This is a genomic window from Rhodoferax sp. GW821-FHT07G04 (genome assembly GCF_059418585.1).
In genome coordinates, this window is record NZ_JBWKQD010000001.1 from 1,825,348 (window position 1) to 1,881,202 (window position 55,855).

A 55,855-nucleotide genomic window follows, 5' to 3' on the forward strand; every position below is an offset into this window, starting at 1 on the left:
CACCGGCTTCGCCCACCCGACCCGCATCGAATGGCGCGCCACCCATCTGCGTCACACGCACGGGCGTGGTGGACTTGCTGGCAGCGCCGGCGGCGAGATTGGTAGCCCTGCCCCACACCCACACACTGCCGTCCACCCCGATGGCTGCTGAGATGGCTGAGCCCGCAGCCGCGGCCACGGCGGGCGGCAGACCTGCGATGTGCGCAATCTTGGGCGCTTGGGTAGTAGGGTCTACCAGCGTGCCGTCGCCCAATTGTCCAGCGCTGTTGATGCCGCACGCATGGAGCACGCCGTCGGCATCGACAAACAGCGTGTGGCCGTCACCGGGCTCGATCTGGCTGATGCGCGCCAGGCCCTGGATGGGTGAGATGTCAATCAGCGGAAAAGACGAGGTACGTACCCCCGCCTGGCCGCAGAACGTGGCATTGGTGGACGCCTGACCCCAGGCCACCACCGAACCATCGTTCTTCAGCGCGTAGTACTGGCCTGCGATATTGATGGAGGTGGATGCGACGGCCTGCACCGAGGGCAGGGCATCGATGACGACGGGGGCCGTCGCAGTGCCCGCAACGGGCGCCAAAGCCCTGTTGCCGTTCGCCCCCCAGGCGAGCACCTTGCCGTCCTGGCGCAGCGACAGCACTGCTGCGTCCGACGCGCTCACCGCCACGGCACCATCGGCGCCGGCCACCAGACGGGGCACCGGATTGCCACCGGCGCTGGTTTGCCCGGTGCCCAATTGGGCGCTGCTGTTGCTGCCCCAGGCATAGACCCGGCCAGACGCGTCCGTGGCGAAGGCCGCAGCAGTATCGGTGCCGGCATTGATGCTGACGATGTTGGACAGGCCGCTGATCTGCACGGGCACCGCGGTGCCATTGCCACCGGTGCGACCACCGGAATTGTCACCCCAGGCCCAGACGCTGCCGTCGGCCTTGAGTGCCATGGAGAACGAGCCCCGCGCCACGACCTGCACCACATTCTCCAGCGTAGGGATCTGCGTGGGCACGGTGCGTGTGGTGGTGTTGCCCAGGCCCAATTGCCCGCTGCTGCCATAGCCCCAAGCCCAGACCGTGCCGTCGGCGCGCAGCACCAGGGCATGGTCGTAACCCAAGGACACGGCGGGCTGTACCGCTTGAGTGGGTGTGGCAAAGGCTGCACAGAGTGCAAGGACGCCCATGGTGGTGGTGTTTCGAAAATTCTTGTTCATCATCATTCAGACCCATTCGTTGCGTGTACGGAAAACCATGAAGCACATGGTGGCCGCGCCCAGCAGCACCGCTATCGAGGAGAGGCCCAGCAGGGGCTCCAGCACAGCCGGCGCGACAAAGCCGCCGTACAACAGGAACAAACCCGTGGACATGGCCAGCACACCAACCTGGTGGGCAATGAACTGCACCCAGGCCAACACCGGCTTGGCGGCGGGCAGCCACAGCTTGTAGACCACGCCATACACCATGGAGGTGATAAAGCCCACCAACAGGATGTGTGCATGGGTGACATGCTGGCCATGGTTTTGCGACGCCGCCATGTAGATACCCAGCCCCATGCCTGCCAGCGCGTAGCACAGCGCACAGAGAACTTGTTTTTTATCAAATCCCATCGTCTGCTCCCGCTCTCAAACCGTCACCAGGCCCGGCACCGGGGGCAGGCCCAACGCATGGCTGAGCTTGACCCATTCGGCCGGTGTCAGGTGCGGCTGCACCACGCCCAACGCGGCGGCAAAGGCCGGCGCCGGTGCATGGGCCTGCATGCCGCCCAACATGCCCGCCCGCTCGGCGGGGTTCATGGCCGGCACCAGCCAGCGCAGGCAGAACATCATCTCGGCGGGTGGAATGGATGCCACCAGCGCATCATGGATGGCGACCAGCTCGGCATCGGTGTAGCGGGCCCACAGCACGGCGTTGTGCGCGGTTTCCTCCATGTGCATGTGCTCGAAGTTCTCCGCCACAAACAGCGTCAGGCTCAGATACAGCTCCTGCGCCAGCGCCGCGGCACCGCTGGCTTCGCTGGCGCATAGAGCGGCTACCTGGCGCTGGAGGCTGCTGATGTGCGCCAGGTGCTCGTCATGCTCATGTGCAATGCGCGCGCTGGCGCCGGGCGCGCGCGCCTCCATCGCAGTGTGCACAAAGGTGTTTTCGTGCTCCAGATGGCTGGCGCAGAAGTCCAGCAACTGCAGCACCCGCTCGCCGACGGTGGCCCGTTCTTGCGGGTCTTGGGAGTCCATGCGCCCCACGGCCACCAAGGTGTCGGCCATCAAGGCACGCATGGCCTTGTGGATGCTGGCATACATGTCAAAGCGGGGGGTGGCCTGTGCGGCGGCCACGGCCTGGTTTTCCTGAGCAGTGTTATTCACGGTGTTCTTCTTTCCTGGGGTTCCTGGTGCCCACATAGGGCGTGGCCAGATGACGCCCTATGCGCCAGTGACCATGGAAAGAAGTCTAAAAATTAGCCGCCCCAGGCGTTGCTAAATATTGCCTACGAACTTGCTACGCAAACCCTCAGAATTTGCTAAAGAAACCTTAAGCGCCGCAAAGTGCGCGTTGCGCACACTCAAGCCACGGCCGCAGCGGCCTTGATCATGTCGGCCGCCTTCTCGGCAATCATGATGGTGGGGGCATTGGTATTGCCACTGACCACCTGGGGCATGATGGAAGCGTCCACCACGCGCAGGCCCTGCACGCCGTGCACGCGCAACTGGTGGTCCACCACGTCCAGCGCGCCCTGGCCCATGCGGCAGGTACCCACAGGGTGGTAGATGGTGTCGGCATAGTCGCGTATGAACTGTTCGATCTGCAAGTCGGTCTTGGCCTGGGCCGAGTGCGCCATCTCCTGGCCGCCCAGGCCGGCCAGTGCCGGCTGGCTCAGCAGTTCACGCATGATGCGCACGCCACGCACCAGACGCTCCATGTCGTCGCGCACACCCAGGAAGTTGGGGTCTATGACCGGGGCGGCCATCGGGTCCTTGCTGGCCAGGGTCACACTGCCCCGGCTCTGGGGACGCAGCAGACACACATGACAGGAGTAGCCGTGGCCAAATACCGTGGCCCGGCCGTGGTCCATCAACTTGCCGATGACGAAGTGGAACTGCAGGTCCGGCGTGCGTTCGCTGGGCTGGCTTTTGACAAACCCCCCGGCCTCGGCGAAGTTGGTCGTCAATGGACCGGTGCGGTATTTGCGCCACTCCAGCATGCCCTTGAGCACGTTCAACGAGCCGGTCACCGACAGGCCAAAGGTGTCCTTGAGCTTGGGTGCCCGCATGACCTGCACCACGTCCACATGGTCGTGCAGGTTCTGGCCCACACCCTCCAGGTCGTGCACGCAGGCAATGCCCTTTTCGACCAGGTGCTTGCGGGGGCCTATGCCCGACAGCATCAATATCTGTGGCGATTGCAGCGCCCCGGCGCACAACAGCACCTCGCGCGAGGCCCGCAGTTGCTTGGTTTCGCCCGCGTGCTCAAACTCCACGCCCACCGCACGTTTGCGCTCCATCAGGATGCGCGTGGTGTGGGCGCCGGTGAACACGCGCAGATTGGGCCGCTTGAGGCTGGGTGTGAGATACGCCTTGGCCGCGCTGCAGCGCTCACCGGCGCGGTGGGTCACCTGGTACATGCCCACGCCTTCCTGGCTGGCGCCATTGAAGTCGGTATTGTGCACATGGCCGGCCTGCTGGCCCGCCTCCACGAAGACGGGCCCCAGGCGGTTGGGACTGGTCAGGTCCATGACATGCAGGGGCCCTTCGATGCCGTGGAAGTCGTCGGGGCCACGCTGGTTGTCTTCAGCGCGCATGAAGTAAGGCAGCACATCCTTGTAGGACCAGCCCGGATTGCCTTGGGCTGCCCAGTTGTCATAGTCTTCACGTTGGCCGCGGATATAGACCATGGCGTTGACCGAGCTGGAGCCGCCCAGCACCTTGCCCCGCGGTTGGTAACCCTTGCGGCCATTGAGCCCTGGCTGCACCGTGGTCTCGAACGCCCAGTTGGCATCCCCGGTCTTGGCCAGCAGGGCCAGACCGGCAGGGCAATGGATCAGCACGCTTTTGTCCGCCGGGCCCGCCTCCAGCAAGGCCACATTGACGCCCAAGTTCTCGGTCAAACGGGCGGCCAGCACGCAACCCGCTGAGCCGCCACCAATGATGATGTAGTCGAAGGTCGCGTTTGCCAGATCCATGTCGTCATTCTTTCTGTCTGTCAAATAGGTGTGCCGTCCAACCTGCGGCACGCAAGCCACGATAGCCCAGGCCCCGTGGACTGCCAAGCCCCGGTTTACCCGAGGGGTATTTTGAAATTTCTATTGCACACAATTTAATTGCTCGCTACAATTCAGTCCATGCCTTCCAAAGCCCTTGCATCCAAACCCAACCCGGCCCTGTTGCTGGACAACCAGTTGTGTTTTGCGCTGTATTCGGCATCGCTGGCCATGACCAAGCTGTACAAGCCCATGCTGGACGACCTGGGCCTGACCTACCCTCAGTACCTGGTGATGCTGGTGCTATGGGAGGCCGATGGTCCTAGCGTCTCCGCCCTGGGCGAACGCCTGAACCTGGATTCCGGCACGCTGACCCCCCTGCTCAAGCGCATGGAGACCGCCGGCTGGCTGGTGCGCCAGCGCTCCAGTGCCGACGAACGCCGCGTGCATGTGTGGCTCAGCCCCACGGGCCAGCAGTTGCAGGCCCAGGCGGCCGCCATCCCAGCGTGCGTGCTGGCCCAGAGCGGCCAGTCGCTGAACGAGCTGGTCGCACTCACCCAGCAGGTCAAGGCGCTGCGCGATGCCGTGCAGGCACCGCTGACAGACGCCACCGCCTAAGCCCTTAGCCCTCAGAAACACCATGACCACACCACCCAGCCCCACCTCCACCCGCCAGCGCCGAGGCCTGCTGCGCACCCTGGGATCCCAAGCCCGCCTGGTCGCCACCGCCATGACACTGAGCCTGGGCCTGACCGCCTTCAGCCAGATGGCCGACGCGGCCACGGCCCTGGTCAAGGTCGATGACAGCAGCTTTCGCTGCATGCGCCAGATGACACCGGTGCGCCATTTCTTCGTCGACAGCCTGACCGGCGATTTGGCTGCCACACTGGCTGCGGCCAATGCACCCAAGGGCGCCGTCTACCCCGCGGGCTCGGTCGTGCAACTGGTGCCTACCGAGGTTATGGTCAAACGCGAGGCCGGCTTCAGCCCCGCCACCGGCGACTGGGAATTCTTTGAATTGGCGGTCGATGCCAGCGGCACCAAGATCGGCAAGCGCGGCTTTGCCGAAGTCAACAACCGCTTTGGCAAAAACTGCTTTGCCTGCCACGCGCCGGCCCGCGAGCCCTGGGACTTCGTTTGCGAGTCCGGCCACGGCTGCGACCCCATCCCCGTTGACCACAAGATGACAGGGGCCTTGCAACGCTCCGACCCCCGCTGCGGCCCTGCCGTACCAGAATCCGGCGACACGCTGGCGCTGCTGAAGCTGCGCACCCTGGTCGCCATTGGCAGCACCGTCGCATGGTTCAAGAATCTGTTTTAAGTACCACCACCTTCCGTTTTACCCACCCGCTCCTTGTTGGAGCACCAACCTAGAAAGCAGCACCACCATGGCAACCAAAGTTGAAAAAGTGATTTACCAAGCCCACGCCAAATCCACCGGCGGCCGTGACGGCACCACCCGCACATCGGACGGCCTGCTGGACCTGAAACTGGCTGTGCCAAAAGAAATGGGCGGCCCCGGCAATGGCGTCAACCCCGAGCAGCTGTTTGCCGCTGGCTACAGCGCCTGCTTCATCGGCGCAATGAAGTTTGTCGCCGGCACGCAAAAGATTGCACTGCCCGCCGACACCAGCATCGACGCCACCGTCGGCATCGGCCAGATCCCCCAAGGCTTTGGCATTGAAGTGCAACTGGCCGTCAGCATCCCCGGCATGGAGCGCGCAGCCGCCCAAGCCCTGGTGGACAAGGCCCACGCCGTGTGCCCCTACTCCAACGCCACCCGCGGCAACATCGAAGTGACGATCACCGTCGTCTAAGGCCCCCGCCGCATAGGCGGCGATGCCCAGCAGGCCCTTGAAAGCGCGCAAACAACCTAATTTGGGTTTTATGCGAAGCTTCAAGGGCCTTTTTACAGCGGCTTTAAAAGAATCAGGCCGTAGCCCTCGTCAAATATGAATGTAATGCTACATTTTTAGCAGCAAACCGGAAAACCAGCCACCGCCCCTTGCATTTCACCGACACAGGTTTAGCATAGCCCCAGGTGTACGCCGCACAGGAGGGGCCGATGAACCTGCGACTTGTCTCCATGCTGATCGTCTGGGCAGCCCTGGCCCTTGCGGCAGGCCCTGTGTTCGCCCAAAAAGTCTCCGTCGTGACCGAAGAGATGGCCCCTTACAACTTCGTCGACGAGAAGGACAAATCGGTCAAGGGCCTGTCCACCGAGCTGGTGCACGAAATCCTCAAGCGCGCCGCCATTGACTACCAGATCGAGATCTTCCCCTGGGCACGCTCCTACCGCATGGCGCAGGAGACACCCAACGTCGCCATCTACTCCATGGGCCGCAATGAAGAGCGGGAGAAGATGTTCAAGTGGGTGGGCATCATCGTCAACCGCGAGGTGTTCATGTACAAGCTGCGAGGCCGGCCCGAGGTGCAGGCCGCCAGCCTTGCCGAACTCAAGTCCTACAAGCTGGGCGGCATACGCGAGGGCGCACGCACCATGTACCTGAGGAAGGAGGGCCTCGTGGTGGAAGAGGCTACCGACGACGCGAGCAACCTGAAGAAGCTGCAGACCCGGCGCATAGACGCCTTCCCCATCGACGAGCCCAACCTGGTCTACCTGGCAGAGCGCAATGGCATCGACTTCGACTCCATGGAGCGCCTGCTGAAGCTGGAGAAGATGTCGGGCGGGCTCTATATGGCGTTCAGCCTGAAGACGCCCGACGAGACGGTGGACAAGTGCCGTGCCGCGCTGGACGGCATGGTCAAGGACGGCACGTTTGCCAAAATCACGGCCCGGTGGCTGAAGAAGAGATAGGCTGCACCGGATAGCCGGGTAGCGCAATCACAAATTGGTCACGCCAGGTGGGGGAGGGGCCATACCTTGACCCAGCCGCTTGGCGGCGGTGGCCATGGATTTTTCCATGGCATCGTCCATAACCGCCATCAATGCTGTGCCCGACTTGGACGACAGGAATTTCACATACTGCGCCAAGTCCTTGTCGCTGGCGCCTTTGTAGGTCCGCGCAAAGTTGGACATCGCTTCCGCCAGAGAAGACTCCACCAGCTGCGGACGCTGGGCCTCCATGCTTTTACGCACCTCGTCGGCGGACGGCTTGGCCGGCTGTGGCATGGCATTGGCCAGACCTTGCAAGACCGCTACCGTGATCGAGATTTGCATGTTGGTCATGGAGTCGGCCGCATGCGTTGCTTTGGCGATCTGGTTGAGCAATTGCACCCGCTTGGCTGAGGCCTTGCTCAACGCCGCATTGCCGTCCACCACCGCCTGCTCACCAAACTGGGTCGACGCAGCCTCCTCCAGGCGGGTGATCTGGCGTCCTGCGGGCGTGTCATACCACTTCAGGGCATCCGCATTTTGGGCTTCGGTCACGTCGCGCGCCAAGACCTGCAGGGCAGCGTCCCGCACACGGGCAGCGGCAAAAGCATCATCGGCGACCTGCTGCAGGCGCAGCATGTCTTCCCTGTTCAACTGCGAACTTAGTGGGGACTGGGCGAAACCTGCCTTGACCGGCGCCGACAGTTCACCCAACTGCGTCCACATACCCGACTTGCGCATCAGCGTCTCGGCGGCTTGCGGTGAAATTTCCGCCATGACCGCCCCCTGCAGACCCAGCAACGCCAGGCAAACCCCAAGGCGCTGCAGTTTCTTCACCACCGTACGGAATGCCATATGAATCCTCCCTGTTGACTCGAATCCATGCATGGTAGTGCCTTGCTCAAGCCGGCCGGGCCGCACCCAGCGCCTTGAACATATTGATATTGGTCGTCACAAACCCCAGTTCGCGGTACAGCGCTTGCGCGCCGGTGTTGTGCCCGAACACATGCAGCGCAATGCCCGAGAGTCCGCGCTGGCTGGCCTCTGCCTCCAAGGCCGCGAACACGCGGCGGGCGTGGCCTTTGCGTTGGTGCGCGGGGTGGATGGCCACGTCGTACACATAGGCCACGCGCTCGGCGCCGCGTTGCACGGCGGCGAACCACAGCATGCCTATGCCGTCGGACCCGGTATCGGCATCGCGTACCGTGAACAAAAAGTTGTCCGGTGTGGCCAGGTCCTGGGGCAGCAGCTCCGCATACCCCTGGCGGGCCAGTTCCAGCGCCTGGTCTGGCGCCCACTGTCCCGACGCAACCTTGTCCTGTGCAAAGTCGGGAATCGCAGATGCCAGGTAAATAGCGTATTCGGATTCGCTCATGGCAGACAAGTGGGTCATGGTGTTCTTATCTTCTTTTTTGTTCACAAAGGTGGCCGCAATCATAGGTCCGAAAATGGCCAGCCAAACCGGATGGCCCGGCCTAGCATGCACACCATGACTACCGACACAAGCACCACCCCTCTCACCGCCATCCCCTACAAACTGATTCCCTTGCACGGCAGCTTTCTGACCCGCGCGCGCGGCCAAGGACTGGACGACCAAGGCCAGACCGTGGAGCGCCATATCGCCAGCGGCGGCGAGCCCTGCCGCGACGTGCTGCGCCGCGCACAACCCGGTGAAGCCATTCTCCTGGCCAGCTACTGCCCCTTTGAACTGGCTACGCCGTACAAGGAGTTTGGCCCAGTCTTTGTGATGGCCGATGCGCTACCGCCATCGGCGCCTCAGGCCGGCAGCCTGCGCGCGCTGATGGACAATGGCTACTTGGCCGAGCAATTTGTGCTGCGCGCCTATTCTGCGGCCGAGCGCATTGTGGACGGTGTCGTCGTCACCCGCGAACAGGCCGAAGGCCGTTTGCAAGACATGCTGCGCCGGAAGGACGTAGCCTTTGTACTGACCCGTTTCCCGGGCTACGGCTGCTACGCCTGCCGCATTGAGCGGGCTTAGCCAGGCAATGCGGCTCGGCGTGGCCTACGCAAGGCCCACAGCACCAGCCCCACCAGGGTGGCCGGCAACCACACCCATAACAATTCGGACTGCAAGACCTGCCACCCCCTGGCGCTGAGGACGCGGCGCAGGCTTAGCGGCGACACCTCAATGACCTGCCAGGGCGCAAACACCCGCATGTCCGACAGCGGCCACCCCAGCGCCACGCCCATGCCGCCATTGGTGAACATGTCCAACAGACCATGCGATGCGGCGCTCACACCCACGTACACAAATGCCGCGCGGCGGCTGGCGCGCAGTTGCGGGGCACAGGCCATGGCAACCAAGCCCAACAATAGGGCGAACAGCAACGAATGGCTGGCGCCCCGGTGTCCGAAAGCATCGGCATACGCCACATGCAAGCGAAAGGCGAGCACGTCCAGATCCGGCAGGATAGAGGCCACCACCCCAGCGACCAACAGGGGTTTGGAAATATGCCGCGCACCCAAACCCAAACCAAGGGCTAAGGGAACGGCGGCATGGGAGAGAATAGTGGGCATAAAGAGTGGGAGTTATTGCTTACATGGTCAGGCTGCGCAGAAAGCCCAGCACAGCTGTGGCAGCGAGGCGCGGGCAAGCTTGCAACAGTTGGTGCGGCCCGGCCAACTGCACCACAGTTGCGCTATTGAGGCTGGCCTTTACCTCGGCCGCCGCGCTGGCCGGTACCAGGAAATCCTGGCGGGCTTGCAGATACAGAACCGGCACCGTGGCCGCCGCCAGACGGGCGCGCACATCCACCTGCACCACCGCACGCAGCCGTGCGCGCAAGGCCGCATCGGACACCTGGGCCAGCGCCCGTAGCAGCGCAGCACGCAAGTCTGGCGTTGCATAGGTCCCCAGCATGACGGCCGCCTTCACCAAATCGGGTGCTGCCTTCAGCGGCATAAAAGGCAGCAAGCCGCTGAACACCGCCAGCGGCGGCCGTGGGTTGCGCACAAAGCTGCAGCACAGCACGACCCCAACCATGCCAGAAGGCGGTGCGGCACACAGCGAAGCCGCTATCGGGCCGGAAAACGATTCGCCCAGCACCACGAATGGGCCTCTGCGCGGCAACTGGGAGCGGACTAGCGCCTCCAGTTCTGCATATCCCATCGCCGCATCGTCGGGATAGCGCACGCATTGGGTTCTGCACAACGGGCCTAAGGCCTCCACAAAGGGGGCGAATAAATCGCCCGTTCCATCCATGCCAGGCAACAGGACCAGTGTGGGTTCTTGCATGCCCCAGTTCCTACCGCTTCCCACGCAGCGGGGTCAACGCGGGCGAGCCGGACGGGTCCGCGAGATCAATGGCCACAGAGATCAGCAAGGTGCAACGGACGCCACGCCGCCCACAATGTCCATGAGCCGGTTCAGCAACCAGGCCGTAACCCTGGCGCGGTTGAACAGCACATCACTGAGTGCCGCAAACGCCAGCGCCAGATAGCCCAGGTAGGCGAACCCGACGAAGTCGCTGAACACCAGCGTGTGCAGCCAGTTCTGGTTGAACAAATACAGATAGGCTGTCAGCGTGGCCGCGAACACCAGCACCACAGCGGCGGGCAGCAATTGGATGCCGGCTGCGGGCTTGCGCAGGGCCGCGACCAGCAGCATGGCGAAAACCAGTGCGTTGGTCCCGCTGAAGATGCGGAACTCCCGCAGCAATTTTCCCGCGGTTTCCAGATACTGTGTTTGGATCAGGTGGACCAGTCGCTCTTGCGCCTGGCTTGCGGAGACCAGCCAGCCCTCAATACCTTCGCGCACGCGGGTTTCAACGCCTTTGCGGCAGGTGCAACTCAGGTCCTGCATCTCGGCCACCACGGCGGCAACGCGGGCTGGCAATTGTTCGGCCAACTGTCGCTTGAGCACGGCGATCTCCTCACCATGTGCCTTGGCCAGGCGCTCGGCCCGCCCAGCCAGGAATTTGCTATCCAGAGCGGTGATCTTTTCGTGCACACGCTGCTCCACCTGTTGGCGTAGCAAATCCTTGGTCACGCGCTCGACAAAGCCGGGGCTGGCGTACGACGCGGCGAACACGCCGCCAAAGACCAGCATGCCCAGCAATGCCAAGCCCATAACCACGTTCCGCAACCACGATCGCTGCATGTTCAAACCTCCCCATCGGCCGTTGTGGCCTGCCACAAAGGATGTGGCAGCGCATTGTTCCCATGGTTACAAAAACCTGGCGCTAGCCCTCGTCATATCTATGCAATTTGCTACAAAAATAGTAGCGAATAGGCTATCAACCCCTGCAAACTTGATGCGCATTGTGCATCGCTTTACCGCACCAAGGCTGCGCCCAGGGGTGCCCATTCATGCCCCGGATTCTGCAATCCGTCCCTTGGCGCTGGCAGGGCGGGCGCACAGGCCCTATTCTGCGACCTATGGCGTATCGGCCCCGGCCTGCGCCCTTCCCCACAATCTGCAACGGGCACCCGCACCATGTTCAAAGCGATCGGCAACCTTCTGTACAAAACCCCCTGGTGGGCTCTGCTGCTGGCCGGCATGCTCACGCTGCTGCTGCTGGTGATGTCAGCGCTGCCGGTGCAGGTCATCCACCTGGTCGATAGCGCGGGCACGCCGGCCGAGCGCCGCGCCGTGCAGCAGGAGGTCGAGCAGGTGATCGGCAACCGCTTCCTGGACCTGGCCCAGGGCGTGGTCAGCACCATCAAGGAGCGCAGCAAAGACCCCGAACGCCAGCGCGAGATGGAACGGGCCCTGGCCCAGATCGAACGCGCGCGCAGCGAGCTGGCCCGCTCCGCCGATGCCCGCTCGCTGGACCGGGCGCAAGAGGCGGCCGAGTCGGCAATGGAAGCCGCCAGTGACGCAGCCGAAGCGGCCTTGGAGGCTGCTGTCGATGCGCGTGAGGCTGTGCAGGAGACCCAGGCCGAGGCCTTGGAGCGCCTGCGAGATAAAGGCCTGGACATCGCCGCCGCGCGCAAGTCGTTCGAGGTTTTGCTGGCTTCCGCGCGCGACAACGAGAACGCCGCCCGCGAGGCGCTGGCCGCCATCCACAAGGCCCAGCACGAAGCATCGTTGGCGCCGCAGACGACGACAGCCGTGCCTGCACCACCGGCCCTACCCAAGCCCCCCGTCGTGCCCACGCCGACCCACCCCGCGCCGGCGATCGCCTTGCTGCCTCATCCACCGCCGGCCGTGGCGCAGCTGCCGGATGGGGATAACGGGCGCACGGTGGCCGTGCTGTCGCCGGAACGCAAGGACAGCATCCAGACCAAAGTCCGCGGCGACGTGACCCGGGTGGCCGTGGGCTCGGCGCTGCTGTTGGCCTTCATACCGCTGTTCCTGGTCTTGCTGATCACCAAGTTCTTCCTGGGTCGGTCGCGCCGCGCCCTGGCCCTGGCCGAGCGCAAGACCCGCGAGGCGGAGCTGAGCGATGTCAGCCGCCAGGTGACCGAGGCACGCCTGCAGACCTTGCAGGCCCAGGTCGAGCCGCACTTCTTGTACAACACGCTGGCCAATGTGCAGGCCTTGAACGAGGTGGACCCGCCCGCCGCCAACCAGATGGTCGGCCACCTGATCCAATACCTGCGCTCCTCCTTGCCCAAGATGCGCGAGAGCAGTTCCACCGTGGGGCAGGAGCTGGAATTGGTGCGGGCCTACCTCAACATCCTGCAAATGCGCATGGGCGAGCGCCTGGCCTTTTCCATCACGGCACCCGATGATTTGCTAGCCTATGCCTTCCCGCCAATGATGCTGCCCTCGCTGGTGGAGAACGCCGTCAAGCACGGCCTGGAGCCCCAGCGCGAAGGCGGCCGCATCGACATCGTCTTCCAGCGTGTGCAGCAAGCCGACGGCGAGACCCTGCAAGCCGTGGTCACCGACACGGGCAAGGGCCTGTCGGATGAGCCCAGCCAAGCCAACGGTGGTGGCGTGGGCCTGAGCAATCTGCGCGAGCGTCTGGCCGCACTGTATGGCGCACGGGGGCACTTTACGTTGGCATCCCACACACCCAAGGGCGTTGTGGCGACGCTGGAGGTGCCGCTGCAGTCGGTCGCTGCCTATCAGGCCTCGCAGCCCGAAAACTGGGCACCGGCTGCCACTGCACCGCAAGCGGCAGCGGTCGCAGCACCCACCGGCTGGCGCAGGCTGTGGCATGCCACCAGCAAGACACACAGCCTGTGGGCCCGCCTGCTGGCCCGCACCTTCCTGGCGCTGATCGTGGTCTTGTTGGGTGTGCTGGTGGTGGGCTTTTTGGCCCTGGTGACCGGCTGGCTACCGGTCGTCGTGGGTGATGTGCAGTTGGACGGCATCGAGAGCCTGGCCATCGGTTCGGTCGGCCTGTTGATCGGCTTTGGCGCCTGCGCGTTGGCCGTTACCGTGGTACTGGCCGTGGTGTATGGGTTGGGCTTCATCCTGGCGGGCTTGATGGTGTTCATTCCCACCGTGATCCTGCTGGCGCTGTTCCCTTTCCTCGCGCCCTTTGTGCTGATGGTGCTGGGCCTGTGGTGGCTGGCGACCCGGTCGCGCCGGGCTTCGTAAGCCAAAGAAACAGTTCGAACCCAGGCAACAATGCGCACCACCATGCCAGCAAACTACACCGCCGTCATCGCCGAAGACGAACCCATTCTGCGGGCCCAGCTCAAGGCCAAGCTGGCCCGAATGTGGCCCGAGCTCAGCATCGTCGCCGAGGTGGGCGATGGCGAGGCCGCGCTGGAGGCCATCGACACGCACCGGCCGCAGCTCGCCTTTCTGGACATCCAGATGCCGGAGATGACCGGGGTCGAAGTGGCCAAGAGCCTGGCGGCCAACCACGACCTGCGTTGCCACATCGTGTTTGTCACCGCCTTTGACCACTACGCGGTGGAAGCCTTTGATGCCAATGCGGTGGACTATGTGCTCAAGCCCTATTCCGACGAACGCCTGCTGGCGGCGGTGGGCAAGCTGCAAGAGCGCCTGGCCCTGGTGCCCGCGCCCACGCAAGATCTGGAGGCTCTGGTCGCCCGGCTGTCCGCCCAGCTCAAACCCGATGCCCAGCGCCTGAACTGGATCAAGGCCAGCGTGGGTAACCAGTTGCGGCTGATTCCGGTGGACGAGGTCTTGTTCTTCCAGTCCGATGAAAAGTACACACTGGTCGCCACCCAGGCGCTGGACGCGCTGATACGCACGCCCATACGCGAAATTCTGGATGGGCTAGACGGCGACGCGTTTTGGCAGATCCACCGCTCCACCATCGTCAATGCGCGGGCCATTGAATCCGTCTCACGGGACTTCCGGGGCCAGGCCACCGTCAAAATCAAGGGCCGGCCAGAGAATCTGGTGGTGAGCCGCCCCTTCTCCCACCTGTTCAAGCAGATGTAGGACGGTGGCCTGCGCCGGGCCCCTAGCGCAGGGCCAGCGCGCCGCCGTCTTCCAGGCGGAATACCGACACGGCCTGCACCAGGTCCTGCGCCTGCGCCTGCAGGCTGCTGGCCGAGGCCGCCATTTCCTCGACCAGGGCCGCGTTCTGCTGGGTCACATGGTCCATCTGGGTGACGGCATCGCCGATCTGGGCAACGCCCGCTGCCTGCTCACTGCTGGCCGAGCTGATCTCGCCCATGATGTCGGTAACGCGCTTGATGCTGCCCACCACCTCGGTCATCGTGGCACCGGCCATGTCCACCAGCTTGTTGCCCTGGTCCACGCGCTGCACGCTGTCGTCAATGAGTTTCTTGATCTCCTTGGCGGCCTCGGCCGAGCGGCCGGCCAGGCTGCGCACCTCGCTGGCGACCACGGCAAATCCACGGCCCTGCTCGCCAGCGCGAGCGGCCTCCACGGCGGCGTTCAAGGCCAGAATGTTCGTTTGAAAGGCAATGCCGTCGATGACACTGATGATGTCGGCGATCTTCTTCGAACTCTCGTTGATGCCCTTCATTGTCTCCACCACCTGGTCCACGACCTTGCCGCCCTGGATGGCCACCGACGATGCCGTCATCGCCAACTGGTTGGCCGTACGGGCGTTGTCGGCATTCTGGTTGACGTTGGAGCTCAGTTCTTCCATGGACGCGGCAGTCTGCTGCAGCGCGCTGGCCTGGCTTTCGGTGCGTGACGACAAATCCAGATTGCCCTGCGCGATCTCGGCGCTGGCCGTGGACACGGTGTCCGAACCGCGGCGCACGTTGTGCACCACCTGGACCAAGGCGCTCTGCATGTCCTGCAGAGCTTGCAGCAATTGTGCGATTTCGTTCTTGCCCGTGCTGTCAAAGCGCACCCCCAGGTTGCCCGCCGCCACGGCGCGGGAAATGCCCACGGCTTGCACAATGGGCCGGGTGATGGAGCGGATGATCCACAGCGCCATCAGCACACCCACCACCAGGGCGATGGTGACGGTGCCGCCAATCACCACCGACATGCTGGCCGCGGCGGCCTGGGTCGCGCCGGTGGATTGGTCCAGCAAAGCGTCCTGGTATTTGAGCAGGCCATCGAGCGCATCGAAATAGGCTTTTTGTGCCGGCCGCACCTTGTCCAGCAGCATGGCCTTGGCCTCAAACACCTGGCCATCGGCGGCCAGTGTCGTGGTCTCGGCCTCCAGCGGGTCGTAGATAGCGCGGGTCTGGCTGACCTTGGCCAGCACCGCCTTGCCTTCGTCGCTGGTGATCTGCTCGCCCAGGGTCTTCAGGCGCTCGCCAATGCGCTTGCGCGCGCCTTCGACGCGGCTGCGCTCCTTCAGGATTTCGGCGGTGTCGCTGATCATGATCATGTTGCGCACGGCTTCGGCGATCAGTGTCACATCGCCTTTGATCTCATTGGTCAGCACGATCTTGGGAATGCGTTCGGAGACCACCTGGGCGAACAAGCCGTTCATCGCTGACACCTTGAACTGCGCCACCGCGCCCATGAAGGCAATCAACAGGCCCAGTATTCCGAAGCCCAAGACCAAGCGGGTGGAAATGCGCATGTCGTCGATTTTCATGGGGCACCTGTCTCCGTATCGTTATGGGAGCCACCCCAAGCAAGGCGGCCTGCGTGATTGTGGGCAGTGTGGCAGAACTATCAAGTGTGGGAACCCACACACGGGTAAACCCGAGCCTGTCTACCCGCCCGCCCAGCCCGTCTGCCCGCTTGTCACACACGCGCCCGCCACGGCTTGTTGCGCCATGCGCTTTGCATTAAGGTGGTGGCATGAACACGACCATTGACACATCCACCATCACCGAACTGCTGGTCCGCAAGGACCAGCTTGGCACCACTGCGGTGCACACTGCCCCAGCACCCGCCTTGGCCCATGGCCAGGTACGCGTGGGCATAGACCGCTTCGCATTGACCTCCAACAACATCACCTATGCCGCAATGGGCGATGCGATGCAGTACTGGCAATTCTTCCCGGTGGCAGACGACCCCCTGCGCGATGGCGCGCCCTGGGGCCGCATTCCCGTGTGGGGCTTTGGCACGGTTCTGGACTCCCGCCACCCCGAAGTGACCGTGGGCGAGCGCCTGTATGGCTACTTCCCCATGTCCAGCGCGGTGGATCTGACACCCGCCAAGCTGTCGGCCACGTCCTTCTTCGACGGCGCACCCCACCGTGCAGCCTTGCATGCCGTCTACAACCAGTACATGCGCTGCGCGACGGACCCTTTCTACACACCGGGCAGCGAAGACGTACAGGCCCTGCTGCGCCCGCTGTTCATCACCTCGTGGTTGATTGACGATTTTCTGGCCGACAACGACTTCTTTGGCGCCACGGCCAACCCGGCGCAGCCCGCGCTGCTGTTGCTGTCCAGCGCGTCAAGCAAGACCGCCTACGGCACGGCCTTTCAGCTGGCGCAGCGCGCCGGTGTCGAGGTTGTGGGTCTGACATCCCCCGGCAATGTGGCGTTTTGCGAAGGCCTGGGCTGCTACCACCGCGTGCTGACCTACGACCAACTGGAGCAGATCGCGCCCGATGCGTCCAGCATTTATGTGGACTTTGCTGGCAATGCGGGCTTTCGCAAGGCGCTGCACACGCACTGCAAGGGTTTGGTCTACAGCAGCTCCATAGGCGCTACCCATGTGGCCGATATGGGTGGCGCCAAGGACGTGCCCGGCCCCAAGGCCACACTGTTCTTTGCGCCCGCGCAAGTCAAGAAACGCAGTGCCGATTGGGGCCCGCAGGGCCTGGGCCAGCGCCTGGTGCAGTCGTGGCAAGCCTTTACCGCGCGGGTCACCGACGCCAAGGCGCCTTGGCTACGGGTAGAACACCACCACGGTACCGCCGCCGTGCAGGCCGCCTACCAGCAGGTGCTGGGCGGCAAGGGCGATCCGCGGCTGGGCCATATGCTCTCCCTCGCGCAAACTTAGGCCTGCCGCTGCAAACTTGGCGTCAGTCAAATGCGGCATGATGGCGTAAAGGCCTTCAACCCGAGAGGTCCGTGAATAGGGAACTGTGTGCGTATCGCTTTGCTGTCCGACATCCATGCCAACCTGCACGCGCTAGACGCCTGCCTGGCCCACGCCCGCACGCAGCAGGCCGAGCGCTTTGTATTCCTCGGCGACATGGTGGGCTATGGCGCCGAACCAGGCGCCGTGGTGGACCGCATCATGCAACTCATGGACGGGGGAGCGCTGGCCATCCAGGGCAACCACGATGCCATGGCCGTCACGCCACCGCTGGAGGTCAAAACCGTCGGCGATAGCACCGCCGCCTGGACCCACCGCCAGTTGATGCCAGACCAGCGCGACTGGATCAGCCGCCTGCCGCTGACCGCGCAAGACGGCCAGGCCCTGTTCGTGCACGCCAGTGCGAATGAGCCCCAGCAGTGGCACTATGTCTACGATCCCCGCGCCGCGCAGGACAGCCTGCAGGGCGCCAGTGCCTGGCCTGGCGTGAAATATGTGTTTGGTGGCCATGTGCATTTCCAGACCCTGTACTACAAGGGCGCAGGCAAAGCATTGATGCCCTTCACGCCACAACCCGGTGTAGCCATACCCGTGCCTTCGCACCGCCATTGGGTGGCCACCGTGGGCTCCGTCGGGCAGCCGCGCGACGGCAATACCGACGCCATGTACTGCCTGTTCGACACCGAGCGGGCCCAGCTCACCTTCCACCGCGTGCCGTATGACCACCTGGCGGCCGCGGCCGCGATCCGCAAGGCGGGGCTGCACGAATTCTTCGCCGACCGCCTGGAGCGCGGGCGATGAAGCTGCTGGAGCCGGGAGCTGTCGTTGACGGCTTCACCGTGGACGACTGTCTCCACGCCGGCGGCATGGCCCACATCTACCGCGTGCACTATGCCGATGGCGCGGCCGACCCGGGCTTTGCGATGGCCATGAAGGTGCCGCGCATGGCTGCAGGCGACGGTGCGGAGAACATTGTCAGTTTCGAGATCGAATGCCAGATTCTGCAGGTGCTGCAGGGCCGCCACGTGCCACGCTTTGTGGCCGCGGGCGACCTGAGCCGCCTGCCCTACCTGGTCATGGAATACATACCCGGCGAGACGCTGGAGCACTGGCTGCACCCCGAGGCGCCGCCCAGCGTGGAGCAGATCGCCAAGCTGGGCACGGCCATGGCGCGCGCCGTGCACGCCCTGCACCAGCAAAACACCGTGCACCTGGACCTGAAACCCGCCAATGTGCTGTTCCGCGACGATGGCAGCGCCGTGCTGCTGGACTTTGGCCTGTCCTGCCATGCGCACTACCCCGACCTGTTGGCGGAGCAATTGCGCAAGGCCGTGGGCTCGCCCGCATGGATGGCGCCCGAGCAGGTGGTGGGCGTGCGTGGCGACCCGCGCAGCGATATTTTTGCCCTGGGCGTCATGCTGTACCAGCTGTGCACCGGCGAATTGCCTTTTGGCGAACCGGTGACGCAGGGCGGCCTGCGCCAGCGCCTGTGGATGGACCCGGTGCCGCCGCGCAAGCACAAGGCCCTGCTGCCCGAATGGCTGCAGGAGGTGGTACTGCGCTGCCTGGAGCCCGAAGCCGTGCGGCGCTACCCCTCAGCGGCGCACCTGGCCTTCGATCTGTCGCACCCCACACAGGTAACGATCACCGCCCGTGGCCGTAGCGCCAGCGGCACACCCCTGGCCACGCATCTCAAACGCTGGTTCAAGGCCGCCGGCATGCACTACAAGCCCAGCCCCATCCCAGCGCAGCGCGTAGTGGAAGAGGTGCCCATCGTCATGGTGGCCGTGCCGCACCAGGATGCCAGCGACGCCACGCTGTACTCGCTGCGCCAGGCCGTGGCGCGCAGTTTGGGCACGCGGCCCGGCGCGCGGCTGGCCTGCCTGACCGTGGTCTCACCATCGCTGAGCAGCAGCACGGACGACACGCACAGCGAAACCAAGCTCCACCGCCACCACCTGAACCGCTTGCGCCAGTGGGCCCAACCCTTGGACCACCCCGGCCACCAGACCTCATACCACGTGCTCGAATCGGGGGACGTGGCGCAGGCCCTGCTGGAGTACGCCCGTAGCAACGCCGTCAGCGTCATCGTCATGGGCGCGGCCACGCACGGCCTGAAGACCCGGCGCTTCATTGCCACCGTGCCCATCAAAGTGGCGATGGACGCGCCCTGCACCGTGGTGCTGGTCAAGCAGACGCTGCCGTTTGCGTTGCTGGGTGCAGTCGAAGCCGAGGCCGAAGACACCGTTGCGGCGGGTTTCTCCGACTCCGACCCCGAGGCCAGTACCGTGTTCGGCGATAACCTAGGGCCGCTGGGCTGAAGCGAACTGCGTCTAGGGCTGGGCTTTAGGCCTTGTCGCCATCCAGCGTTCAATGGCCTCTGCCGTGCGCGGCAATCCGTCGGACAAATAGCGGGCACCAGTCTCGGTGACAACCACCTCGTCTTCGATGCGCACGCCCAGCTTCTTTTCGGGGATGTAGATGCCGGGCTCCAGCGTGATGACCATGCCAACTTGCAAAGGCTCGTGGTAGGCGCCTGCGTCATGCACATCCAGACCCACGAAGTGGCCCAGGCCGTGGATGAAATAGTCGCCGTACCCCGCGTCGTCCACCACTTTGCGCGCGGCCTTGTCCAGGTCTTCAAACACCACGCCAGGTTTCACCAAGGCCAGGGCAGCCTGCTGCGCCTTCAGCACCACGTCGTACACCTTGCGCTGCTCGGCCGTGAACTTGCCATTGACCGGCAAGGTACGGGTGATGTCGCTGGCGTAGTGGGCGTATTCGGCGGCCATGTCCATCAGCACCAGCTCACCGTCTTGCATGACCCGCTCACTGCGCGGGTAGTGCAGGATGGTGGAGTTGTCCCCCGAGCCCACGATGCTGTCATAGGCGTTGCGGCGGCTGCCCGCGCGCCGCCAGATGCGTTCGGCCTCGGCACGCACGGCGGCCTCCGTTGCTCCGGGGCGCACCAGCTGCCAGGCGGCCAAGTGGCCTTCTTCGCTGATGCGGATGCCCCGCTGCATCAGCGCCAGTTCTTCCGCATCGTGCTTGGCACGCATTTGCGCCAGCGCCCAGCCCAGGGTCTTGGTGGACACGCCAGGAATCTTGCCCTGCACCTTGCCATAGACCTCCAGGTCCTTGGGCTTGCCCTCGCCGCCCATGGGGATGCTCACTTGCCACAGCGTGGGTGAGCGGCCGGCCAGGCCTGTCAACGTGCCCATCAGGGAGCCGGTGCGCAGGATTTTTTCAAAGCCGTACTTGGCCCGCAGGGCGGCGGCGATGGGCTCGCGCTCGCCGGTCCAGCGTTCGGCCTCAGGGTCGCGGCTGGGCAGGAATAAAAACTCTTTATAGGTCCGCTCCTTGGGGGCCAACACCAGCACGGCCCCCTTTTCCTCCACGCCGGTCAGGTAAAAGAAATCGCCCGACTGGCGGTAGCCCGCATAGTCTTCTTCGCCCTGGGCGTAGACCACGGCCACGCCTTCACCGCCCATGGCCTTCATCAGCGCGGCGCGGCGGGCCGCGTAGACGCTGGTGGCTTGCGCCTGGTGGGGTTCGCTCAAGGTGGGAATCGATGGGTCAGCCGCCTGGGCGGTTGTAGCCAGACCGAGTGCACACAGGCACAGGGCTGCGAGGAAGGTGTTGACATGCAAGAAGGCTTGTTTCATGCGCGCATTCTAGGAGCGCCCGCCCGCGCCCAAACCTTGCGACAATGCCGCTTCCATCTATTTGCAAAAAAGGGACTCACTATGCGAGGTAATGTTGCAGCGATCGCCTTGGTTCTGTTCGGCTCGTTTTTCCTGCTCAGCAACCTGGGCCTGATCAACGTCAGCCTGGCCGAGCTGTTCCGCACCTGGTGGCCGGTGATTCTGATTGCGGTGGGACTGTCCATGTTCTTCATGCCCCGCGACGGCCACCACAACAGCAGCGACAACAAAAAGGACTGAATGCCCCATCCCTTCGAGGCGCTAACCCCTGACCTGGTGCTGGATGCCTTGGACAGCGTGGGCCTGCGCGGCGATGGCCGGCTAACGGCCCTGTCATCGTATGAGAACCGCGTCTACCAGGTGCAGCTGGAAGACGGTAGCGCCGTCGTGGCCAAGTTCTACCGCCCCGAGCGGTGGACGGACGCACAGATCCAGGAAGAGCATGACTTCGCCGCCGAGCTGATGGCGGCCGAGGTGCCCGCCATTGGACCGCTCAGGCTGATGGATAAGACACTCCATCACTTTGGTGGGTTTTCCTTCAGTGCCAGCCCGCGCCGCGGCGGGCGCCCGCCCGAACTGGACGATGGTGAGGTGCTGGAGTGGATAGGCCGCTTCCTGGCCCGCATCCACACCGTAGGCGCCGCCAAGCCCTTTGCCCACCGCCCGCAACTGGATGTGCAAAGCTTTGGCGTTGAGCCCATGCAATGGCTGTTGGAGCACGACAAAATTCCGCTGGACGTGCAATCCCGCTGGAGCAAGGTTTGCCAGGGCGCTATTGATTTAGCAGCATCTCATGCAGCGTTGGCGAGGGCTAGCGGCCAGAATGGCATAAACGACTCTGGCATCAGCCTGCTGCGCCTGCACGGCGACTGCCACCCCGGCAACATCTTGTGGACCCCCACCAGCGCCACCGCGGCAGCCGGCCCCGGCCCGCACTTCGTCGACCTGGACGATGCCCGCATGGGCCCGGCGGTGCAAGATCTGTGGATGCTGCTCAGCGGCGACCGCAGCCAGCGCACCCGGCAACTGGGCGCCTTGGTCGATGGCTACGAGCAGTTCCGAGACTTCAACCGCGACGAACTGGCGCTGATCGAACCCCTGCGCACGCTGCGCCTGATCCACTACAGCGCCTGGCTGGCCCGCCGCTGGGACGACCCCACCTTCCCCGCCAACTTTCCGTGGTTTGGTTCCAGCGACTACTGGCAAGGTCAGGTACAGATGCTGGAGGAGCAGATCGAGGCGATGCAGGAAGAGCCGCTGGTGGTCTGATGGGTTGGTGATCGCACGTCGCCCGCCGCAAACCTTGCCATCCGAGCCCTATGAACGTCAACCTAGTCAATGAATCCCAGCACGAATCGCTCATAGACCTGCTCTGCGAGCTGCATGCCTACTACAACGCGGGTGCCGTCATCTCCCGGGAGTTGGTGCGGGATCACCTGGTCGAGAACCTACTGGGCACACAGTCGCCCCACCGCCTGGTTGTGGCATCACAAGACGATGGCCGCGTGCTTGGTTTGGCCGTCGTCACACTCGTCTACTCCGTCGTCGAGTTTGCCGCGGACAAGCGCCGCCATTGCCAGTTGAAGGAGTTGTATGTTCGCGCGTCCGAGAGAAGCCTGGGGGCGGGCAAGGCTCTGATGGTGTGGGTGGCGCAATACGCTGCAAGCCACGGCTGCGGGCGCATCGACTGGCCCGTCAAAGCGTCCAACACCCGTGGCATAGCCTTCTATGAAAGTCTTGGCGCAGAACGGGTGCTCGAACGGCTCAGCTACCGGTTGACCGAGCCCAGCCTGGGTGAACTCGCCAAGGAACGCTCCGTCGGTTAGCCCGAGATCCCCGTCTCCGCTAAAATACACCCTTGGCCCGCCGCTCCGACGGGCCTTGCATCCCTTGTTTTTCGGAGCCATGTAGAGGACTACCATGTACAAAAACCTCGTATCCCCCATCCGCGGGATGCACAGCCATGCGGGGCACAGCACCCCATGAGCTACCAGGTCAAGGAAATTTTTTACACACTGCAGGGCGAAGGCTCCAATGCCGGCCGGCCTGCGGTGTTTTGCCGCTTTGCGGGTTGCAACCTATGGAGCGGCCGCGAGCAGGACCGCGCCACCGCGGTCTGCAAGTTCTGCGACACCGATTTCGTCGGCACCGACGGCACGCTGGGCGGCAAGTTCGCCACGGCCGCCGATCTGGCCGCACGCATCGCCGCGCAGTGGCCCGATTCCGACACGGCCAACCGCTTCGTGGTGATGACGGGTGGAGAGCCGCTGTTGCAGGTGGACGCCGAGCTGATTGACGCGCTGCACGCCCAGGGCTTCCACATCGCGGTGGAGACCAATGGCAGCATCGCTGCGCCCGCCGGTATCGACTGGATCTGCGTCAGCCCCAAGGCCGGCTCTACCTGGGTGCAGCGATCGGGCCATGAGCTGAAGCTGGTGTGGCCACAGCCCGGCATTACGCTGGAGGAATGCGAGGCGGCCGACTTTGCCCACCGCTACCTGCAACCCATGGACAACCCCCAACGCGGAGCCAACACCGAGGCCTGCATTGCGCAGTGCCTGCAGCGCCCGGCCTGGCGCCTGTCCTTGCAAACCCACAAGATCACGGGCATACGATGAGCTACCCCCACAAGCGCTGCGAGATCAGCCAAAAGTTTTACTTCGACGCCGCGCACACCTTACGCCGCGAGATCGAGGCCGAGGGCAGCCGCCGCATCCACGGACATACCTACCATGCCGAAGTCAGCCTGTCCGGCCAGATCGACCCCGCTACCGGCATGGTGGTCGACCTGGGCCTGGTGCGTGCCGCCATCGAGCAACTGCGCCCGCGTCTGGACCACCACCTGCTCGACGAAGTGGAAGGCCTGGGCCCCGCCACGCTGGAGAACCTGGCCAGCTTCATCTGGCGCGCCATCGCCGAGCAACTGCCCGGTCTGACCCAGGTGCGCGTGTGGCGCGACGGCGTGGGCGATAGCTGCACGCTGCGCTAAGCACCACCCACAGCCCCGCACCATGGCCCACCACGACGACAGCCGCCTGCCCACGCTGAACATCGTGGGCGCCGGCCGCGTGGGCCAAACGCTGGCCAGCCTGTGGCACACACAGGGCACGTTTGTGATCCAGGATGTGCTGACCACGTCGATGACCAGCGCGCAGGCGGCGTGTGCCGTGATCGGCGCAGGGCAAGCTGTGGATCAGGTGCAGGCTATGCGCGCCGCCGATGTGTGGATGCTGGCGGTGCCCGACGCGCAGCTGGCGGCCTGTGCGCAAGCCTTGGCGGCTGCGTGGACTACACGCGGCACTGCAGCGGACACGACACAGCAACCCGCCAACGCGCCCACCGTCTTCCATTGCAGCGGTGCACAAGGTGCTGCCACACTCGCCCCGTTGCGCGCTTTAGGCTGGCGGGTTGCCAGTGCGCATTGCATCCTGAGTTTTGCGTCGGTGCCCGCTGCAATACAACAGTTTCCCGGCACGCCCTGCGCGCTGGAAGGCGATACAGCGGCCTGCGACGCACTGCGCCCCGCCTTCACGGTCATTGGAGCCCAATGCTTTGATGTCGCCAGCGAAGACAAACTGCTGTACCACGCAGCGGCGGTGTTTGCGACCAACTTTCTGCCCGTGCTGCAGGCCACAGCCGAAGACCTGTGGCAATCCACCGGCATGCCCGCCGAACTCATCCCCGCGCTGCGCACATCGCTGTTGCGCAACGCCGTGACCAACATCACCACACTAGGCCCACAGGCCGCACTGACTGGTCCCGCAGCGCGCGGAGACACGGCTGCCATTGCCCGCCAGGGTGCGGCGGTAACGGCATGGGACGCACCCACCGGCGCTGCCTACGAGGCCTTAAGTACGCTAGCCTTGCGACTGGCGCAACGCACACCCACCTCCTAGGAGTCTGGGCGGCGCAGCGTTCTGCGCAGGTAAAAGGAGGAGGCCGAAGGCCGGGGGACACGGAGCAGAACGCTGTGCCGCCCAGGCCCTCCCCGCGCTACACCTGTCTGAGCGAAGGCTCTTAGCGCCCGGTTTCCTTCAAGTACGTAGCCCGCGCCGCCACACCGGTATTTGCAAAGTCGGTAAACACGCCATCAATCCCAGCGCGGAAATAGACCAGGAACTCGGCCGCGGGGTCGCCACCGTACAAACCGGCCAGATACTTCTTCTCGTTACGGAAGGTATAGGTGTGCACGAACAGGCCGGCCTTGTGCGCGTCGCTGATCAGGCTGGTGGGCGTGACGCTGTTCACATCCGCCAAGATGGGCGCATAGGGCGTCGTACCGTTGGCGTTGGCGGCCTTCAGCGGCGACACCTTCAGCGACATCACTTGGGGCTTCCAGGGGCCGATGCCGTCGGCATAGGTCTTGATCTCGGCCAAGCCCGCAGGCGTCAACATGGCGTCGAAGTAGCGGCCATCGCCGGCTACGGTCCAGCTATAGGGGCGGCCGTCGACGAAGTTGTAGACATCATCGGTCTTGTAGACCATGCCGCCAGTCGCGTAATTCACGTCGTTGCCGTCGATCAACTGCACCATGCGGGTGTTGAGACCGGCGGCGCGCATGTACTTCAGGCTGTCCGGGTCAAAGCTCTGGACGAAGATGGGGGCTGTCTTGCTGTTGAGGTTGTTGTCCTTGATGAGCTTGATCAGCGCGTCTTCAAACGGGTGGTTGCCGCTGCCACAGCCGTTGGCCTTGGCCTGGGCGTTGTTCCACAGCGGGTTCTTGGTCTCGGGGTAGACGCTGATGGTGCGACCGGTGGCAGTGCTCTTGGCCTTGGCGATGTTGATGATCTCCTGCATGGTCAGTATCGGGTACTTGCCATTCAGGTTGGAGGGGCGCTCGCTGGCGGCGTCATACGTGGTGCCGCCGATCCATTGCTTGAGCTCGGCCACCGTGAAGTCGGTGATGGACCAGTCGCCGGTGTGGTCTTCACCATCCACCACCAGTGACTTCAGCACCGACGTGGGGTCGGCCGGGTTGGTCAGGTCGCTCAGGTATTGCGCCGGGCCGCCGTAGGTGGCCAGCGAGTACTTGACGTTGACCAGCACGCCGGGCACGGTGCGTTTGCGTGCGGCGACCGTCGCATTGGTCTGGGCCACGGTGGCGATATTGGTGTTGTCGCTGAGCCAGGGGTTGTGGCGCGCCACCAGCACGCAGTCCTTGGTCAGGTGCAGGTCGGTTTCCAGCGAGTCCGCGCCCACATCGGCGGCGGCCTCGTACGCGGGCTGGGTCTCTTCGGGGTACAGGCCCGGCAGACCGCGGTGGCCCAGCACCAGGGGGGCGTTGCCGTCCAGCGTCAAGAAGGGGGTTGGCACCACGCTGCCACCGCCACAGGCGGTCAGGCCCAGCGCGATACCGCCTGCGCCCAGCAGGCTCAGCCAAAAGAGTTTTTTATGAGGTTGCATTGCCATAGGTGAAAAGGTCTTCCGTGTCCAAGTTGGAGATCGGCTGGACCATAGCCCGGCAATGTGACAGTTGGACGACAGGGCATGCACTGCGGCCACTTCGGGATTCTTGGCAAGAACCCATGCGCTACACATTTAGTAGCTACACAGCCATATTCTACGAGGGCTATGTGGCATTTTTACTCTGACATGGCAGAGAAAGCTGTCAAAATACCCAAAAAAGGTATTTTGGAGACTCTGCGGGACCCTGGCTACCGCTGTGCTGGCTTAGCGGTCGCGTGGCGCCGTGACGCTGGGACGCTGCACACGCCGGTTGGTATCGACCGCAGCCCGGCGGTGGTAGCCCCGGTTGCCACCCAGATCGTGCGCGACGGCACGACGGCGCAGACGGCGTCGGTCGGTGGCTTGCTGCTGGCGGATCGCCACGGATGCGGCCGTCGTGCCCTCTTCGGCGCCGGCCAGCATCAGCCGCGTCATCGTGCCGAACACGGCCGTCCATGCCTCGCGCAGGGGTTGGGAGAAAAAGTCTTCGCCCAGCAGCTGCTCCAGCGTCTGGAACAGGGCGACTTCGAAATACGGATAGTGGTGGGCCTGCACGCCGCAGATGGCGTTGACGCGGCCAATCTGCATCAACAGCGGCGCGTGGGCATCCAGCTTGTGCATGCCCATGACGGCGCGGCCAAAGGTGCGCAGGACCATGCTGTCGCGGCCGTCCACATAGCCGGTATACAACGCCGTCAGCCAGGGGCGCTGCTCCAGCAGGTTGCGCTCGAACAAGGCCAGCGCCTGCTGGCGCTGCTCTTGCACCCGGCTCCAGGAGGCCTGCACCAGCGTGACTGCGTTTTGGTTCATGGTTGTTGTTCCTTTTGCGATGCCTCTGCGGGGTGGTCAGGCGCTGTTGTCCGCGCCCCGGCCGCCGCCCAATTCTGCCTGCCAAATGCATACAGCGAACCCGCCGTCAGCAGGGCCAGCACGTACTGTATCGGTTGATTTTCGTCAAAATCCTGCGCCTCGGTCAACAGCGTGTACACCGTTGCCACTAGCAGCACGGCGACCAGCCGCAGGCTCCAGTGCGAGGGCTGCAGATGCTGATTGCCCATGCAGGCCAGCAAGCGCGTGCCCAGCATGCCGGCCAGCAGGCCCAGGCAGAGGCCCACGGCCACATCACCCGGCCAATGCGCGCCCACGGCGATGCGCGACAGACCAGTGCCCGCCGCCAGCACAAACAGCCACAGGTGCTTGGCACGCCCCGCCACCGGCAGCGAGAAATAGATGGCACTGGCCACGGTAAAGGCCGTCAGGGTGTGGCCCGAGGGCATGGACACGTTGTGCAACAGTTCACCGACGATGCGCATCTGGTCGTTGTCCACCACGGCGGCCGGGCGCGGGCTCTCGATCAGGCCCTTGCCCACACGGGCGAACACCACGGCGAAGGGTGCGGCGCACAGCCAGGCCCACATCAATCGCGGGGCAAGTACCAGCAGCGGCGAGGTCAGCGCCAGCACGCCCCAGGCATTGCCCATCATCGACAAGCCGGTCCAGAAGGGTGCCGCCACCGGCGCGCACAGGCTGTTGATGAACACGAAGTTCGCCGGCTCAAAGCTATGCAGCCACAGGGGTGCGCCCAGTGCAAACAGCACGAAGGGCAGCAGCCACAGGCGAACAGAAATGGCGGGAACTTGCATCAGCGGGAAGCAGGAGAAGCGGCGGTGTCCAACAGCCGCGGTTGCGGCTGACCCGACCAATTATGGCAAGCATAAAAGCGAAAGAAAGCCACGTCGCGGCCCAGGCGCTGCACGGTTTGCGTCTCCAGCAGCGTGCAATCGGCAAAACCATGGCCCACACCCACCGGCGGCGCATAGCCCAGTTGGGACCAGTCCACCAGCAATGCGTCCCCGCCCTTGGCCAAGTCACCAGCCCACAAATCGAACTGGTCAAAGCGGTCTTCCAGCACCTGCACGGGCAAGGGCCGCGCATACCAGCCCAGGCGGCTGGCCAGCGTCCAGTTCTGTACGGCGACGCTGCGCAGGCCCTGCTGTTGGGCCAGGGCCGCGGCGCGTGCGCCGGCGGCGTCCCAGCCGTGCAGGTCGGCAAAGGGGTTGGAGGGGTGGGCGCTATTACCCTGGCCGCTGGTGCTGGTGAACACGGGCCAGCCGGCCGTCAGCATCAGGCCAAAGGCCAGCACGCAGAACAACGCTTGGCCGGCCACCAGGCTAACCACCAGCCAGCGGCGCCCGCGCTGCAGGGCCTGGGCCAGCCCTATGCCGGCAAAGGGCGCCAGCGCCACGCAAGCGGGCGCCGTCCAGTGCGGCAAGCTGGTGCCACCGCCCGAGAGATAGGCCAGTACGGCAAAGGGCAACATGAAAAACAGGCCCAGGCTGCGCACCCCGCTGCTACCGCGACGCCGCCAGCCCGACCAGCCCCATAGCAGCAGCGGCCCATAGACCAACAGCTGCACCACCAAAAACCGCAGCAGGTGGATGGCCTGCCAGCCACCACCGGCACCATGCTGCGCCTGGTAGGTAAACGATATCCAATGATTCTGGTAGTTCCAGTAGGCCACCGGCACGACCAGCAGCAGGGCCAGGGTCAAGGCCATCCACAGCCAGGCATTGCGCAGCAGCGCCAAGCCATGGGCGCGCAACAGGCAAACACCCGACGCCAGCGCCACAAAGATGGCCGTGTACTTGCTGAGACCTGCCAAGCCCAGCGTCAGGCCCAGGGCCAGCCAGGGGCCGGGGCGGCGCACGGCCTGGGCATCCATCAGGTCCAGCGTCCACCACAGGCACAGCGCCGTGAAAAACACCAGCAGCGTGTCGGGCAACAACCCGATACCCAGCACATGCAGCAACGGCGCCAGGGCCAGTACCAGCACCGCCCACAGGCCGGCTTGTCCGGGGAGCAAAGCGGGTTCACTAGCCATGGCCCGCAGGCGTTCAGCCAGACCATGCACCACCAGGGCGGTAGCCAGCCACAGCAGCTCGGGCACCAGGCGCAGCAGGCCGGTGGGTGCGCCCAGCGCCACCAAGGGCCATTGCGCCCAGCCCACCAGCGGCGGGTGGTCGAAATAGCTCCAGTCCAGATGCGCTGCATACAGGGCATAGTGCGCCTCGTCCACCGACAGGCCCAAAAGCGCACCCAGCGCGGCATGCAAAGCACACACCAACGCCAACACGCACAGCGTGGCGGGGCGCAAGGGGGAGGACGGAGCAAAAGGCAGGCGCAAAGACAGCATGGGAACGGTTGAAAACCCTCGCAGTTTAGACTGCGGGGTCCACGCAGAGAATCACCATGCCCGAAACACCCGCCCCCTCTCAAAGCGCCATTGACACCAGCCTGTGCCCCCTGTGCGGCCAAAGCAACCAGTGCGCCAACGAGGTGGAGCGGGTCACGGGCGTGCAACAAGGTCCCTGCTGGTGCACCACGGCGGTCTTCACACCCGACCTGCTGGCACGCGTGCCAGCCGAGGCACGCCGCCTGGCCTGCGTCTGCGCGCGCTGTGCGTCTGCGGCCGCGGCCGACACCAACACCCTATCCACCCACTGACACAAGGAGTCACACCATGCCCACCTACCACGTTGAAATGCTCGAAGGCCGCACGCTGGAGCAAAAGAAGAAGCTCGTCCAAGAAATCACGCGCGTCAGCGTGGAAGTGCTGGGCGGATCGCCCGAATCGGTCGACATCCTGATCACCGATGTCAAGCGCGAAAACTGGGCCACGGGCGGCCGGCTGTGGACCGAGCCGCGCGAGTAATCACCCCAAGCGCCCTCCGGGCGTCTACCATCGGCCAATCCGCAACCCACAAGGTCACTATGAAAATCCACCACCCTCTCATCGTGTCTTTGTGCCTGTTGCCTGCCTTGGCCTGGACCGCGGATGCGCCCAGCAAGCCGGGTACCACCGCAAACCCGGCGCCCGCGTTGCGCACGCCAGCGGCGATGCCCGGCGTACCTGAGATCAGCGCAGAGCAGGCCACCGCAGCCTTCTTCAGCTTGGCGCCACTGATGCAAGAGTTCGAGATCGCGGTACAACCCCTGGGCAGCCACTACGCGCCGTTCACGCAATGGGCGGGCAAAACCCGGCAGGAATTGCGCGCTCTGATCGATGCCGCAAAATTTGGCAAGACCAGTGGCGAAATCCTGCTGCTGAGCAACAAGGCCAAGCCCCAGTTTGAGAAGGCGATCAAGATTGCCAAGGCCATAGCGCCGCTGGACCCCGACATCCACTTTCTGAACAACCAGATCGCCATTGCTTCGGCCTGCCTGGCCAAGCGACAGGCGGCGCTGCAGCAGGCGGACGAAAAGGGCAAACAGGCGGTCCAGTTGGCAATGTCCGGCATGCCAACCACCGTGGCCTCGCTCAAGAGCCTGGTGGCCGATGCCAACGCTGCCTGCAGCTGATGCGGGGCACCCGTCTTCACAAACTTTTACAGACGTTCCGGCATCTTGCGGTCATCCGGTCCGGAACCGAGCGGCGTTGTAGTCCCATGGAGTCGTTCCATGCAGTCCAACCAAGAACCGGAGTTCCCCATGAAGATCAAGACACTTGTAGCCGCCGTTGCAATGACCCTGGCCGGCGTGGCGATGGCGCAGCCCTCTACCCCCAACCTGGACAAGCGCGAAGCCAACCAGCAGCAGCGCATTGACCAAGGCGTGGCCTCCGGCCAGCTCAACGCCAAGGAAGTCAACCGCCTCGACAAGCGCGAGGCCAAGCTGGCCGCCGATGAGGCTGCCGCCAAGGCCGACGGCAAGGTGACCCGCGCCGAGCGCCGCAAGCTGCAGCGCGAAGCCAACCGCGACAGCCGCGCCATCCACCGCCAAAAGCATGATGCGCAGACCGCTGCTACGGCAGCCGCCAACGGCAAATAAGCACTGACAAAACAAAAGGCCCGCCTCTGTGGAGAGTGGGCCTTTTTGCCGCGCTATGTGTCAGGGGGTGCTGCCAGGTTCGTCCCCTTCCGGCCGGCGGTCCGCCTGACGCTCCTTGCGCACGCGCTGGTTTTCCTGGCGCTGCAAGGTGCCGATTTCTTCACGGGCTGCGGCGCGCTCGGCCTCTAGTTCCTTGCGCTTTTCGCGCACATCCCGCAACTCCTCACGCAAAGCCTGTTGGCGGTCCTGCGTGGCTTGGTACTGCGCATCCACCCGCGCTTCCACCGCCGCCTGGAAAGCCTTATGCCGCGCCTCCCAGTCGGCATGGGCACGCTCCAGTGCGCCGTGGGCTTCGACCAGCGCCTGGCGGCGCTGGCGCAGTTCGGGCCACGTGGCCCGGCCGGAGCGGGCCAGCGCCCGCAGTTCATCCCGCTGCGCCTTCAGCGCAGAGAAGCGCTGTTTGAGTTGCTGCGCCTCCTGGTTCAGGGCCTCGCGCTGCTCGGCCGCCGCCTGCCGCTGTGCCTGGGCCGTCTGGCCGGCCTGCTGACGCTCGGCAATGGCCTGGGCCACATCGGCCTTGAGGTGCTGGCGGGCCTGGACCAAGGCCTGCAATTTCTCGGCAACCAGCTTGCGGCGCTCGCTGCGGCGCTGGTCTATCCAGGCCTGGATCTCTGCGTGCTTCTTGGCGATCTCGGCCTCATGGGGCCCCGGCCGGAAGAAGCCCGGGATGCGATTCAACACACGGGGCTTGTCTTGCGGCTTGGCGGATGCGAAGCCGGCCTGGTCGGGCGCCACGGCGGTGCCCCCGCCGCCCTCGGTCTCGATGAAGGTCTGGCCAGCATACACCTTGTCATAGGTGCCGGGCTCCCCCTCGTCCGATCCCTCGGGTATGACGCGGGTCTCGTGGTCCGTACCCCGAATGCCCACTGTGGCCGTGGGCGTGCGCACCTGGTAGGCCGGTGCGTTGAAGCGGCCAATCCACCCAGTGATGGAGCGCAGGCCTCCGGTCAAAAGCCGGAAGACGCCCTTGTCATCGTCGCCGCCATCGGCCTTGTAGTTGACCACGATCAGGCGGCTATTGGGACGCAGGACCATGAAGCCCGTGTCTTGCATCACCATATGCAGCTCGCCGTCCTTGGATGTGAGCAGCACATCGCCCTCGCTGACCACATCACCCACCTTGGCTGGGCGGACAGCGCCACCGGCGGGTTGCACACGCGCACCGCTACCGACCAGGGTCACTACGCCAGCTTGGTTGGGGACCGCGGCGGGTGCAGGCGTCTGGGCATGGGCCGCAACGCATGCCCAGCAGAACAAGACCCAGATGCGCAAGCCGGACATTGGCACCCCATGCAGTTTGGGCAGCAGCGACCGCGTGCGCATGGCAAGCAAAGCCTCAATACACACCTGGGATGCTGCTGACATGCACGTCTTTGGCCTGGGCCACCATGGCGGCCACCTTGGCGTTCATATTGCGCGGCTGCAACTGCACCCGGGGGTGCTCCCGTGCGAACACGCGGAACAGCTCGTCGGCAAATCCCTGGCCTATGGCATCCACGCCCTCGAAGTCCAGGTCTACCGTATCAAACGCGTCCAGGCGGTTGGCAATGCGCTTGGCCTGGGCGCGCGATTCCAGGGCCTCGCCGGCGGCATGGGCCAGCCGCAGGGCGACTTCAGTGCGCGAGAAGCTCAGGTCTTGCTCGCCCCGGCCATGGGCAGCAAACACCTCTTCCAGCGTGCGGGTGGAATTCAAGGCCAGCGACATGAAGATCGCCGTGCCGTTGGTGCCCAGCGGGTTGGCCCTCAGCCACTCCTTGCGCTGCCAATGGTTGTGCTGGTAGGTGAGTTGGTTGGCATAGAGGTCGAACACGTCAAACAGGCGCGAGGTGAAGAACAGGCCGCGCCCGGTGTGGAATTCGGGCTGTGTGGTGAGCTTGCCCTTGCTCAGCTCCAACAGCGCCAACTGCGGACTGGTGATGTTGAAGGCCTGCTGGATGCGGTCAAACACGCCACAACCATCGTCCTTGATCAGCAGGTGCAAGTGGGTGGGGTTTTGCCGCATGGAGAGGGACACGCGAGTCCCACCACTGTGGTCCACGGCGTTGTTCAGCAGCTCGGTAAAGGCATGGTGGGCCAGCCGGGCGACATTGGGGCTGAGCTCAAAGCAAGGGGCAAAGTCGTGCTCCCACGGGGTTTGCTCGTCCAGGCCTTCCAGTTGGTAGCTGCGGTTGACCTGGCGCAGCACACTGGGCTTGTAAACCGGGTGGCTGCGGCTGCCCTGGCGGGTGATCCACCCCTCTTCGATCAAGGCCCGCAGCCACTTGCCCATCGTCGAGCGGCTGACGCCGAACTGGGCGGCCAATTCGGCGCACAAATGGGTGGGGTTGGCCACGGCCTTGGCCGTGATGACGGTCTTGAGTTCCTTCAACTGCGCTAGGGACATTATTGGCCACTCCACAATCTCTGTACGTAAATACCACCGGGCAAGGCTGCGAGTGTGCCATTGCTGTCCGTCTGGCGCCAGCGGAATCCTCCTTGCTCCGCTCTTTCATTCTTGCTGCCCTTCTACGGGGGGGGCCATTGACGGGTTCTCAACTTCCGGAATCCCGATCCTCACTCCCCCAGCTGCTGCAACAAATACAAGCGCTGATAAATCCCCTGATCAATCGCCATCAACGCCTCATGCGTACCCTGCTCATGGATACGCCCGTGGTTGAGCACGACGATGCAGTCCGCCGCGCGTATCGTCGACAACCGGTGGGCAATGGCCACCACCGTGACCCGGCCGCGCAACTCGGACAGCGCCACTTGCACAATCTGCTCCGTCTCGGAGTCGATGTGGGCCGTGGCCTCGTCCAGGAACAAAATGCGGGGCTGGCCGGCCAGCGCGCGGGCGATGGCGATCAACTGCTTTTGTCCCACCGACAGGCGGGCACCGCCCTCACCCAGCAGCGTGTCGTAGCCCTTTTCCAGCCGCGCGATGAAGTCGTGGCAATGGGCGGCGCGGGCGGCGGTTTCGATCTCGGACTGGCTAAGCGTGCGCCCCATGGCGATGTTGTCGCGCACGCTGCTGGCCAGCAAAAATGGGTCCTGAGGCACCAAGCCCACATCGGCGCGGAAGTGGTCGTCACTGAAGCGGGACAACGCAACACCGTCCAGCGTGATGCGCCCGGACTGCGGCTGGTAGAAGCGCAGCAGCAGGCTCAGCAGCGTGGACTTGCCGCTGCCAGTATGCCCCACCAACCCATAAAAGCCCCCGGCAGGAATGTCCAGCGACAGCTCATGCAGCACCACGGTGGCAGGGTCGTAGCCGAAGCGCAGTTGTGAAATGTGGATGGCGCCGTGGCTGATGCGCTCGGGCCCTACCTTGGCCGCGGGGCGGCTCTCCTGCAGCAACGCGTCCACCCGGGCGGCGGCCACCACGGCCTGCTGCAACTGGCCAAACTGCAGCGTGATCTGGATCAACGGGTCCACCACCCGGCCGATATAACTGACAAAGGCGTACAGGATGCCGATCTCCAGCCCGCTCAGGCTGCGCTGGCCAAAGCTGTAGATGACCAGGGCCAGCAACACCACGTTGATGAAGTCCAGCATGGGCCTTAACAGCCAGGCATTGACCCGCATCTCGGCCATGCGGGCGCCCAGATGTTGCTGGTTGGTGCGCTCAAAGCGGTCCCTGAAGCGCTGCTGGGCATTGCTGGCCTGCAACACCGCCATGCCGGCAATGGATTCCGACATCTGCGCATTGATGTCGCTGCGCTTCTGGCGCGCACGGGCTACTGCGGGCGCGCTCCAGCGCTGGTAAAACCAGACGATGACGACCACGGCCGGTATCAGCATCAGCACAATCAGCATCAACCGCCAGTCCAGCCAGGCCATGGCGCCCAGCGCACCCAGCACCACGATGCTGCTGTCCAGAATGACAAACAGCACCTGCACATAGAGGCTCTTGACCTGCTCGGTGTCGTTCGTCACGCGGCTGACCAGTTGACCCGTAATGGCCTTGTCGAAGAATGCCATGGGCAGGCGCAGCACATGGCCATACACTTCTTCCCGCAGACGGCGCACCGAGCGCATGGCCACGCCCGCCAGACGCGTCAATTGCAGGTAGCGGACCACGCTGGCCACGCACCCAGTCAGCACAATGCCGGCCAGCAGCAGGCCCATGTCCCACAGCACCAGGTGGCGGGGCAATAGGTACTTGTCGATGAAGTACTTTCCCAGGAAAGGGCCTGCGGCTTCGAGCAAGGCGGCCGCCACCAACCAGGCCGTGCCCCACACCACATGGCGCCGCTCGGGCGCGGCGGCGTGCAGCAGCAGCGCCACGGCGCGGCGTGTGTTGCGGGGCGGTGTAGCCGCCGTGGCGCCCGAGGTCTGGGTGGGCTCAGGCTGCATCGAGGCTGGCCTCCAGTTGTTGGTAGCGCCATTGTGTGGCGTACCAGCCATTCAATTCCAGCAGACTGGCGTGGTCGCCCTGCTCGACCACGCGCCCCTGCTTGAGCACCAGGATATGGTCCGCATCCATGACGGCGCTGAGACGGTGGCTGACGATCAGCGCCGTGCGCCCCACCCGCGCGCTGCGCAGGTGCTGCAGGATGTCGGTCTCGGTCTGCGTGTCCACGGCCGACAGCGCGTCATCCAGCAACAGCAGCGGCGCGTCGGTCAACAGCGCGCGGGCAATGGCCACGCGCTGGCGCTGCCCGCCCGACAGCGCAATGCCCTTCTCGCCCACCGGCGTGTCATAGCCCTGGGGCATGCGGGCGATATCGTCGTGGATGGAGGCCAGGCGTGCGGCCTGCTCGATCTCGGCGCGGCTGGCATCCGCTTTGGCCAACGCGATGTTGTCCGCAATGGATGCGGAGAATAAGAAAGGTTCTTGCGGCACCCAGCTGATGGCGCGGTTCAACGCATCCAGCTTGTAATCCGACAACAGACGCCCACCCCAGACGATGTTGCCCGACTGGGCCACATACTGCCGCAGGATCAGCCGCAGCACACTGGACTTGCCCGAGCCCGTGGCGCCCACCAAGCCCAATGTTTGGCCCGCAGGCAAATTCAGGCGCAGCCCCGACAAAGCCAGCGCCTGGTGGCCAGGGTAGGAGAAATTGACGCCGTCAAAAGTCAGCGCACCGGGCTGCACGCGGTCCCGCACGCCGTGGTCGTCGATCGACAAGGGTGCGTCCAGCGTAGGCTGCAAACGGCCCCAGGCCGCACGCCCGCGCTCCAGCAGCGCCAGCACCCACCCGGCGGCAAACATGGGCCATATCAACTGGCCTAGGTACATGCTGAAGGCCGTCAGTGCACCGATGCTCAACTCACCGTGCCAGACCAGGTAACCACCCAGCCCCAAGGTCAACGCAGTGGCACTGACCAGCGTGATGCCCACGGCTGGCTCGAAGGCCGCTTCCCAACGCTGGGCACGCAGGCTGGTGGCAGCCGCCGTCTCGGCCAGTTCCGCAAAGCGGGTGGCGCTGCGTTCCTCCAGGCCCAGGGCACGCAGTGTGCGCACGCCGGTCAGGGTTTCCTGCACGTGGTCATTGAGCTTGCCAAAGGCATCCAGTGACTCTTTGGACGCCTGGTGGATGTGGTTGGAGATGCGCCAGAACGCAATCGCCATCAGCGGGAACGGCAGCAGTGCCGCACCCGCCAGGCGGCCGTCCACGCCCAAGGTCATCATCGCCACCACCATGATCAGCGTCAGCGTGCCGTCGAAACCGGCCAGCATGGCCTCACCCGACGCCATTTCCACCGAATCGATGTCGTTGGTGGCCAGCGCCATCAGGTCGCCAGTGCGCTTTTGTTGGAAGAAGTGTGGCCCCTGCGCGCACAGGCGCGCATAGAGGCGTGCGCGCAATTGCGCACCCAGCCGGTAACTGGCAGCAAACAATTGCAGACGCCAGCCCACCCGCAAGAAATAAATGGCCAGCCCGGCCAGCACCAGCCAGCCCAATTGGCGCAGCAGCGCCTCGCCGCCCAGCGTGCCCGCCACCAAGGCATCGACCACGTGGCCCACTTGGCGCGGGATGTAGACCGTGAGCGCACTCACCGATGCCAGCATCAGGGCCGACAGCAGGTAGGGGCGCCAGTTCTGGCGAATGTAATGGCCAATCAGGCCGGTCAAACTCATGCGTGTTACTGCTGCTGGCCGCTAGATGCGGCGGCGCTCCAACTTGGCTTCTTCATAGAAGCGCGTCTTGTCCTTGAACATGGCCTGATCTGCTGCATGCAAAGCGGCCTCCACCTGAGCGGCAGACGCGCAGGTTGCATTGCCCATGGCCATGCTCAAGCTCTGCCCAGGGTAAAACTGGTTGTTCAACTCGATCATGGATTGGATGCGCTCCTGCAGGCCTGCCGCCACCCGCTCGTCGCAGCCCGGCAAAAGCGCGATGAATTCATCGCCGCCGATGCGTGCCACACAGTAAGGATAACCGGCCGTGGCACTGGTCAGCACTTCGCCGGCGCGGCGCAGCACGGCGTCGCCCGCGGCATGGCCATGTTCATCATTGATGCGCTTGAGGCCATTCAGGTCCATGGCCATCACGGTCAACGGCCAAGGGCCCTTGCGGCTGATGCGGTTGAGCTCGTCCACATAGAAGGCGCGGTTGCGCAGCTTGGTCAGTGCATCGTGCTTGCCCAGGTATTCCAGGTAGGCCTCGGCCTTCTTGCGGGCCGTGATGTCGATCAGCGAGACCAGCACCAGGCTCCAATCGGCCTGGTGGGCGGGCAGCACGGCGAATTGCATGTGGATATTAATCAACTCGCCGCTCAGCGCATAGTTCACCACCTCGCGCAACTGCACGGTCTTGCCATCCCACAGGTCGATCAATTGCTCGGCAAACGAGTCGTGCATTTCGTCCCGGAACACAAGGCTCAGCTTGCTCAGCAACTCTTCCTGGCTTTGGGCCGCGAACATGGTCAGCGTCTGGCGGTTGACGTTGATGACACGGATCTCTTCGGCGCATTGGCCCACAAACTCCGGGTGCACGCTGATGAAAACGCGAAAGTCGCGTATGCCCTGGGCGCGCACCTCGTCCAGCAGGCGCTTGACCCCGCTGAAGTCCTCCACCCACAACGACACGGGCGAATAGTCAAACAGGTCGCGGGCGTACTGTTCGCTGAAGGCCAGCTTCTGCTGGGCCTGCGTGGCCTGCGTCGTGTCCTCCAGCGACACCATGACGCGCTCCCAGCTGTGCTCATAGCCGTGCAGCACCCGCACATGGATGCGCACGTCAATGCGCCGGCCATCCAGCGCGTAGTTCACCGTCTGGTTGGAAAACTCCAGCGTGCCGTTCCACAGAAAATTCATCTCGGTCAGCATCTGGCCGAGGGTATCGTCGCGAAAGACTTCGGATAGCCGCGCCATCAGCTCGGCCTGGCTGCTGGCCGCAAACACGGTGAGCGTCTGCCGGTTGACCTTGAGCACCTTGAGACAGGCCGCGCACTGTTGCAACAGCGTCGGGGTTTGCGCCACATGGGCCACCAGATCGGTGACGCCTTGGGCGCGCCAGCCATCAAACAAGACCTTGAGCGCGCTGTAGTTTTCCAGCCACAGGGAAATGGGGGCCGATTCAAACATCAGCTCGAAGTCCGTCTCAGGGTTCACTAACTGCGCCATACCAGCACCTCCAAACGAGCATTGTCCACCAGGGCGCGCCGGGCTGTCACCTGCCGATTGCCTTACGCCAGCGCACCAAACTTCACAAATACTTTGCGAATAGGCCCAGGGCAGCCGAGTAAACTGTTTATATGTGCCAACTCCTTGGAATGAACAGTCTGCTGCCCGCCAGCCTGACCTTGAGCTTTACCGGGTTTTCGCAGCGCGGTGGCTGCACCGACCACCACTCCGACGGCTGGGGCATCGCTTTTTTTGAAAGCGATGGCCAAAAGCCCGGCAAGGCGGCGCGCTATTTTGTCGACAAGGAAAGCGCCGCCACATCCCCCATAGCGCAGATGCTGCGCACCTACCCGATCAAAAGCCACAACGTGGTAGCCCATGTGCGCAAGGCCACGGTGGGCGAGGTGCGGCTGGAAAACTGCCACCCCTTTGTGCGCGAGCTGTGGGGCCGCTATTGGGTGTTTGCCCATAACGGCGACCTCAAGGACTTTCATCCTCCGTTGCACGGCGCCTTCAAACCCGTGGGCGATACCGACAGCGAGCTGGCTTTCTGCTGGCTGCTGCAAGAGCTCAACAAGTCGCACTTCGGCGTGCCCAGTGTCGAAGAACTGACCCACACGTTGCGCGAGTTGGTGCCCCGCATCGCCAAACATGGCACCTTCAACTTCCTGCTGAGCAACGGCCAGGCGCTGTGGACGCACGCCAGTACCAAGCTGCACTATGTGCTGCGCCAGCATCCATTCACCCATGTGCAGCTCAAGGACGAAGACGTGAAGGTCGACTTGGCCGAACTCAACAGCCCTGAGGACCGGCTGGTCATCGTTGTGACGGAGCCACTAACCACCAACGAAAACTGGGTGGCCATGCAGCCGGGGGAGTTCAAGGTGTTTGTGGACGGCTCGGTTCTGGCCTAGTTTCGAGCAGCGCTCAGAGCCTGAAGCCGCTCCTGGGCCATGGCGTTCCCCTGTGCTGCTGCTTTGCGGTACCACCCGATGGCGACCTCTGCGTTTTGCGCAACGCCATCGCCACGCTCATACACGAGTCCCATATAACACTGTGCACCGCCGTGTCCCTGCTCTGTGGCCTGGAGTGCCCAGTGCGCGGCCAAGCGAGCACTCTCCTCTACCCCGACGCCCTGGCAGTAGCGCAGGGCCACAGCGTACTGCGCATCAGCGTCCCCTTGTTCGGCCACTTTCAGATACCAGTAAAAAGACTGCGCGTCATCCTCCGCAACCCCATCGCCGCGCGCATACATGGAGGCCACGTTGTACTGTGCAGAGCGGTTCCCACCCTCGGCCGCCTTCAGCCACCATATAAAGGCCTGGTGGGCATCTTGCGCGACACCTTCGCCACGCACGTAGCAAAACCCCAGCGCGTATTGGGCCTCGGCGTAGCCCTGCTCCGCGGCCCGACGGAACCAGGCCACCGCTTCAGCATGTTTGTCGGCTCTGGCGAACTTGACGCCGACGTCAAACTGCGCCGCCGGGTGCTGTTGGCCCGCCGGGTCTTCCTCTCCAGCCCCCAACAGCCGCAATTGCGTGCGCAACAACCACTGGTACAGCGCCTGGTGTTGCTCAAAATCATCTACCGTGGATGTGATGCTGAACGACACAAACCCGGCCTCTGGCCGCAGGCACAGGATGAGTTGGTGCGTCGGCTCCGCATCGCCCGGCACCGTGCCGCGAAACTCCCCAACAATGGCAAGACCGGCAGTGGTCTCCAGGGTATAGGGTTCGCGGTAGGCCTTCAGGTAGGACATCTTGTCCGGCACGACACCAAACCGTATCTCGGCATGGACTTGCAGGTCAAGCCCCGGTGTGCGGTTCAGGCTGGACGTGACATACGTCTTGGTACCCGTATGGTGGACTTTGAAAAGGCCTTCGTCACTCCCGTCGCGCCAATCCACCGGCGCCTGCAACACCAGTTCGACGGTGCGGTTCACGAACGGGCGTGTAGCGAGCCCCTCAAAGTTGCCAGGCAATGGCTGGGCCTTCGGCGGCATGGGCTCGGTCGACTCCAGCGTGCACGCGCAGCCTGTCTTGTCGAACCGCTCTTTCATGGCGCGCGCGCCCCGCAAGTCAAGCCCCTTTATGTTGACGGAGATCCGCTTGCGCGCACGCAGCACGGGTACGAGTTCTTCAGCGGGGTGCTTGAGTTGCGGTGACAGCGCAGTAGCCACTTGTTCCTCGGCGTAACCACTCTGCACGCCACAGATGGCGATCCTGTACCCAGTGCTCATTCCATTCCCTATGCCTCAACCCATGACAGGAACGATTATGCCGACGGCGCAAGCCTAGACAGCCGCCTCCAACGCATCCACAAACATTGCCGCCACATCAAAACCGGTCTGGTCGGTGATTTCCTGAAAACAGGTTGGGCTGGTCACATTGATCTCGGTCAGGCTGTCTCCAATCACATCCAGGCCCACCAGCAGCAGGCCACGCGCAGCCAGTATCGGTCCCAGAGCCTCGGCGATGGCGCGGTCGGAATCGCTCAGTGGCTGGGCCACGCCCTTGCCGCCCACAGCCAGGTTGCCGCGTACCTCGCTGCCCTGGGGGATGCGCGCCAGACAGAAGGGCACGGGCTTGCCGCCTATGACCAGTACGCGCTTGTCACCCTCGCTGATGGCAGGCAGGAACTTCTGCACCATCACGGTCTCGGCGCCATCCTTGTTCAGGGTCTCGATGATGCCGCCCAGGTTGAGCCCGTCTTCCTTCACGCGGAAGATGCCCATGCCACCCATGCCGTCCAGCGGTTTCAGGATGATGTCCTTGTGTTCGGCGTGGAAGCGTTTGATGGCATCTGCCTCGCGCGTCACCAGCGTGGGGCCTATGAACTGCGGGAACTCCAGAATCGCCAGCTTCTCGGGGTGGTCACGCAGCGCGCGGGGTTTGTTGAAGACCTTGGCCCCCTCGCGTTCGGCCTGCTCCAGCAGGTGGGTGGCGTAGAAGAACTCGCTGTCAAAGGGCGGGTCCTTGCGCATGACCACGGCGCCAAAGTCTTTGATGGCCCGCACGGATGAGGCCGTCTCCGTGAACCACGCCGTCTTGTCGCCGGTCAGCGTGATGGCGCGCACCTGGGCTTGCACTACGCCGCCACGCTCCCATCGCAACTGCTGCGGTTCGCAGGCCAGGATGCGGTGGCCGCGGCGCTGGGCCTCGCGCATCATCGAGAACGTGGTGTCTTTGTAGATCTTGAAAGACTCCAGGGGATCGCTGACAAAAAGGATTTCCATAAGGTGCTACCGGCCAGTGGGTGAAGAAAAATGAAAACTCCCTGACTCTACCGCCAGCGCACCAACCCGTGTTGGGTGGGGACAAACACGCCGTAGCAGCCTAGCACCCGGGGTTTGTTGCTAAGGTGATAGGCTGCGGCGCCCGGCGTGCTGCACCAGCAGGGCCAGCGCACCCGCCACCACGCCCCAGAAGGCCGAGCCCACGCCTGCCACCACCACGCCGCTGAGCGTGACCAGGAAGGTGATGATGGCCGCCTCACGGTGTGTCTCTTCACGCAGCGCCGAGGCCAGCGCCCCGCCTATCGTGCCCAACAACGCCAACCCGGCAATGGCGGCGACCAACTCTTTGGGAAAGGCTGTCAGCACGCCGGTGATGGCCGCGCCAAACAAGCCAATGACCACATAGATAGCCCCGCAGGACACAGCAGCCGTGTAGCGCCGCTGTGGCTCAGCATGGGCTTCGGGACCCATGCAGATGGCGGCGGTGATGGCGCTCAGATTCAGCGCAAAGGCGCCAAAGGGCGCCAGTACGAACGTGGCCAGGCCGGTCAGCGTGACGACCTTGGAGATGGGAATGCCGGCATCGCCGCCCGTGGCGCGCTGGTCACCAAAGCCGCTGGCTTGTATGGCAGCCACGCCCGGCAGATTCTGCGAAGCCATGGTCACGATGAACAGCGGCAGCGCCAGGCTGACAAAGGCCGCAAAGCTGAAGCTGGGCGTCACCCAGACCGGAGGGGTCAAGCCAAATACGATGTCAGCCCTCGTGAAACCTGCATGAGTAGCTACGAAAATAATAGCAACCAGCAAGGTAGCCGGCACCGCATAGCGCGGCCAGAAGCGCTTGCCGACCAAGTAGGCCAGCAGCATGACCACGACCAAGGGCAGGGCCGTCTGGGCCGCGGTAAAGCCCGACAGGCCAAAGCGCGCCAGCACACCGGCCAGCAGCGCCGAGGCCAGCGCCAGCGGGATGCGGTTCATGACGCGCTCAAACAAACCCGTCGCGCCGGCCAATGTGATCAACACGGCACTCAACATGAAGGCGCCAACCGCCTCGGCCATGGAGAAGCCGCCCAAGACACCCGCGCTGGCCAGCACCGCCGCACCCGGCGTGCTCCAAGCCACCATGATGGGTTTCTTCAACCACAGCGAGGGCACCAAAGAGCACAGCCCCATGCCAATACCCAGCGCCCACATCCAAGAGGCCGTCATCTCGGGCGTGGCATGGAAAGCCTGCGCGGCCTGGAACACGATGGCCACCGAACTGGTGAAACCCACCAGCACGGCCACGAAACCGGCCGTGAATGCAGAGAGGCTCAAGTCTTTGAAAAATTGCATGCGGGCCATTGTGACAGCGGCCCTTAAGACCTACGCGTCAGCGGGTTGGGAAGCGCACCCCCATGTCTTCAGGCGGCATGCGCAGGGCATTGGTCAGGTAGCTGACGGTGCGGTAGAAGCCGGCCAGCATCAAGAGTTCGATCAGCGCGTTTTCCGAAAAAACGGCCTGCAGGCTGCTCCACAGCGCATCGTCCACGTCGCACTGGTCGTGCAGCGCGTCGCACAGCCGTATCAGCAGCCTGTCTTCATCGGACCAGCAGGCGTCATCCGCGGAGCCCAGCACCGTGGAGCGGACTTGCTCGGCGGTCAGCCCGACATGCTGCGCAAACCCGGCGATGTGGACGCCCCATTCGTACTCCGACCGGCAGCGTGCTGTGGTTCGGTCGATGACGATCTCCCGCTGGCGCAGGCTCAGGTTGCCGCGGTCCAAGAGACTGCCGGCAAAGAATTTGTTGAACAGGCGGGGATCACGCGCCAGCGTGGTGAACAGGCGCAGCGGTGGCCGCCCCTTCATGACCTGGTCGATGCGCTCTGCGATTTCGGCGTCCAATGGCGGTTGGGCGGGGGCCATGCGTGCAGTCATATCATTCCTCTCTGAAATGGGGTTGGAGTGCGGCCCAATGCACCGCCGCGCAATGCCCTGGACCTGAACCACAGCCTAAAGACGGCGCTGTATAAAGTAAAGCACACACGTGACAACTGCAAAAATCGGACAGCCCGTCCGCGGCTCCAAGACCGGCCGGCCGCTGATGGTCGTGCTGGACCTGCTCGGGCGCAGAACCACACTGCGGATTCTGTGGGAGCTGCGGTCCGACGCGCTGACGTTCCGCGCCTTGCAGGAAGCCTGCGAGACCAACACGCGCCTGCTCAATATGCGCTTGGGCGAGTTGCGGGAGCTTGGCTTGGTGGAGCACGCGGACGGCGGCTACCGCCTGACCGTGGACGGCAAGACGCTGTGCCAATCCCTGATGCCATTGACGGAGTGGGCCCACGCATGGGGGCTTCGCGTTCTGGAAGAGCGCCGTTTGGCGGCCGAAGATACGCCGCCCTAGCGCATCAGGCCGGTTGTTGGGGGTTCACCAGCGCGTTGAGCACGTGGTCCTCCCAACGCCCGGCGATTTTCAGATAGGCCTTGGCATAGCCCTCGCGCTCGAAGCTCAATGTGCGCAGCAGCTTCTCGCTGCGCACATTCGCCGGCATGTGGTTGGCCATGACGCGGTGCAGGCCCTGGGTGTCAAACATATAGGCAATGCCGGCCCGCACCACCTCTTGCGCCAGCCCCTTGCCCTGCCAGGCGTGGTCCACCGAGTAGCCCAGATGGCAGGCCTGGAAGATGCCGCGCACAACGTTGGTGAAGTTGCAGGCCGCCAGCATGTCTCCGGATTGCGGATCGGTGGCGATGAAATGCACGGCCAAGCCATCGGCAAAGGCCTGTGCAGACCGGGCGGTTGCGCGCTGGCAGGCATCGGCCAGCGTGCCATCAGCCGGGTTGGGTGTGGGTTCCCACGGGCTCAGGTGGGCAACGTTGCGCTGGCGGTAGGCCAGTAGCAGGTCGGTGTGGTCGGGTTGCAGTAGCGCCAGATGGCAGCGCGGGGTTTGCAGGGCGGGAAGTTCGGTCATGACAATCTAAGCGGTTGGGGACAGAGCGTCGCGTTGCTCCGGTCTGTCCCACAAGGTCTCAGATTTCGATTTTAGAACCCAGCTCCACGACCGCGTTATTCGGCAAATTCAAGAAGTCCGCGGCGCCGCTGGCGTTGTGGTGCATCTGCGCAAACAGCTTCTCGCGCCACTGCGCCATGCCCTTGCCGATGGTAGGCACCACGGTGTCGCGCGACAGGAAGTAGCTGGTCGTCATGCTGTTCATCTCACAGCCACGGCCCTTGATCTGCTGCAGGGCCTTGGGTACGTCGGGGTCGTTCTTGAAGCCGTAGTGGATGACCACCTGCCAGCAGTCGTGTCCCAGCGAATCAATCTCCAGCCGCTTGCTCAAGCCAATCCATGGCACCTCGTGGTTGCGCACCGTGACGAACAGGTTGTTGGCGTGCAGCACCTTGTTGTGCTTGAGGTTGTGCAGCAGCGCGTTCGGCACGGTGCCCACGTCGGCCGTCAGGAATACCGCAGTGCCTTCCACGCGCGCGGGCGGGCTGACAAACACCGCCTCCAGAAAGCTGGACAGATCGATGGCATCGGCGCGCAGCTTTTCATTGAGCAGACGCCGGCCATCCTTCCAGGTCAGCATCAGCGTGAAGATGGCTCCGCCAATCAGCAGCGGGAACCAGCCACCGTCCAGCAGCTTGAGCAGATTGGAAGCCCAGAACGCAAAGTCCACGACGAAGAAGAAACCGGTAGCCGCAATGCACAGTGCCAGGGGGTAGCCCCAGCCATAGCGGATAACGAAGAAGGTCAGCACCGTGGTGATCAGCATGTCGGTGCAGACGGCAATACCGTAGGCTGCAGCCAGATTGCTGGACGAACGGAACAGCACCACCGCCAACACGATGGCCACGAACAAGCCCCAGTTCACAAAGGGCAGGTAGATTTGGCCCGTGTCCTTGACGCTGGTGTGCATGACCTGCAAGCGCGGCAGATAGCCCAGCTGTATGACCTGCTTGGTCACCGAAAACGCACCAGAGATCAGCGCCTGCGAGGCGATCACGGTGGCCATCGTGGCCAGGCACACCAAGGGCACCAGCGCCCAGTCCGGCGCCATCAGGAAGAAAGGATTCTTCACGGCTTCCGGGTGCTGCAACAGCAGTGCGCCCTGGCCAAAGTAGTTCAGCGTCAAGCACGGCATGACGACGGCAAACCAGGCTAGGCGAATAGGCCGTTTGCCAAAGTGCCCCATGTCGGCATACAGCGCCTCACCGCCGGTCACGCACAGCACCACGGCACCCAGGATGATGAAAGTAGTGCCAGGCTGGTTCCAGATGAACTCCAGCGCATAGAGCGGGCTGATGGCCAGCAGGATGCTGGGCCGGTCGGCAATCTGCACCAGGCCCAGCACGGCAATGCAGGCGAACCACACCAGCGTGATAGGGCCAAACAACTTGCCAATGCCGCTGGTACCGCTTTTTTGCACCATGAACAGACACAGCAGAATGACCAGCGTGATGGGGATGATGAAGCGGTGCAGGGCCGGCGAGATGACCTCCATGCCTTCCACTGCCGACAACACCGAGATGGCCGGCGTGATGACGCCGTCACCGTAAAACAAGCAGGTGCCGAAAATGCCGACCAGCAGCAGCACGCGGCGCAGTTGGGGCTTATCTTTGACCGATTGGGACGCCAGGGCCAGCATGGCCACCAAACCGCCCTCGCCGTGGTTGTCGGCTCGCAGCACCAGGGCCACGTATTTGATGGAAACAATGACCGTCAGCGTCCAGAAAAAGATGGACAGGATGCCGTGCACATTCGCCGGGGTGAAGGGAACATGGCCGGAGCCAAAAACCTCTTTGACTGCATACAGAACACTGGTTCCGATATCACCGTATACAACGCCAATGGCGCCGAGGGTAAGCGCCGCGAGAGACGATTTGGATGCTGACGACACACATTCACCCGGCTTCTGTTTGGCGCGGGTTCCATTCCATTGGGGACCGCCATTTTGCGCCAGCCGCCTTGGCTTGCAAGTCCCTATGGAATCATTTCAAACGAAATTGCAAACATGTTGCAGCGCAGCAACTGAGGGGCTGGCGCTAACGCGCGATCAGTCGTAATGCTCGGCCTGCGGGTCGGTGGCTTCCATCTCGTAGCTGGCGGCCAGCATGGCCAGGCGTCCGATGACGCCATACATATAGAAGCGGTTGGGCGCGCTGGCACCCGGCTTGATACCCGGTTGGGGTAAGTGCGTACTCTCGGCAAAAGCCAGTGGCACAAAGCTGGAGCCCGGTGCGTTAAGGTTCTCGTCGGCCTTGCGCTGCGGGTGCACGCGGTAAAAGCCGCCTACCACGTAGCGATCCATCATGTAGACCACCGGTTCAGCCACCGAGGTGTTGACCCGCTCACAGGTCAGCACGCCTTCTTGCAGCAGCACGTCAAACACGGGCGGGGTGGCGCCCTTGGGCAGGGCTTGGCACAGGGCCTGGCTGCGCAGGGCTTCCAGGTCCTTGGTGTCGCGCACCGTCAGGATGGCCATGCGCGGGTCGCCGTTGTCGGGCTTGAGCACGACAAAGGGTTTTTCCTTGATCCCGTATTCCTTGTGTTTCTTGCGGATGCGCGACAGCAAGGCCTCGGTCTTGGCGGTCAGCTCCTGCACACCGACCTCGCTGGAGAAGTCGACCTGGGCACATCGGTCAAACATGGGGTTGATCAACCAGTGGTCCACGCCGATCAGTTTGCCAAAGCGTTTGGAGACTTCTTCAAAAGCCTTGGCATGGGCGCTCTTGCGCCGGTTGCTCCAGCCGGCATGCAGCGGGGGCAACAGGTATTGCTGGTGCAGGTCTTCCAGGATGCCGGGCACCCCGGCGCGCAGATCATTGTTCAGCAGGATGGTGCAGGGGTCAAAATCTTTGACGCCCATGCGCCCCTTGTTGCGCACCACGGGCTCCAGCGTGATGCTTTCGCCATGCGGCAGGTCGATGGTCAGCGGCTTTTTCACATCCGGGCTGATGGAACCCACACGTACATTGAGCCCGGCCATCTGGAACACGCGGCGCAACTGCGCCAGGTTGGTCAGGTAGAAGATGTTGTCGGTGTGATTCTCGGACACGACCAGCAGGTTGCGTGCCTCGGGGCAGATCTTCTCGATGGCGGCCTGAGCGGCCTGCACGGCCAGCGGCAGCATGGGCTGGGTCAGGATGTTCCAGCCATTGGGGAAAAGGTTGGTATCTACCGGCGCCAGTTTGAAACCGGCATTGCGCACATCGACCGAGGTATAGAAGGGGGGCGTGTGCTCCATCCACTCCAGGCGGAACCAGCGCTCGATGGCTGGCATGGAATCCAGAATGCGTTGCTCCAGTTCATTGATAGGGCCGGTCAAAGCGGTAACGAGATGGGGAACCATGCGGGCCTTTATGAAATGGGGGCGGTGGCAACAGAAGAGATTCTAGGATTTATGGGCGGGTTTTCCCTATTCAAGAGCCTACAACAAACGTTCGGATACCAAAGGTGATAAGAAAAAAAGTTTGAGTCGCGCCCAGAAACCCAAATTGGGCTCCGTGGTGTGCACAATCTCGCGCCCGTTGTCCAATTCCACCCATTCGATCTCGCCGGTCGGCCCCAGCCGCAGGCGGTAGGACACATTGGCCTCACGGATCATGCGCCGGATGTCGTTGGTCAACTCGGGGCTGTCGATGATCATGCCCAGCTCGGTATTGGCCACTGCCGAACGTGCATCCAGGTTCATCGAACCGATGAACACCCGCTGCTGGTCCATCAAGGCGACCTTGGCGTGCAAGCCCCCCCTGGCCGAGCGAAAGTCGCCAAGGGTCTTGAATTTGACCGGGTCGTCCGGGTTGATCTCGTACAGTTCCACCCCGCTTTGCAGCATGGCCTTGCGCCGCTTGGCATAGGCGGCATAGACCAGGGGTTCGTCGGTTGAGCCTATGGAGTTGGTGATGACGACCACCCGCACGTGCGCCTCGATCCTCTTGCGCATATTGTCCAGGTGGTGCCGCTGCGGCACGAAGTAGGGCGACAGCATGATGACCTCGTGCTGGGCCGACTCCAGCACCTCCAGCACGCCCTTGTTGACGGTGTCCAACAGGTCGGCTACCGACGCGATGTGCTTGTACACCTTGTCCGGCTGGTCGGCCAGCACACGGGCGTGGCCCGCCACCAGGGGCAACTTGCCGTGCGCCAGGGCCGGTTCCAGCATGGCACCAAAATCTCCATAGTGCCCCACCAAATCGGCGCGCTGCAGCGCAAACTTGCTGTCCAGCAGAGCCATTCCACCGGCCACGGCTTCAGGCGTAGCCGGACCGGCAATGCTCTCCAGCGGAAAGACCTGGGCACTGTTCCAGTACAGATCAAAGGCCTTGGAGAGCTGCGGCACCACTTGCCCGGCACTGAGCACGTCCATGTCGATGAAGTTGCTATCGGCATTGTGGTTGAAGTACTCGTCGGCAATATTGCGCCCGCCCGAGATGGCCAGCGCGTTGTCCACGACCAGCAGCTTGTTGTGCATGCGGTGGTTGACGCGGTCCAGGTCCCCCACGGCACCCAGGAAGCGGCCCAGGTTGCTGAAGCGTCCGTTCACAAAGGGGTTGAACAGCCGCACGTCGACATTGGGCAGGCTGGCCATGGCCCGCAGCACGATGTCGGATTCGACAGTGAACAGGTCATCGACCAGCAAACGCACCCGCACACCGCGCTGGGCCGCCGCACGCAGTGCATGCAAAAAGGCCAGGCCGGCGCCGTCTTTTTGCACCAAGTAGTACTGGGCATCGATGGTCTTCTCGGCCCGCTCCAGCAAGGCCAGGCGCGCGTCCAATGCCGAAGGCCCTACGGGCAACAGATGGAAGCCCGAATCGGACGCAGGCCCGTCGGGCGGCAACGACGCCTGGGCGATCACGCCCAGCGGCGTTTGCGCGGCCTCGGCCACGGCAATGGCCGTGGTGGGCGGCAGATCCGGGTGATTCGGCAGACCGGCGCATGCACTCAGCAGTGCCGCACAGGCGGCTGCCAAGGCGATGCGCCAGGATTTCATGACCGCACTTCGCCGTCGCCCAAGACCACGTACTTCAGCGAGGTCAGGCCTTCAATACCCACCGGGCCGCGGGCATGGAATTTGTCGGTGCTGATGCCGATTTCGGCCCCCAAACCAAACTCGAAACCATCGGCAAAGCGCGTGCTGGTGTTGACCATGACGCTGGCCGAATCCACCTCACGCAAGAAACGCTGGGCGTGCAGGTGGTTGGTGGTCAGGATGGCGTCGGTATGGTGGCTGCTGTACTGGTTGATGTGGGCGATGGCCTCGTCCAAGCCGTCCACAATCTTGATGCTGATGATGGGGGCCAGGTACTCTTCGGACCAGTCGGATTCGGTGGCCTCAACCAGGTTTCCCTCGGAGTTAATGCCACCGTAGCTACTCAGGATGCCATAGGTGCGTGGATCACAGCGCATCTCTACACCCTTATCCGCAAAGACTTTGCCAATCAGTGGCAAGAACTTTTCCGCGACACCCGCAGCCACCAGCAGGCCCTCGGCCGCATTGCAGGGGCTGTACTTGTTGGTCTTGGCGTTGTCCACCACCTTGACTGCCATGGCTATGTCACACGGATCGTCCACATACACATGGCAATTGCCGTCCAGGTGCTTGATGACCGGCACCTTGGCGTCACGGCTGATGCGCTCGATCAGGCCCTTGCCGCCACGCGGGATGATGACGTCCACATACTGCGGCATGGCAATCAACTGGCCCACGACCTCGCGGTCCGTGGTCTGCACCAGTTGCACGGCGTCGGCCGGCAAACCGCTTTCCACCAGCGCCTGCTGCACCAGCTTGGCCAACGCCTTGTTGGATTCGATCGCCTCGGAGCCGCCGCGCAGGATGCAGGCGTTGCCACTCTTGATGGACAGGCTGGCGGCCTCGATGGTCACATTCGGGCGGCTCTCGAAAATCATGCCGAACACGCCAATCGGCACGCGCATCTGGCCCACGCGGATGCCGCTGGGCTGCTGCTTCATGCCGATGATTTCACCGATCACATCGGCCATGGACGCCAACTGCTCGCAACCCTGGGCGCAGGTCTCCAGCACCTTGGGCGTCAGCTTGAGCCGGTCCACCATGGGGGCCGAGAGGCCGTTGGCGATGGCCCGTTCAATATCCTTGGCGTTGTCCACCTGCAGCGCGGCGGTGTTCTCCCGCAGCAAAGCGGCCAATTTGCGAAGTGCTATGTTTTTAGTAGCTGCTTGCGCACGCGCCATGAGGGCTGATGCTACTTTTGCCTGAGAGCCCAAGCCGTGGGCGTATTCGGTGGTGTTGAGCGCATTCATGGAGGGATTTTCGCAGGTTTTGGCTCTTCGACCCCTAGAATCAATTGAAGCCCGCCGCGATGTCGGGTGAAATTTCCAACGCCCTACAGGCTCGACTTGAATCCCCATGAAACTTCTCTCTGGTAGATCGCCGTTCCTCTCTCGCCCACTGCGAATGGGCTTGGCCATGGCAGCCTCGCTGTTGTGGTTTGCGTCCACCGCCAGTGCCGACGAGCACATCACACTCAAGACGCGACCCGGCGTAAGCCAATCGGTGTTGCTGTGGGAGCCGCATGGCCCCAGCCCGGAGACCGTCATCCTGCTCATCCCCGGCGGCCCGGGAAACATAGGACTGACGCTGAAGGATGGGCACGCGCAAGCCCAAAGACCGCACCTCTTCTCGCGCCAACGAGACGCGCTTCTGCAAGGGCAGTTTGCCGTGGCGGTGGTAGACGCGCCGTCTGACCAGGAAGACATGACGCAAGACTTCCGCATGTCTGCCCAACATGCCACCGACATGCAAGCCGTTGTGCGTGAACTCCAGACCCGCTTTCCCAAAGCCCGGCTTGTGCTGATGGGCCACAGCCGGGGTACGGTCTCGGTGGGCCACATCGCAGCCAAGATTTCCGACCAGATCAGCGCCATCGTGCTGCTGTCAGGACTGTACCAACCCGGTCAGGCCAGCGAACACGTATCGTCCGGCGGACCGGGTCTTTCAAAGATCGATTTGCCTGCGCTGAAGGTTCCCATCCTCCTCGTCCACCATGCCGATGACGCCTGCCCGATCGCACCGATGGCTGCGACGGCCGATGTGTCCAAACGCCTGCCGATGATCACCGTCCGTGGTGGCACCACGGTTGACGGCGGCCCGCTGTGTGGCCCGGGCGGCGGCCATTGGTTTGCAGGAAATGAAAAGGCAGTCGGCAAAGAAGTTCTGAACTGGTTGTCAGGCAAGGCCTGGAAGCCTGCACTACCGTGAGCCCGCCTGGCCGTTCGCGCCACCCAGCTCTGATCGTGGCGACCCGCTAGCCACGCGCTGCGAATGGTGGCGGGCCAAGGCCCCCAGCGCGCCCTGCAACTGGGGATATACAAACCGATACCCCGCCGCCACAGCCGCCCGCGGCCTGGCGTTCTGCCCATCTAGCAGCAGCGTAGACATCTCACCCAGGAGCGCACGCATAGGCGCATCGGGCACACGTATCCACACCCGGCGGCCAAAGGACGCGGCCAGAGCCTTCGCAAATCGCGCCTGCGGCAGGGTGTGCGGTGCGACGGCGTTGACGGCCCCGCGCAGGCTGTCTTGTGCCAACGCGAAGCGCACCAAGCCGACCGCATCATCAATGTGTATCCACGGCGCAGCCTGGCGGCCACTGCCCAGCACCGCACCCAGACCCAGACGGGCACTGAAGGCCAGCATGGGGTAGGCACCGTCGCCCCGGCCCAGCACCACGCCAAAACGCATACGCACCACGCGCACACCCAGGCCCTCGGCACGGCGGGCCTCGTGTTCAATGGCGGCGCACAGATCGGACTGGAACTCGCCAGGACGCGGGCCGGCACTTTCGTCCAGCGGTTCGAAGGAGGCGTTGGGTGACGCGCCGTAGAAACCGACGGCCGACGCGCTGACCAGCACACGGGGAGGTTGCTGCAGGCGGCGCATCAGGTCGACCACGGCGGCCGTAACGCCCACGCGGCTGTCCAGCAAAGTGCGCCGGCGCGCGGCCGTCCACGGCATGCCCAGCACGCGTGCGCCGGCTAGGTTGACGACAGCGTCGATGCGGGTTTCGCTGGGAATCGCATCCAGGCGATCGACCACCCACACGCCCGGCCCGAATGTGGCGCGAGCCTGCAGCAGGTCACGTGACAACACGATGACGCGCTGGCCGTCGCGCAACAGATCGGCCACCAACGCGCTGCCGACAAAACCGGTGGCACCGGTCACCAGCACCGCGGGGGCGATGCGGTGGCCATGGGCCAAGGGCAGCGCGGGAGGCAGCTGTTGCGCGATACGGTTCAGCTGCCGCACGGCCAGCACATTGCGCACGCTCCAGGCCAGCACGCCTACACCGTAGATCGTGCACAGCCACGAGATCCAGCCGTGCGGCGTCAGAACCATGGCGGTATCTTGTTGCGCCCAGCCCCACAGCACCGGGGCGAAGACACCCAGGAACAGGCCGTAGCTGATGGTCAGCACCGTGTGGAGCAGACGTTCAAAGGCGGGCAGTTTGCGCGTGCGGTCCTCCTCCAGAAAATCCGCCAAGGTGATGCCCACTTCGGTCAACAGCATCGCGGCCAGCACGATGGCAAAGGCGCCACGCCATTCAAACCAAGCCAGGCCGATGAAGACGATGCCATAAATGGCCTCGCGCGCGGCATGCAGCGCCAGTTCGTAGCGGGCCGATATGCGCTGCGGCAGCTTGGCCTCCAGCTCGTGGTGCCACAGGTTGTCAAAGGCGCCCATGACGGCCTGGACGGACAGCAGAAAAAAGATGGTGTTCATGGTGGTGGCCTCGCTCTCAGAAAAATCAAAACAGGATCAGACGGTGGGGTCGGCAAACACGCCGGTTTGGTGGAAGGTTTCGCCCCACAGCGGGTGCACCATGGACAGCGTGAAGCGGAACAGGCCAGCGCCAAGATCGGTGTGGACGACGCGGCACACACCGGGGGTCAGCAGCGCAGGCACTGGCAGGCGCAGGCGGCCCCAGACCAACCAGAAGCTGCTGCTTTGGAAGACCAACGCACCGGCTTCTTCAAACACGTCCAGCGACATGCTCAGGCCACCGACGGTGCGTTCCAGCAGGCCGCCATCGGCACCAACCTCCTTAGTCGAGCACACGGTACGGTCCTGGCCTGCCGCGCCGGTGTGGAAGCGGCGCTCCCAGACGACACCGCCTTGGCCGTTGTCGCTGACGCGCACCGTGGTTGGCACGGCGTTGGTATTCAGGTGGGTCAGCGGGCCGCCCAGTAGGCGGGCGCATGCAGCGTACAGGTGGCCAACGAACGAGCAGCGCAGGTCCATGTGGCCTTCGTAGGTCGCATCCGCATGGGCCACGCCAAAGCGGTGTTGCACGGTGGCGGGCAGGCGGGCCCAGCCGGCTGCGCCGACCAGGGTGGGCAAGTCCAGTGCGGGGCGGGCGGGTGCTGGGGTGAAGGCGCGGAACAGGCGGCTAGGGACAAGGGCAGACGGCATGGTTGAGGACTCGTGAACGTTGCGGATGCAAGCTGTATTGCGAGAACCGGGCCAGCCCCTTCAGCACCCGCAAGTCCTTGATTTCATTGAAAATTGCCTCCCAGGCTGCATACTTGGTTTACAGTCGCAGCCGGCCCCATCGTCAACTCCAGGAACAGGTCTCACGCCATGCCTCACCTCGCCCCCACGCTCCGCCGCTGCGTCCGTCCATGCTGATCCACGCCGTCCTGGGCTTTGCCCTGCTGGAGACCCTGGCGCTGGCCGCCGTGTTATTGGCCTGGGCCGACCGCGTGGCCGGTGCGCGGCTGCTGGCGGCCTTCCTGTTTGGCATTTCGCTGTGGATGCTGGGCAACGAGCTGCCCAACTGGTTTGGGCCACAGACCGAGCAGGCCATGATGCTGTTGCTGTCCACCGCGCCGTTCACATCGGTGCTGTTCTTCCACTTCTGCACAGTGTTCTGCCGTGTGGATATTGGCCGCTGGGGCCTGCCGGCCGCCTATGTGCTGGGGGCCGGGTCCAGCCTGGCCGCCATGGCCCTGAACCCGGGCCACATCGTGCAGCACCGCGACGTGGGCTGGATCGCCATTGCCGGCACCATAGGCTGGACCGCCAGCATCGCCTGGATCATCCTGGGCATCGGCGGCGTGACCGTACTGCTGACGGCGCTGATGCGAGCACACCGTGCGCAGGACCGGCAAAAGTTTCGGCAGGTGGCGGCCGTCACCGCGTCCTGCCTGTGGGGCATGGTCTGCCTAACGGGCTATGGCATTGCGGTGATGGACCTGCCCATCTACCCCTTCCCACTCTTGGGCCTGCCGCTGTATTCGCTGATCCTGGTCTACGGCATCCTGCGCTATGGCGTGTTTGTGGCCAATGCCTGGGCGCGCCGCGCGCTGGTCTGGGCGCTGCTGCTGGCCCTGGGTGCCGTCGTGGTGGTGGTGACGCCTCTCTTGCTGCCGTTTGAATCACGCTGGCTGGGCGGGCTGGCGGTAGCGGCCAGCGTGCTGGCGCTCAATGGCCCGGTACGGCGCTTTGCAGAACGCCTGGTCTACCCCGGTGGCGAGGTGACCATAAGCGACTTGGGCGCCTGGCGCGCCGCATTGCAATCTGCAGAAACCTCTCAGGCACTGGGCGAGCAGGCCGCGGCGCTGCTGAGTACACGCATCGGCACACAGGTCGAAGTCCACATCGGCGAGCCACCGAACACCGGCACCAGCACACCGCAACTGGTATGCACCAACACCA

55 protein-coding genes (2 of these 55 running past the window's edge) are annotated in these 55,855 nt (G+C 63.9%); 24 read left to right on the plus strand and 31 right to left on the minus strand.

Features of this window, described 5'->3' with window-relative positions; genetic code table 11:
- From AC07OO_RS08435 to AC07OO_RS08450, 4 genes are all read right to left on the minus strand, one after another.
- On the minus strand, positions 1–1,174 hold the 5' portion of the coding sequence (locus AC07OO_RS08435; protein ID WP_495081598.1) for an RCC1 domain-containing protein. 359 nt of this gene lie to the left of the window's left edge; 1,174 of the gene's 1,533 nt are visible here — the first part of the coding sequence; it begins with the start codon at positions 1,172–1,174; the stop codon falls past the left edge of the window.
- 36 nt (positions 1,175–1,210) lie between these two features.
- Positions 1,211–1,597, minus strand: coding sequence for a hypothetical protein (locus tag AC07OO_RS08440; protein WP_495081599.1), 387 nt, complete (start codon positions 1,595–1,597; stop codon positions 1,211–1,213).
- A gap of 15 nt (positions 1,598–1,612) precedes the next feature.
- A complete protein-coding gene (locus AC07OO_RS08445; RefSeq protein WP_495081600.1) occupies positions 1,613–2,350 on the minus strand; it encodes a hemerythrin domain-containing protein in 738 nt (245 codons plus the stop codon).
- A 197-nt stretch (positions 2,351–2,547) separates the two neighbouring features.
- Entirely contained in the window at positions 2,548–4,164 is a 1,617-nt protein-coding gene (locus AC07OO_RS08450; protein ID WP_495081601.1) for a GMC family oxidoreductase, read from the minus strand.
- A 159-nt stretch (positions 4,165–4,323) separates the two neighbouring features.
- On the opposite strand from AC07OO_RS08450, the gene AC07OO_RS08455 reads away from it, so the two are divergent.
- The 4 genes from AC07OO_RS08455 to AC07OO_RS08470 all read left to right on the plus strand — a co-directional run bounded on the left by AC07OO_RS08455 (position 4,324) and on the right by AC07OO_RS08470 (position 7,000).
- Positions 4,324–4,800 (plus strand): MarR family winged helix-turn-helix transcriptional regulator, encoded by a 477-nt coding sequence (locus AC07OO_RS08455; RefSeq protein WP_495081602.1) that lies wholly within the window; start codon positions 4,324–4,326, stop codon positions 4,798–4,800.
- A gap of 22 nt (positions 4,801–4,822) precedes the next feature.
- Positions 4,823–5,503: a hypothetical protein gene (locus tag AC07OO_RS08460; protein WP_495081603.1), complete on the plus strand. Its 681-nt coding sequence runs from the start codon at positions 4,823–4,825 to the stop codon at positions 5,501–5,503.
- A 67-nt stretch (positions 5,504–5,570) separates the two neighbouring features.
- The gene (locus AC07OO_RS08465; protein WP_495081604.1) at positions 5,571–5,999 is read left to right on the plus strand and encodes an organic hydroperoxide resistance protein; all 429 of its coding nucleotides are present in this window, start codon (positions 5,571–5,573) and stop codon (positions 5,997–5,999) included.
- 248 nt (positions 6,000–6,247) lie between these two features.
- Positions 6,248–7,000 carry a substrate-binding periplasmic protein gene (locus AC07OO_RS08470; protein WP_495081605.1) on the plus strand — a complete coding sequence of 251 codons (753 nt, stop codon included), beginning with the start codon at positions 6,248–6,250 and terminating at the stop codon, positions 6,998–7,000.
- 27 nt (positions 7,001–7,027) lie between these two features.
- On the opposite strand, the gene AC07OO_RS08475 is transcribed toward AC07OO_RS08470, so the two are convergent.
- Both AC07OO_RS08475 and AC07OO_RS08480 read right to left on the minus strand, forming a co-directional pair.
- A complete protein-coding gene (locus tag AC07OO_RS08475) occupies positions 7,028–7,873 on the minus strand; it encodes a DUF2059 domain-containing protein (protein WP_495081606.1) in 846 nt (281 codons plus the stop codon).
- A gap of 46 nt (positions 7,874–7,919) precedes the next feature.
- Positions 7,920–8,411, minus strand: a complete 492-nt coding sequence (locus AC07OO_RS08480; protein ID WP_495081607.1) for a GNAT family N-acetyltransferase — start codon at positions 8,409–8,411, stop codon at positions 7,920–7,922.
- Positions 8,412–8,507: 96 nt separating this feature from the next.
- Here AC07OO_RS08480 and AC07OO_RS08485 point away from each other — a divergent pair, with 96 nt between their 5' ends.
- A complete protein-coding gene (locus AC07OO_RS08485) occupies positions 8,508–9,017 on the plus strand; it encodes a DUF1203 domain-containing protein (protein WP_495081608.1) in 510 nt (169 codons plus the stop codon).
- On the opposite strand, the gene AC07OO_RS08490 is transcribed toward AC07OO_RS08485, so the two are convergent.
- From AC07OO_RS08490 to AC07OO_RS08500, 3 genes are all read right to left on the minus strand, one after another.
- Complete coding sequence (locus tag AC07OO_RS08490; protein ID WP_495081609.1) at positions 9,014–9,556, minus strand: metal-dependent hydrolase; 543 nt, start codon at positions 9,554–9,556, stop codon at positions 9,014–9,016. The two genes, AC07OO_RS08485 and AC07OO_RS08490, sit on opposite strands and share 4 nt — an antisense overlap.
- 19 nt (positions 9,557–9,575) lie before the next feature.
- On the minus strand, positions 9,576–10,274 hold the full coding sequence (locus tag AC07OO_RS08495; RefSeq protein WP_495081610.1) for an alpha/beta fold hydrolase: 699 nt from the start codon (positions 10,272–10,274) through the stop codon (positions 9,576–9,578).
- Between the two features lie 81 nt (positions 10,275–10,355).
- Positions 10,356–11,138: a BAR domain-containing protein gene (locus tag AC07OO_RS08500; RefSeq protein WP_495081611.1), complete on the minus strand. Its 783-nt coding sequence runs from the start codon at positions 11,136–11,138 to the stop codon at positions 10,356–10,358.
- Positions 11,139–11,474: 336 nt separating this feature from the next.
- On the opposite strand from AC07OO_RS08500, the gene AC07OO_RS08505 reads away from it, so the two are divergent.
- Positions 11,475–13,532 carry a sensor histidine kinase gene (locus tag AC07OO_RS08505; protein WP_495081612.1) on the plus strand — a complete coding sequence of 686 codons (2,058 nt, stop codon included), beginning with the start codon at positions 11,475–11,477 and terminating at the stop codon, positions 13,530–13,532.
- A 42-nt stretch (positions 13,533–13,574) separates the two neighbouring features.
- A complete protein-coding gene (locus AC07OO_RS08510) occupies positions 13,575–14,351 on the plus strand; it encodes a LytR/AlgR family response regulator transcription factor (protein ID WP_495081613.1) in 777 nt (258 codons plus the stop codon).
- A 22-nt stretch (positions 14,352–14,373) separates the two neighbouring features.
- Here AC07OO_RS08510 and AC07OO_RS08515 read toward each other — a convergent pair whose 3' ends face one another.
- Complete coding sequence (locus tag AC07OO_RS08515) at positions 14,374–15,942, minus strand: methyl-accepting chemotaxis protein (RefSeq protein ID WP_495081614.1); 1,569 nt, start codon at positions 15,940–15,942, stop codon at positions 14,374–14,376.
- A 209-nt stretch (positions 15,943–16,151) separates the two neighbouring features.
- On the opposite strand from AC07OO_RS08515, the gene AC07OO_RS08520 reads away from it, so the two are divergent.
- The 3 genes from AC07OO_RS08520 to AC07OO_RS08530 all read left to right on the plus strand — a co-directional run bounded on the left by AC07OO_RS08520 (position 16,152) and on the right by AC07OO_RS08530 (position 19,666).
- Positions 16,152–17,306, plus strand: a complete 1,155-nt coding sequence (locus AC07OO_RS08520; protein ID WP_495081615.1) for a DUF2855 family protein — start codon at positions 16,152–16,154, stop codon at positions 17,304–17,306.
- A gap of 87 nt (positions 17,307–17,393) precedes the next feature.
- Positions 17,394–18,146, plus strand: a complete 753-nt coding sequence (locus tag AC07OO_RS08525; protein ID WP_495081616.1) for a metallophosphoesterase family protein — start codon at positions 17,394–17,396, stop codon at positions 18,144–18,146.
- Positions 18,143–19,666, plus strand: coding sequence for a serine/threonine protein kinase (locus tag AC07OO_RS08530; protein WP_495081617.1), 1,524 nt, complete (start codon positions 18,143–18,145; stop codon positions 19,664–19,666). The genes AC07OO_RS08525 and AC07OO_RS08530 overlap by 4 nt, the downstream gene beginning before the upstream one ends.
- Before the next feature lie 12 nt (positions 19,667–19,678).
- On the opposite strand, the gene AC07OO_RS08535 is transcribed toward AC07OO_RS08530, so the two are convergent.
- Positions 19,679–21,010 (minus strand): aminopeptidase P N-terminal domain-containing protein, encoded by a 1,332-nt coding sequence (locus tag AC07OO_RS08535; RefSeq protein WP_495081618.1) that lies wholly within the window; start codon positions 21,008–21,010, stop codon positions 19,679–19,681.
- Between the two features lie 81 nt (positions 21,011–21,091).
- On the opposite strand from AC07OO_RS08535, the gene AC07OO_RS08540 reads away from it, so the two are divergent.
- The 6 genes from AC07OO_RS08540 (at position 21,092) to AC07OO_RS08565 (ending at position 24,945) form a co-directional block, all read left to right on the plus strand.
- Positions 21,092–21,289 (plus strand): LiaI-LiaF-like domain-containing protein, encoded by a 198-nt coding sequence (locus AC07OO_RS08540; protein ID WP_495081619.1) that lies wholly within the window; start codon positions 21,092–21,094, stop codon positions 21,287–21,289.
- Positions 21,290–22,318, plus strand: coding sequence for a serine/threonine protein kinase (locus AC07OO_RS08545; protein ID WP_495081620.1), 1,029 nt, complete (start codon positions 21,290–21,292; stop codon positions 22,316–22,318).
- A 50-nt stretch (positions 22,319–22,368) separates the two neighbouring features.
- Entirely contained in the window at positions 22,369–22,875 is a 507-nt protein-coding gene (locus AC07OO_RS08550; RefSeq protein ID WP_495081621.1) for a GNAT family N-acetyltransferase, read from the plus strand.
- A gap of 156 nt (positions 22,876–23,031) precedes the next feature.
- The gene (gene queE, locus AC07OO_RS08555; RefSeq protein WP_495081622.1) at positions 23,032–23,667 is read left to right on the plus strand and encodes a 7-carboxy-7-deazaguanine synthase; all 636 of its coding nucleotides are present in this window, start codon (positions 23,032–23,034) and stop codon (positions 23,665–23,667) included.
- Positions 23,664–24,038, plus strand: a complete 375-nt coding sequence (locus AC07OO_RS08560) for a 6-carboxytetrahydropterin synthase (RefSeq protein WP_495081623.1) — start codon at positions 23,664–23,666, stop codon at positions 24,036–24,038. The genes queE and AC07OO_RS08560 overlap by 4 nt, the downstream gene beginning before the upstream one ends.
- A gap of 22 nt (positions 24,039–24,060) precedes the next feature.
- On the plus strand, positions 24,061–24,945 hold the full coding sequence (locus AC07OO_RS08565) for a Rossmann-like and DUF2520 domain-containing protein (RefSeq protein WP_495081624.1): 885 nt from the start codon (positions 24,061–24,063) through the stop codon (positions 24,943–24,945).
- A 121-nt stretch (positions 24,946–25,066) separates the two neighbouring features.
- Here the strand turns inward: AC07OO_RS08565 and AC07OO_RS08570 are convergent, their stop codons facing one another.
- The 4 genes from AC07OO_RS08570 to AC07OO_RS08585 all read right to left on the minus strand — a co-directional run bounded on the left by AC07OO_RS08570 (position 25,067) and on the right by AC07OO_RS08585 (position 29,687).
- Entirely contained in the window at positions 25,067–26,458 is a 1,392-nt protein-coding gene (locus AC07OO_RS08570) for a glycerophosphodiester phosphodiesterase family protein (protein ID WP_495081625.1), read from the minus strand.
- Between the two features lie 261 nt (positions 26,459–26,719).
- Complete coding sequence (locus tag AC07OO_RS08575) at positions 26,720–27,304, minus strand: globin family protein (RefSeq protein ID WP_495081626.1); 585 nt, start codon at positions 27,302–27,304, stop codon at positions 26,720–26,722.
- On the minus strand, positions 27,301–28,137 hold the full coding sequence (locus AC07OO_RS08580) for a phosphatase PAP2 family protein (RefSeq protein WP_495081627.1): 837 nt from the start codon (positions 28,135–28,137) through the stop codon (positions 27,301–27,303). Before AC07OO_RS08580 ends, AC07OO_RS08575 begins: the two co-directional genes overlap by 4 nt.
- Positions 28,137–29,687 (minus strand): glycosyltransferase family 39 protein, encoded by a 1,551-nt coding sequence (locus tag AC07OO_RS08585; RefSeq protein ID WP_495081628.1) that lies wholly within the window; start codon positions 29,685–29,687, stop codon positions 28,137–28,139. The genes AC07OO_RS08580 and AC07OO_RS08585 overlap by 1 nt, the downstream gene beginning before the upstream one ends.
- A 56-nt stretch (positions 29,688–29,743) precedes the next feature.
- Between AC07OO_RS08585 and AC07OO_RS08590 the strand changes: the two genes are divergently transcribed.
- From AC07OO_RS08590 to AC07OO_RS08605, 4 genes are all read left to right on the plus strand, one after another.
- A complete protein-coding gene (locus AC07OO_RS08590; RefSeq protein ID WP_495081629.1) occupies positions 29,744–29,998 on the plus strand; it encodes a cysteine-rich CWC family protein in 255 nt (84 codons plus the stop codon).
- Positions 29,958–30,206 (plus strand): 4-oxalocrotonate tautomerase, encoded by a 249-nt coding sequence (locus tag AC07OO_RS08595; protein ID WP_495081794.1) that lies wholly within the window; start codon positions 29,958–29,960, stop codon positions 30,204–30,206. The genes AC07OO_RS08590 and AC07OO_RS08595 overlap by 41 nt, the downstream gene beginning before the upstream one ends.
- A 59-nt stretch (positions 30,207–30,265) precedes the next feature.
- Positions 30,266–30,853 carry a hypothetical protein gene (locus tag AC07OO_RS08600; RefSeq protein WP_495081630.1) on the plus strand — a complete coding sequence of 196 codons (588 nt, stop codon included), beginning with the start codon at positions 30,266–30,268 and terminating at the stop codon, positions 30,851–30,853.
- A 99-nt stretch (positions 30,854–30,952) separates the two neighbouring features.
- Positions 30,953–31,321, plus strand: coding sequence for a hypothetical protein (locus AC07OO_RS08605; protein ID WP_495081631.1), 369 nt, complete (start codon positions 30,953–30,955; stop codon positions 31,319–31,321).
- A gap of 60 nt (positions 31,322–31,381) precedes the next feature.
- Here AC07OO_RS08605 and AC07OO_RS08610 read toward each other — a convergent pair whose 3' ends face one another.
- From AC07OO_RS08610 to AC07OO_RS08630, 5 genes are all read right to left on the minus strand, one after another.
- Entirely contained in the window at positions 31,382–32,746 is a 1,365-nt protein-coding gene (locus AC07OO_RS08610) for a FecR family protein (protein WP_495081632.1), read from the minus strand.
- Entirely contained in the window at positions 32,718–33,764 is a 1,047-nt protein-coding gene (locus AC07OO_RS08615; protein WP_495081633.1) for an STAS-like domain-containing protein, read from the minus strand. The genes AC07OO_RS08610 and AC07OO_RS08615 overlap by 29 nt, the downstream gene beginning before the upstream one ends.
- Before the next feature lie 170 nt (positions 33,765–33,934).
- On the minus strand, positions 33,935–35,716 hold the full coding sequence (locus AC07OO_RS08620; protein WP_495081634.1) for an ABC transporter ATP-binding protein: 1,782 nt from the start codon (positions 35,714–35,716) through the stop codon (positions 33,935–33,937).
- Entirely contained in the window at positions 35,706–37,448 is a 1,743-nt protein-coding gene (locus AC07OO_RS08625; protein WP_495081635.1) for an ABC transporter ATP-binding protein, read from the minus strand. Before AC07OO_RS08625 ends, AC07OO_RS08620 begins: the two co-directional genes overlap by 11 nt.
- Before the next feature lie 21 nt (positions 37,449–37,469).
- Positions 37,470–38,936 (minus strand): sensor domain-containing diguanylate cyclase, encoded by a 1,467-nt coding sequence (locus AC07OO_RS08630; protein WP_495081636.1) that lies wholly within the window; start codon positions 38,934–38,936, stop codon positions 37,470–37,472.
- 131 nt (positions 38,937–39,067) lie between these two features.
- On the opposite strand from AC07OO_RS08630, the gene AC07OO_RS08635 reads away from it, so the two are divergent.
- Positions 39,068–39,850: a class II glutamine amidotransferase gene (locus AC07OO_RS08635; RefSeq protein WP_495081637.1), complete on the plus strand. Its 783-nt coding sequence runs from the start codon at positions 39,068–39,070 to the stop codon at positions 39,848–39,850.
- On the opposite strand, the gene AC07OO_RS08640 is transcribed toward AC07OO_RS08635, so the two are convergent.
- The 4 genes from AC07OO_RS08640 to AC07OO_RS08655 form a co-directional block, all read right to left on the minus strand.
- On the minus strand, positions 39,847–41,175 hold the full coding sequence (locus tag AC07OO_RS08640; RefSeq protein ID WP_495081638.1) for a tetratricopeptide repeat protein: 1,329 nt from the start codon (positions 41,173–41,175) through the stop codon (positions 39,847–39,849). The genes AC07OO_RS08635 and AC07OO_RS08640 overlap by 4 nt on opposite strands.
- A 54-nt stretch (positions 41,176–41,229) precedes the next feature.
- Entirely contained in the window at positions 41,230–42,171 is a 942-nt protein-coding gene (gene gshB, locus AC07OO_RS08645) for a glutathione synthase (RefSeq protein ID WP_495081639.1), read from the minus strand.
- A 120-nt stretch (positions 42,172–42,291) separates the two neighbouring features.
- Positions 42,292–43,506 carry a benzoate/H(+) symporter BenE family transporter gene (locus AC07OO_RS08650; RefSeq protein ID WP_495081640.1) on the minus strand — a complete coding sequence of 405 codons (1,215 nt, stop codon included), beginning with the start codon at positions 43,504–43,506 and terminating at the stop codon, positions 42,292–42,294.
- Between the two features lie 37 nt (positions 43,507–43,543).
- Entirely contained in the window at positions 43,544–44,089 is a 546-nt protein-coding gene (locus AC07OO_RS08655) for a carboxymuconolactone decarboxylase family protein (protein WP_495081641.1), read from the minus strand.
- A 166-nt stretch (positions 44,090–44,255) separates the two neighbouring features.
- Between AC07OO_RS08655 and AC07OO_RS08660 the strand changes: the two genes are divergently transcribed.
- Positions 44,256–44,558 carry a winged helix-turn-helix transcriptional regulator gene (locus AC07OO_RS08660; protein ID WP_495081795.1) on the plus strand — a complete coding sequence of 101 codons (303 nt, stop codon included), beginning with the start codon at positions 44,256–44,258 and terminating at the stop codon, positions 44,556–44,558.
- 4 nt (positions 44,559–44,562) lie between these two features.
- Here the strand turns inward: AC07OO_RS08660 and AC07OO_RS08665 are convergent, their stop codons facing one another.
- The 5 genes from AC07OO_RS08665 to AC07OO_RS08685 all read right to left on the minus strand — a co-directional run bounded on the left by AC07OO_RS08665 (position 44,563) and on the right by AC07OO_RS08685 (position 51,441).
- A complete protein-coding gene (locus tag AC07OO_RS08665) occupies positions 44,563–45,126 on the minus strand; it encodes a GNAT family N-acetyltransferase (protein ID WP_495081642.1) in 564 nt (187 codons plus the stop codon).
- A gap of 58 nt (positions 45,127–45,184) precedes the next feature.
- Positions 45,185–47,056 carry a potassium transporter Kup gene (locus AC07OO_RS08670; protein WP_495081643.1) on the minus strand — a complete coding sequence of 624 codons (1,872 nt, stop codon included), beginning with the start codon at positions 47,054–47,056 and terminating at the stop codon, positions 45,185–45,187.
- A 156-nt stretch (positions 47,057–47,212) separates the two neighbouring features.
- Positions 47,213–48,508: a glutamate--cysteine ligase gene (gene gshA / locus AC07OO_RS08675; RefSeq protein WP_495081644.1), complete on the minus strand. Its 1,296-nt coding sequence runs from the start codon at positions 48,506–48,508 to the stop codon at positions 47,213–47,215.
- 78 nt (positions 48,509–48,586) lie between these two features.
- Complete coding sequence (locus tag AC07OO_RS08680; RefSeq protein WP_495081645.1) at positions 48,587–50,152, minus strand: phospholipase D family protein; 1,566 nt, start codon at positions 50,150–50,152, stop codon at positions 48,587–48,589.
- Positions 50,149–51,441 (minus strand): glutamate-5-semialdehyde dehydrogenase, encoded by a 1,293-nt coding sequence (locus AC07OO_RS08685; RefSeq protein WP_495081646.1) that lies wholly within the window; start codon positions 51,439–51,441, stop codon positions 50,149–50,151. The genes AC07OO_RS08680 and AC07OO_RS08685 overlap by 4 nt, the downstream gene beginning before the upstream one ends.
- Before the next feature lie 106 nt (positions 51,442–51,547).
- On the opposite strand from AC07OO_RS08685, the gene AC07OO_RS08690 reads away from it, so the two are divergent.
- Positions 51,548–52,399, plus strand: a complete 852-nt coding sequence (locus tag AC07OO_RS08690; protein WP_495081647.1) for an alpha/beta hydrolase — start codon at positions 51,548–51,550, stop codon at positions 52,397–52,399.
- On the opposite strand, the gene AC07OO_RS08695 is transcribed toward AC07OO_RS08690, so the two are convergent.
- On the minus strand, positions 52,391–53,920 hold the full coding sequence (locus AC07OO_RS08695; RefSeq protein WP_495081648.1) for a TIGR01777 family oxidoreductase: 1,530 nt from the start codon (positions 53,918–53,920) through the stop codon (positions 52,391–52,393). The genes AC07OO_RS08690 and AC07OO_RS08695 overlap by 9 nt on opposite strands.
- Positions 53,921–53,956: 36 nt before the next feature.
- On the minus strand, positions 53,957–54,610 hold the full coding sequence (locus AC07OO_RS08700) for a DUF4166 domain-containing protein (RefSeq protein ID WP_495081649.1): 654 nt from the start codon (positions 54,608–54,610) through the stop codon (positions 53,957–53,959).
- Between the two features lie 209 nt (positions 54,611–54,819).
- Here AC07OO_RS08700 and AC07OO_RS08705 point away from each other — a divergent pair, with 209 nt between their 5' ends.
- Positions 54,820–55,855, plus strand: the 5' portion of a protein-coding gene (locus AC07OO_RS08705; protein ID WP_495081650.1) for an ATP-binding protein. It continues 806 nt past the right edge of the window; the window shows 1,036 of its 1,842 coding nt (coding positions 1–1,036); the start codon lies at positions 54,820–54,822; its stop codon lies off the right edge, out of view.

Coding starts and splice junctions, on each gene's coding strand:
- AC07OO_RS08440 (WP_495081599.1), bottom strand. CDS start 1,597: ATGGGATTTGATAAAAAACAAGTTCTCTGTGCGCTGTGCTACGCGCTG.
- AC07OO_RS08450 (WP_495081601.1), bottom strand. CDS start 4,164: ATGGATCTGGCAAACGCGACCTTCGACTACATCATCATTGGTGGCGGC.
- AC07OO_RS08455 (WP_495081602.1), top strand. CDS start 4,324: ATGCCTTCCAAAGCCCTTGCATCCAAACCCAACCCGGCCCTGTTGCTG.
- AC07OO_RS08460 (WP_495081603.1), top strand. CDS start 4,823: ATGACCACACCACCCAGCCCCACCTCCACCCGCCAGCGCCGAGGCCTG.
- AC07OO_RS08465 (WP_495081604.1), top strand. CDS start 5,571: ATGGCAACCAAAGTTGAAAAAGTGATTTACCAAGCCCACGCCAAATCC.
- AC07OO_RS08470 (WP_495081605.1), top strand. CDS start 6,248: ATGAACCTGCGACTTGTCTCCATGCTGATCGTCTGGGCAGCCCTGGCC.
- AC07OO_RS08475 (WP_495081606.1), bottom strand. CDS start 7,873: ATGGCATTCCGTACGGTGGTGAAGAAACTGCAGCGCCTTGGGGTTTGC.
- AC07OO_RS08480 (WP_495081607.1), bottom strand. CDS start 8,411: ATGACCCACTTGTCTGCCATGAGCGAATCCGAATACGCTATTTACCTG.
- AC07OO_RS08485 (WP_495081608.1), top strand. CDS start 8,508: ATGACTACCGACACAAGCACCACCCCTCTCACCGCCATCCCCTACAAA.
- AC07OO_RS08490 (WP_495081609.1), bottom strand. CDS start 9,556: ATGCCCACTATTCTCTCCCATGCCGCCGTTCCCTTAGCCCTTGGTTTG.
- AC07OO_RS08495 (WP_495081610.1), bottom strand. CDS start 10,274: ATGCAAGAACCCACACTGGTCCTGTTGCCTGGCATGGATGGAACGGGC.
- AC07OO_RS08500 (WP_495081611.1), bottom strand. CDS start 11,138: ATGCAGCGATCGTGGTTGCGGAACGTGGTTATGGGCTTGGCATTGCTG.
- AC07OO_RS08505 (WP_495081612.1), top strand. CDS start 11,475: ATGTTCAAAGCGATCGGCAACCTTCTGTACAAAACCCCCTGGTGGGCT.
- AC07OO_RS08510 (WP_495081613.1), top strand. CDS start 13,575: ATGCCAGCAAACTACACCGCCGTCATCGCCGAAGACGAACCCATTCTG.
- AC07OO_RS08515 (WP_495081614.1), bottom strand. CDS start 15,942: ATGAAAATCGACGACATGCGCATTTCCACCCGCTTGGTCTTGGGCTTC.
- AC07OO_RS08520 (WP_495081615.1), top strand. CDS start 16,152: ATGAACACGACCATTGACACATCCACCATCACCGAACTGCTGGTCCGC.
- AC07OO_RS08530 (WP_495081617.1), top strand. CDS start 18,143: ATGAAGCTGCTGGAGCCGGGAGCTGTCGTTGACGGCTTCACCGTGGAC.
- AC07OO_RS08535 (WP_495081618.1), bottom strand. CDS start 21,010: ATGAAACAAGCCTTCTTGCATGTCAACACCTTCCTCGCAGCCCTGTGC.
- AC07OO_RS08540 (WP_495081619.1), top strand. CDS start 21,092: ATGCGAGGTAATGTTGCAGCGATCGCCTTGGTTCTGTTCGGCTCGTTT.
- AC07OO_RS08545 (WP_495081620.1), top strand. CDS start 21,290: ATGCCCCATCCCTTCGAGGCGCTAACCCCTGACCTGGTGCTGGATGCC.
- AC07OO_RS08550 (WP_495081621.1), top strand. CDS start 22,369: ATGAACGTCAACCTAGTCAATGAATCCCAGCACGAATCGCTCATAGAC.
- queE (WP_495081622.1), top strand. CDS start 23,032: ATGAGCTACCAGGTCAAGGAAATTTTTTACACACTGCAGGGCGAAGGC.
- AC07OO_RS08560 (WP_495081623.1), top strand. CDS start 23,664: ATGAGCTACCCCCACAAGCGCTGCGAGATCAGCCAAAAGTTTTACTTC.
- AC07OO_RS08565 (WP_495081624.1), top strand. CDS start 24,061: ATGGCCCACCACGACGACAGCCGCCTGCCCACGCTGAACATCGTGGGC.
- AC07OO_RS08570 (WP_495081625.1), bottom strand. CDS start 26,458: ATGGCAATGCAACCTCATAAAAAACTCTTTTGGCTGAGCCTGCTGGGC.
- AC07OO_RS08575 (WP_495081626.1), bottom strand. CDS start 27,304: ATGAACCAAAACGCAGTCACGCTGGTGCAGGCCTCCTGGAGCCGGGTG.
- AC07OO_RS08580 (WP_495081627.1), bottom strand. CDS start 28,137: ATGCAAGTTCCCGCCATTTCTGTTCGCCTGTGGCTGCTGCCCTTCGTG.
- AC07OO_RS08585 (WP_495081628.1), bottom strand. CDS start 29,687: ATGCTGTCTTTGCGCCTGCCTTTTGCTCCGTCCTCCCCCTTGCGCCCC.
- AC07OO_RS08590 (WP_495081629.1), top strand. CDS start 29,744: ATGCCCGAAACACCCGCCCCCTCTCAAAGCGCCATTGACACCAGCCTG.
- AC07OO_RS08600 (WP_495081630.1), top strand. CDS start 30,266: ATGAAAATCCACCACCCTCTCATCGTGTCTTTGTGCCTGTTGCCTGCC.
- AC07OO_RS08605 (WP_495081631.1), top strand. CDS start 30,953: ATGCAGTCCAACCAAGAACCGGAGTTCCCCATGAAGATCAAGACACTT.
- AC07OO_RS08610 (WP_495081632.1), bottom strand. CDS start 32,746: ATGTCAGCAGCATCCCAGGTGTGTATTGAGGCTTTGCTTGCCATGCGC.
- AC07OO_RS08615 (WP_495081633.1), bottom strand. CDS start 33,764: ATGTCCCTAGCGCAGTTGAAGGAACTCAAGACCGTCATCACGGCCAAG.
- AC07OO_RS08620 (WP_495081634.1), bottom strand. CDS start 35,716: ATGCAGCCTGAGCCCACCCAGACCTCGGGCGCCACGGCGGCTACACCG.
- AC07OO_RS08625 (WP_495081635.1), bottom strand. CDS start 37,448: ATGAGTTTGACCGGCCTGATTGGCCATTACATTCGCCAGAACTGGCGC.
- AC07OO_RS08630 (WP_495081636.1), bottom strand. CDS start 38,936: ATGGCGCAGTTAGTGAACCCTGAGACGGACTTCGAGCTGATGTTTGAA.
- AC07OO_RS08635 (WP_495081637.1), top strand. CDS start 39,068: ATGTGCCAACTCCTTGGAATGAACAGTCTGCTGCCCGCCAGCCTGACC.
- AC07OO_RS08640 (WP_495081638.1), bottom strand. CDS start 41,175: ATGAGCACTGGGTACAGGATCGCCATCTGTGGCGTGCAGAGTGGTTAC.
- gshB (WP_495081639.1), bottom strand. CDS start 42,171: ATGGAAATCCTTTTTGTCAGCGATCCCCTGGAGTCTTTCAAGATCTAC.
- AC07OO_RS08650 (WP_495081640.1), bottom strand. CDS start 43,506: ATGCAATTTTTCAAAGACTTGAGCCTCTCTGCATTCACGGCCGGTTTC.
- AC07OO_RS08655 (WP_495081641.1), bottom strand. CDS start 44,089: ATGACTGCACGCATGGCCCCCGCCCAACCGCCATTGGACGCCGAAATC.
- AC07OO_RS08660 (WP_495081795.1), top strand. CDS start 44,256: ATGGTCGTGCTGGACCTGCTCGGGCGCAGAACCACACTGCGGATTCTG.
- AC07OO_RS08665 (WP_495081642.1), bottom strand. CDS start 45,126: ATGACCGAACTTCCCGCCCTGCAAACCCCGCGCTGCCATCTGGCGCTA.
- gshA (WP_495081644.1), bottom strand. CDS start 48,508: ATGGTTCCCCATCTCGTTACCGCTTTGACCGGCCCTATCAATGAACTG.
- AC07OO_RS08680 (WP_495081645.1), bottom strand. CDS start 50,152: ATGAAATCCTGGCGCATCGCCTTGGCAGCCGCCTGTGCGGCACTGCTG.
- AC07OO_RS08685 (WP_495081646.1), bottom strand. CDS start 51,441: ATGAATGCGCTCAACACCACCGAATACGCCCACGGCTTGGGCTCTCAG.
- AC07OO_RS08690 (WP_495081647.1), top strand. CDS start 51,548: ATGAAACTTCTCTCTGGTAGATCGCCGTTCCTCTCTCGCCCACTGCGA.
- AC07OO_RS08695 (WP_495081648.1), bottom strand. CDS start 53,920: ATGAACACCATCTTTTTTCTGCTGTCCGTCCAGGCCGTCATGGGCGCC.
- AC07OO_RS08700 (WP_495081649.1), bottom strand. CDS start 54,610: ATGCCGTCTGCCCTTGTCCCTAGCCGCCTGTTCCGCGCCTTCACCCCA.